Raw genomic sequence first — 55938 nt, forward strand, 5'->3', positions numbered from 1 at the left:
CATCTCTCACGGTCCGATTACTCGGACCCGCAAGGACATGAACAAGCCGCCCACGTTTCTCTTTCTCGATGATTCACTTGTCAAAGAGCGCGAGGCCAGCCCCCGAAGGGGCCACCTCCACCGAAGACGCGCCGACAGCCCGGTTGCCCGGCCCACACAGCCCACCCTCGGCGATGAAGTCCGCGGCGCGGGATCGACCCCGCCGCTCGCGGTCCGCGGCGTCTAGAGCCGGCGAACCGTCCTGTCAACCGCCCCACGCAAGCGCCACGGCGCCGGAAACGGCCAACACCCCGGAACAGGAAGGACAGCGATCGCCCGATCCAGTCACCCGGATCAGCTCCGCTCCACCGACAATCCCGAAGACCAGAGAAACCCCCGCCCCACCACGTGGTGGACCGCGGCGCCCCGCCGGCGAAAGCGGGTATATGGGGCTCAAGCCCGGGCGTCAATCGGAAAATCGCGGAAGGCGCGATCGCGCCCGCCACGGAGCCTCGGAACGCATCCGGCGGCCCTTCCGCAGCGGCAGTACCCTCGTATCGCGATGAGGCTCCCTCCCCCGCCTTGCGACCGGCACGCGTCGGCCTGACGGATGCCGTCGGTCAGCTCGTGAGTCGCCGGAGCTCCCCCCGAGCGATCCCGATGAGCGTCCGGACCGCGAGGGCCGCGATCGTCACGGTGGCGAAGGCAAGCAGCCCCAGGGCCAGGGCGTCGATCGCGGGTGCGCCCGCTTGCCCGGCATAGCGCAGGGCAGCGCCGGCCATGGCCGCCAGGGGAAAGCTCACGGCCCACCACGACACGCGGAACGGGCAGCAGCGCGGCAGGTCGCGCAGGCGACCGACGAGCACGGCGAGGACGAACAGACCGATGAGGAACAGCGCCTCCGCGAAGGCATCGATCCGGCCGAGCGTCGCGGTGTAGCTGGAGAAACCGACGGCGAAGGGCGCGACCAAGATCATCAGCGTCGGCCGCTGGCCCGCGGGCAGCGGCTCCTCGAAGACCAGGCGGGCGAAGACCAGGGTGAAGAGCGGAACCGCGAAGAAGAGGCCGACGCTCAGCGCGAACATCGCCAGGGTCTGCGTGTGGGGCAGGCCGAGCACGGGCGCGGCGAGCGGGATGTCGAGGAGGCCGACCACCGGCACCATCCAGGCGGGCGTCGCGTGGGCGAGTTGCTGGCGGCTTCCCATCCAGCGGCTGACGATGAGGACGGCGAACACAACCATGCCCGCCGCGCCGGTGACCCAGGCCGCCACGGCGAGCGTCGGACTGACGCCGCCGAGGACGAAGGGCAGCAGCAGCAGGCTGATGAGGACGGTTCCGAACAGGTTGCCGGCGATCGGATGGCGGAACTCGGCCAGCACCGTCGGCCAAGCGGTGACCGCCTTCGCACCGTAGGCCAGCGCCAGGACAAGGAAGGTGAGGAGCGCGCCCCAGCCGATCGCGTCGGCGACGAGGGTGGGCAGGCCGTAGCGCGCGCTGGCGAGACGCCACGCGACGCTCAGGCCGGTGAGCCCCATCACAGCGCCGAACAGGGCGACCGGCAGGTATTCGAAGCGCGGCGCGAGGCCGGCACGAACCGGCCTCGCCTCCCCCGGAGAAGCCGCGACCGTCGTCATCATCCCGCTCCTCCGCCCGATCCCTCCACCTCAGACACCGGACAGATGCGTCTTGGCAAGCGGGAGGCTGCGCACGCGCCGGCCGGTCAGGGCCGCGACCGCGTTGACCACCGCGGGCGGCACGCCGGGCAGGCCGGGCTCGCCGATGCCGCCCATCGGTGCGCCGCTCTCGACGATGGCGACGTGGACCCGCGGCATCCGCTCGCGGTCGAGGATCGGGTAGGCGTCGAAATTCTTCGCCTGCCGCTGCCCGTTCTCGTAGACCACCTGCTCCAGCAGCGTCGCGGAGAGGCCGAGGGCCGCCGCGCTCTCGACCTGCCGCTTGACGATGGCCGGGTTGACCACGCTGCCCGGATCGATGGCGATCCAGAGATCGTGCACCCGCGCCTCGCCGTCCTTCAGCGAGACCTCGGCGATGGTCGCGGTCTCCGAACCGAAGGGCGAGGCCATCGAGACGCCGCGCGCCCGGCGGCTTCCGTCCTCCGCCGCGAACGGACCGCGGCGCCAGCCGCCGGCGAGATCCGCGACCGCCCGGAGCAGCGTCCGGTGGCGCGGGCTGTCTTTCAGCAGCGCGAGGCGCAGATCGAACGGGTCCCGGCCGCCGGCCGCCGCGATCTCGTCGAGGAAGCTCTCGTAGAAGTAGTCGTTCATCGAGTGGCCGACCGAGCGCCAGAAGGCGATCGTCACGGGATGGGGCACCTTCACGTAGTCGAGGCGCCGGTTCGGAATGGCGTAGGGCTTCTTGTCGAGGCCCTCGACCACGGAGGAATCGACCGGCGACTTGAAAAGCGCGCCGAACCAGCGGCCGATCGGGCCCTCGCCGACGGCACTCGTCTGCAGCGCCGTCGGCAGACCGTCGGCGCCGAGGGCGGCCCTGAAGCGGGCGAAGCTCAGGGGGCGCACGGCGTCCATGCCGAACTCCTCCTCCCGCGACCACAGCACCCGCACGGGGCGGCCGGTCGCCTTCGCGAGCAGGATCGCCTGCGGGAACGGGTTGGCCGGGCCGTAGTAGAAATGGCGCCCGAAGAAGCCGCCCAGCATCGGCGAGTGGATGCGCACCTGCTCCGGACTCAGCCCCGCGGTCTTCGCGGCGATCTGCTGGAACAGCTCCGGCATCTGGTTCGGCAGCCAGAGATCGAGGCTGCCATCCGCCGTGAAGCGCGCGACGGCCGAGGGCGGTTCGAGCTGGGCATGCGCGAGATAGGGCGCGTCGTACTCCGCCTCGATGACCCGCGCGGCGCCCGCGAAGGCGGCGGCCGGGTCGCCCTCCTGCTCTGCAGGAATGCCGGGCTCGGTCGAGCCCTTCAGCGCCGCCAGCATCGCCGCCGAGGAAAAGCTTTGGGAGACCGTGGCGATCCCGTCGGCCGCGGCCTCGGTCCAGGTCACCTGCAGCGCCTCCGCGCCTTTCCACGCGCGCCACCAGGAATCGGCCACCACCGCCACCGCGCCGGGCAGGCGGTGGATCGAGTGGACGCCCGGCATCGCCCGCACCTCCGCCTCGTTGGCGATGGCCCGCGGCTCGGTGCCGAGATGCGGCGCGTGCTGCACGGCCGCGTGCAGCATGCCCTCGACGCGGATGTCGATGGCGTAGGTCGCCCGGCCGGTCGCCTTGTCGCGCATGTCGAGCCGGGCCACCGGCCGGCCGATCCAGCGGAAGGTCTTGGCGTCTTTCAGCGCGACATCGTCCCGCGGCTGGAGCGCGAGGGCGGCTTCGGCGAGTTCGCCGTAGCCGAGGGTCCGGCCGGAGGCGGCGTGGATCACGCGTCCGTCCGCGGTCGTCAGGCTGTCCTGCGGCACGGCGAGCCTGGCGGCGGCGGCGCGCAGCAGCATCTCGCGGGCGGTGGCGCCGAGCCGGCGCATCGCCTCGAAGCTCGACCGGGTCGAGAAGCTGCCGCCGGTCATGCGCAGGCCGTTGACGACGGCGTAATCGGGGCCGGGCGGCGCGCATTCCACCGCGAACCGGGCCGGATCGAGGTCGAGTTCCTCGCCGATGGTCTGGGCGAGCCCGGTATTGATGCCCTGGCCGCCCTCCACGAACGGGCTGAGCAGGCGCACGGAGCTGTCCGGCCGGATCTCGAGGAAGGCGGCGACCCGGGTGCCGGGCTTCGGCGCGACCGCCGCCGGCCCTTCCGCGCGGGTCTGCGCGGCGGCCCCGCCCGGGAGGTCGATGCCGAGCAGGAGCGCGCCGGTGGCGATGCCGAGAAAACCGCGGCGCGAAAGGTTTCGGACCGGCTCGGGGCCGGGCCGGGCACCGATGCCGAGGCGACGCAGCGGCGTGAGATCGTTCATCCTCGCCTCCCTCAGGCCGCGGCCTGCCGCACGGCGGCGGCGATGGCGTTGTAGGTGCCGCAGCGGCACAGGTTGGTCATCGCGGCGGCGATCTCGTCCTCGGAGGGTTTCGGGGTCTCCTTGAGCAGGCCGGTCGCGGCCATGACCTGGCCGGACTGGCAGTAGCCGCATTGCGGCACCTCGATCCCGATCCAGGCCGCCACGACCCGGGCGCCGACCGAATCCGCCTCGATCGCCTCGATGGTGGTGACGCCCTGCGCGCCGACGCTCTCCACCGGCATCTGGCAGGAGCGGACCGCCTGCCCGTCGAGCAGCACCGTGCAGGCACCGCACTGGCCGATGCCGCAGCCGTATTTCGTGCCGGTCAGGCCGAGCGCGTCGCGCAGCACGAAGAGGAGCGGCGTGTCCGGCTCGGCGTCGACACTGTGCTGCCGACCGTTGATCGTGAGATTCACCATCGATCGATGCCTCCGAGGCTTCGTCTGAGCGAATGCATGGTCATCGCTGGCCTGGCATGCGGCAACGCCATAAACGCGGCGATTTCGGACATGCCGGCGAAGGGGGCGTACCCCGCCTTTCTCCGTTGGGCGGCACGCGACCGGCGCCAGGAACGGCGGTCGCGTGCCGCCCTCGCTCAGGCCCAGCCGTCCAGCACGATCTTGCCCCTGGCCCGCCCGCTCTCGATCAGCGCGTGGGCGCGGCGGAGGTTGGCGGCCGAAATCGCCCCGAAATGGTCGGCCACCGTGGTCTTCAGGATGCCCGCATCGACGAGGCGCGCGACCTCGTCGAGCAGGCGGCCCTGCGCATCCATGTCGGCGGTGGCGAACATCGAGCGGGTGAACATGAACTCCCAATGCGTCGAGACGCTCTTCTGCTTGAACGGCAGCACGTCGAGGGACGCGGGATCGTCGATCAGCGCGAACCGGCCCTGCGGCGCGATCAGGGTGCCGATCTCCGGCAGGTGCCGGTCGGTATGGGTGGTCGAGAACACGAAGGCAGGGGCGCCGAGGCCGAGCGCCGCGACCTCCGCCGCGAGCGGGCGGGTGTGATCGATGACGTGGTGGGCGCCGAGCGTCCGGCTCCACGCCGCCGTCTCGGGCCGCGAGGCGGTGGCGATCACGGTCAGGTCGGTGAGCCGTCGGGCGAGCTGGACGGCGATGGAGCCGACGCCGCCGGCTCCGCCCACGATGAGGAGCGCGGGCGCCGCTCCGGGCACCGGCCGGCGGATGTCGAGCCGGTCGAACAAGGCCTCCCAGGCGGTGATCGCGGTGAGCGGCATCGCCGCGGCCTCGGGGAAGGACAGGGCGGCGGGCTTGCGGCCGACGATCCGCTCATCGACGCAATGCAGTTCGGCATTGGTGCCGGGTCGCCCCAGCGCGCCGGCGTAGAAGACCGCATCCCCGACCTTGAATCGGGTCACCTCCGGGCCGACGGCCTCGACGAGGCCGGCGGCGTCGTAGCCCAGGACCTGCGGCTGCCCCTCGGGCGGGTCGGCGCGTCTGCGGACCTTGGTGTCGACCGGATTGACCGAGACCGCCCGCACCCGGACCAGGAGGTCGCGCGGCCCCGGCGCCGGCTCGGGCAAGTCGAGGTCGAGGAGCGCCTGCTCGTCCTCGATGGGCAGGGGTTTGTGGAAGCCGACGGCACGCATGGGATGACTCCTTCTGGTCGGGACCCGCGTCAGATGCGGGCCTTCGTTCGGTTCGGGAGAGTGAGGCGGGCGGGCACCGCGCTGGCGGCGATGCCGAGGACGATCGCCAGGGCGCCGAGGATGAGGTCGGGTCCGGGCGCCTCGTGCAGCGTCGCCGCCGCGATCGCGAGTCCGGTGACCGGCACCGCGAGCATCAGCGTCGACATCCGGCTCGCCGGCACCCGCCGGCTCGCGGCGTTGACGGCACAGAAGCCGAAGGCGGTGGCGAGCGGCCCGACGAAGATCAGGCAGGCCCAGAACGTCGCCGTCCCATCGCCGGTGAACGGTCCCTCGACCGCGAGGGCGAGCGGCAGCAGCACGGCGGCGGCCAGCAGCATCTGCCAGGGCGCGAGTTCCACCGCGGAGGCCGCCGAGCGCCCGTAGCGCAGGTGCAGGATGCAGGCGGCCCAGGCGGCGGAGGCTGCGAGCAGCATCGCGTGGGCGCCGAGCACGGCCCCGTCCCGCCAATCGATGGCGTGCGGGCTGAACAGGGTCAGCACGCCCAGCGCCGCCAGCCCGATCCCGGCCCATTGCGTGCGCGAGATCCGCTCGCCGAAGACCAGCACCGCCACCGGCACGACCCAGATCGGCGTGGTGTAGCTCAGGATCGCCGAGCGCCCGGCCGGCAGATGCGTCATCGCCACGGCGCCGAGCGCGGTGAACAGCATCATCTGCAGCAGGCCGATGGAGGCGATGACGGGCAGGTCCGCGCCTCGGGGCCGCCGGATCGCACCGCGGGCGGCCTGCCACGCGAACAGGCAGGCGGCGCCGGTGGCGAAGCGCAGGGCCGAGAACCAGAGCGGCGAGACGTGGCCGAGGCCGAGCTTCATCACCGGCCAGTTCGCACCCCAGAGCAGGATCGCGCCGCCGAGCAGGAGCGCCGGCGGCGAGCCTACCGCGGCACCGCGACGCCGAAGCACGGGCGGAGCCGGCAGGGCATGGCAGGCGGGCGGCGACGCGACGGCGGTCGAGGCGGGCATGGCTGGCCTCATCGAAGGGGGAACGGAGCCGGGCTCGAAGCCGGTCCGGCCGGTCATCACGACCGGCGAAAGCAAGGATGCGCCGCCTAGATGAAGTTGGGAAACGCATAGTTCTGATCGGTGCGATCAGATTTTCTGCTTGCTGGCAGGCCGCCGAGCCGTGACAACACGCTGTCGGCCGCGCTCTTCTGGGCGTCCGCGGCGCGCAAGCGAAGAGGCGAATGGCCATGCGCCACCCCGATCTCGAACTCGACCTGCTCCGCGCCTTCGTGGCCGTAGCCGAGACCGGCAGCTTCACCGCCGCCGCCGACGTCGTGCATCGCTCGCAATCGGCGGTGAGCCAGAAGGTCCTGCGGCTGGAGGAGATCCTGGGGCGGCGGGTCTTCGACCGTACCAGCCGCAGCCTCGGCCTGACCCCGGACGGCGAGCGCCTGCTCGTCGCTGCGCGGCAGATGCTGGAGTTCAACGACAAGCTGATGCGCGAGTGGCGCGAGCCGCCGGCCAGCGGCACTCTGCGGCTCGGTGTGTCCGAGGATTTCATCCCCGGCCAGTTGCCGAAGCTGCTCGCGCGCTTCGGCCGGTTCTATCCCGGGGTGCATATCGACCTGATGACCGGGCTGAGCTGCACCCTGCTGGAGGCCTACGACGCCGATCGCCTCGACGCGGTGATCGCCAAGCGCAGCGGCGTCCATCCGCGCGGCCGGGTGATCTGGCGCGAGCCGCTCGTGTGGCTCGCCTCCGCCGATTACGAATTGGATTTCACCAGGCCCGCCCGGCTGGTGATGCTCGCCCCGCCCTGCAGCTACCGCGAGATGATGATCGCGGCGCTCGACTCGGTTCGGCGGGAGTGGAACGCGGCCTGCACCGCGAGCAGCCTCACCGGAGTGCAGGCGGCGGTGGCCGGGGGCCTCGGCGTGACGCTGCTCGGCCGCTCGTTCCTGCAGGAGGGCATGCAGATCCTGCGCGCGCCCGAAATCTGGCCGGCTCTGCCGATGACCGAAGTCATGGTCCTCGGCGAGGAGCGGGCCGCGGACCTCGTGCAGCCGCTCATTACCTTCCTCGGCGAAAGCCTCGCTGGCCGCGACGGGCTGGACTTCGCCGCGTGATGTCCCGGGCTGCCAAAGGGCGAGCCCTTTGGCGGGGTGCCGGGGCAGAGCCCCGGCATTCTTCCAGGGTCTCGCCCTGGACCCACGAAAGGACGCGTCCTTTCGAAACCTATGCGTTCGCCGCGCGGTAGCGCGCGGCCGGGACGGCGCTCGACAGGTGCGGCAGCATCGTCTGGCGCGCCGCCTCCCAGGCGTCCCACTCGGCGCCGTCCTGCAACGAGGGGATCGTGGCGAACTCGCCCCGGTCGAGGCCGGCGAGCGCAGCATCCACCAGATCCTCGGCCGACATCACCCAGTCCTGCGGCAGGTTGCTCGCCGGAAGGCCGGCCACGTCCCAGAACTCGGTGCCGGTCGCGCCCGGTAACACCACCTGCACGGTGACGCCGGTGCCGGCGAGTTCCTTGCGCAGGGAGTGGCTGAAGCCGAGGACGAAGGATTTCGAGCCGCCATAGACCCCGTTCAGCACCTCCGGTCCGATCGCGACGATCGAGGCGATGTTGATGATCGTGCCCCGCCCGCGGGCGGTGAAGGCCGGCACCGCGGCGTAGGTCAGGCGCATCGGCGCGGTAACGTTGATGGCGATCATCCGCTCCATCTCGTCCACCGGGGCGGAAGCGAGCGGCGCGGCGCTGCCGAAGCCGGCATTGTTGACGAGATGCGTGATGGACGCGTCGCTCTTGAGGATCTCCTCGACCGCGGCGAGACCCGCGCGCTCGGTCAGGTCGGCCTCGACGGTGCGGACCGCGACGCCGTGGCGGCGGGACAGGTCGTCGGCCACCGCGTCGAGTCGCGCCCGGTTGCGGGCGACGAGGATCAGGTCGTGGCCGCGGCGAGCGAAACGGTCGGCGTAGACGGCGCCGATGCCGGAGGAGGCGCCGGTGATCAGCACGGTGCCGGAGGTCGAGGTCATGGTCGTCGTCCTGTCCTGGGGCCGGCCCCGGCATCTGCCGAGCCTGTGCGGCCGTTGGCGATGTCAGGACCCTATCCCTGGACGGGCGTGTCTTAAATGACGTATAAACGTCAAATCAGGACATGAACGTGGAGCGTCCGATGCGGCAGGTCGGATTCATTCTGGAGGACGGCTTTCAGGTGATGGGGTTGGCCGCCCTGTCGGCCTTCGAGTTCGCCAACGTGCATCTCGGCCGCGAAGCCTACCGCCTGGTCGTGATGTCGGAGCGGGGCGGCACCGTCCGCTCCTCCCTCGGAATCGGCATCGAGACCGTGGCGCTGACAGAGACGCCCGACACGCTGATGGTCGTCGGCGAGTTGCTGCCCCGCCCGCTCACGCCGCGCCTGCGCGACTACATCGCCGGGGCCGGGCGGACCGCGCGCCGGGTCGCGGGCCTCTGCACCGGCGCCTTCGCCCTGGCCGAGGCCGGGCTCCTCGACGGCCGGGTGGCGACGACGCACTGGGCCCATGCCCGCGACCTGCAGCAGCGCTATCCCCACATCCGCGTCGATGACGACCGCATCTTCGTCTCAGACGGCCCGATCTGGACCTCGGCCGGGATGAGCGCGGCGATCGACCTGACGCTGGCGCTGATCGAGGACGATCACGGCACGGAGCTGTCGCGCGCCATCGCCCGCAAGCTCGTGGTCTATCACCGCCGCCCCGGCGGCCAGTCGCAGTTCTCGGCCTTGCTCGAACTGGAGCCGCGCTCGGACCGGGTCCGCCGCGCGCTGCTCTACGCCAAGGAGCACCTGCGCAATCCGCTGACCGTGGAGGAACTGGCGGAGGCCGCCCGTGTCAGCCCGCGCCAGTTCAGCCGGCTCTTCCGTGAGGAGACCGGGCAATCCCCGGCAAAGGCGGTCGAGCGGCTGCGGCTCGAGGCGGCGAAGGCCTTGCTCGAAGAGGGGCGCCATTCCATGGACGTGGTCGCCCGCGACACGGGCTTCGCCGACCGCGACCGGATGCGCCGCGCCTTCCTGCGCGCCTTCGGCCATCCGCCGCAGAGCCTGCGCCGCAGCCTGCGCCTGATCGAGGGCTCCGAACCCTCGGCCGCGTGATCCGGGGCGGCGCCGATTTCCGGACCGGCGATTTTTTTTGGCAATTTTTTGAGGCCGGCTTCGCGAAAACCGGTCTGTCGCTCCCATGCCCCCGTCGAGGGCGGATGGACACCGCCCGATCAGGGAGAAGCGACATGAACAAGGTGATGATCCTCGCGCTCGTCGGTGCCGGCCTCCTCGGCGCCGCGCCCTCCGCCTTCGCCCAGGACGGCGCCGCGCCGACCGGCAACCAGGAGTTCATCGGCGTCGATCTCGACAACGGCGGCGTCTACTACAACGGGCGCAATTCCGGACGGTACTGCCTCTACCGCACCGTCGAGGTGTTCAACCGCTACACCGGCTACGTCGAGGCCCGCCGGGTGCGCCGCTGCGGCCGCGGCCTCTACCTGCCGTAGGGAGGCGACGCGATGCTGACCGCCCTCTCGCCGCTCCACCTCGCCGCCCTCGGCCTCATCCTCACGCTCTTCGCCGGGGGCTGAGCCTCGCCCGCCCCCCCGCCGGACAGGCGGCACGGCACCGATGCGCCCTCGTCGAGCGACATTGTTTCCCAGCCTTCGAGCGGCTACCCCTGGGCGGCGTCCGAGCGCGGACGCGCCCCGCTCCAAGGATGACAGCCTCGGTCCGCGAACCGAGAGGAGGACGAACCGCATGCCGAGACGGGCCCCGGTCATCGCCGCGCGCAGAGCCTTTCGAACAGCCGCTCTCCTCCTGGCAGCCTGCCTCGCCCTCGCCGCGCCGGCCGGAGCCGCGCCCGAGGCGACGCCGTTCTCCGACAACGCCGACTCGGTCGCGGTGGTGATCGGCAACCGCAGCTACAAGCAGACGGTCCCGGTCGATTACGCCCACAACGACGCGGAGGCGATCCGCGCCTACCTGATCGAGCGCCTCGGCTACCGCGACAGCAACGTCTTCATCCTGAAGGACGCGACCCTCAACGAGTTCAACCAAGTCTTCGGCACCGAGCGCAACCCGCAATCGGGCCGGCTCTGGCGCAACGCCCGCGAGGGCCGCTCGAACGTCTTCGTCTACTATTCCGGCCACGGCGTGCCGGATCTGACGACGAAGCAGCCCTTCCTGCTGCCGGAGGACGGCAACCCGAACCAGGGCGAGAGCGGCTATTCCCTGGAGACCCTCTACCGCAACCTCGACCTCGTGAAGCGCAAGATCGGGCCCGAGCGCCAGCTCGTGGTGATGGTCGATGCCTGCTTCACCGGCGAGACGGGGCGCAAGGGCGAGAGCCTGCTCGCCGTCTCGGCGCCCGGCTTCGCCCCGGCCCGGCCGAAGGCGGAGACCGGAATCACGCGCCTCGTCGCCACCTCGGGCGCGACGCCCGCGAACTGGGACGAGGCGAACAAGCTCGGCCTCCTCACCAGCCGCTTCCTGATGGGCGTCTCGGGCCTCGCCGATGCGAAGGACGGACCCGGCAACGGCGACGGGCTGATCCAGTGGCCGGAGTTGAAGGGCTATCTGCGCCGCGAGGTCGAGGAGGCGGCGCGGCGCGCCTCGGGCCGCGAGCAGGTGCCGGAGATCGACGACGCGCCGATCGTGGTGAAGGCCTCGCTCCCCGTCGCGGCGGTGGCCGGCGGCGTCGCGGCGATCCGCGACGAGGCGGTGTGGCGCCGGGCGGAGACCCTCGGCACCCGCGAGGCGTTCGAGGCCTATGTCGGCACCTGCGGCGAGGCTTGCAGCTACCGCTCGCAGGCGATGGACCGGCTGCTCGCCGGCCGCAAGCGCGACGCGGCGGCGATCGACCAGGAGAACTGGGCGAAGTTCGGGGCACAGCGGCAGTACCAGGCCTATCTCGATTCCTGCGGCGAGGTCTGCGCCTATCGCGGCCTCGCGGAGGGCTATCTCGGCGGCTCGAATCCGAGCGGCGATCCGCGGGTGATGCGCTGCGACGAGCTCGCCGCCGGCACCGACGACCCCGACCGGCCGAACGGCGTGCCGGGGGTGAAGCTCGGGCGGATCGAGGCCTCCGCCGCCATCGAGGCCTGCCGCGGGGCGTCGGCCGCCTATCCGCAGCTGCGCCGCCTCTCCTACCAGCTCGGCCGCGCCTACGACCGGGCCGACCGCTACAAGGAGGCGTTCGCGGCCTACGACCGGGCGGCCAAGGCCGGCAGCGTCTCGGCGATGAACAACCTCGCCACGCTCTACGAGAACGGCCAGGGCGTGAAGCGCGCGCAGGCCGAGGCGTTCCGCCTCTACCGGCAGGCGGGCGAGGCCGGCAACGTGGTGGCGCTCGCCAACGCCGCGCGGATGCTCGAATACGGCAACGGCATCCCGAAGGACGAGGCCGGCGCGGTGGCGCTCTACAAGCGCGCGGTCGCGGGCGGCGACGTCGCCTCGATCTCGAAGCTGGTGCCGCACTACGCCACCGGCGCCTACGGCTTCCCGAGGGACCTGCGCCAGGGCTTCGACCTGTTCCGGCAGGCGGCCGACAAGGGCGATCCGGTCGCCATGGCGACGATGGCGACGCTGATCGACAACGGCTTCGGCCGCTACTTCCCCGGAGTGCGCGCCTCCGACATGGTGCTGCGGGCGCTGAAGCGGGGCGAGCTCGGCGCGGCCTCGGTCTCGGCCACCGACACGGCGGCACAGAAGCTGAAGCCCGAGACGATCCGCACCGTGCAGCGCGCGGTCAAGGAGGCGGATTACTATTCGGGCGCCCTCGACGGCCGCTTCAACCCGGTCTTCGTCCGCGCCCTCGACCAGTACGCCCGGGCGAACGAGGCGGAATGAGCGGAGGGGTGACTCAGCGCGCCGCATCCCCTCCCCCCCACGGATCTCGGGCCTGTCCGAGATCCGCAAGCGTCTGCCCAAGTCGGGCAGGCCCGCCTTGGGTGGGGGAGGGCGGCCCTCGCGTCGGCGAGGGTCGGGAGCGGGGAACGACGGTGCAGAATGGGTCTCGGCCCTCCATGCCGGCCTCGCCTCCTTCGTGCGCGTGGTTCCCCTCTCCCCCCCTGCTTCGCAGGGTACCCTCCCCCGCGGAGGGGGGAGGGAAAGCGGCCGCGGTCCTGCTCTTCTCAATCCTGATCGCCGGCTCCCCCGCCCGCGCCGACCCGACCACCGCCACGCTCAGTCCCTTCCTCGACGCGGTGGCGGCCTGCGCCGGGCGGCCGGACCTGACGCTCGCCGTGATCGGCGTCGAGCCGGGCCAGACCGCGCTCTCGCGGGAGCAGGCGGAGGAGGTGCGCCTCGCCATCGAGAGCCGGCTTCAGGCCACCGGCCGCGTGCGGCTCGCACCCGCCGCCGACGTGGTGCGGATCAAGGGCCTGCGCGAGGGCACGACCGGACTGTCCGGAGCGGAGGCCGAGGCGCAGATCCGCGCGGCCTTCTCGGGCGATGCCAGCGTCTTCCTGGTGGAGCCGCGCCGGGCCGGCGAGACCGCGGCCCTGCGGCTCCAGGCGATCACCCGCAGCGCCGCCTGCAAGGCGACGAGCGAGCCGGTGATCGTGCCGATCCGCGTCGGGGCGGGCGTCGCCGACATCGATGCGGTGATGGAGGGCGCGGTGAAGGCCTTCGCGGGGGCCGCGCCGAACGCGACCACCGTCGAGGTCTGCCCGTTCGTGGCGGAGGGCGGCCACTCGACCTGCGCCGGGGTGCTCACCGATCGCCTCGTCATCGCCCTCGACGCCGAGGCGCGCTCGGCCAACCGCATCCTGAAGGGCGCGCGCCTCGACGTGCGTCGCCGCCCGCCCGGCACCGCCTGCGCCGGCCCGATCACCGCGCGCGGGCGCTTCCTCACCGACCAAAGCAGGCAATCCTTCATGGAGCTGGAGTTCCAGCGCGACGGCGCGGTGCTGGCCCCGACCGGGCGGCGGCGCATCGGGATCGAGGGGCTCGGCTGCGATCCGACCCCGCGGCCCTTCCTCGACCATCTGGCGGCCACCGCCCGAACGGATGCCGGGCGCCTCACCGTCGCGGCCACCGCCACGCCGTTCTCGGCCGGGCAGCGCCTGGAGATGCGCATCGAGGCCCGCGCCCGGCAGACCCTCTATTGCTGGGTGGTCGCCCCCGACGAGACCGCCTTCGTCGCCCTGCCGGTGCGCGGCAACGCCGCCTCGGCGGCCCCGCTCAAGCCCGGCGACACCCGCCGGTACCCGCGCGGCTACGGTCTCGACGAGATCGTGGCGGGCGAGCCCTTCGAGAACCTGTTCGCCTGTTTCGGCGTCGAGGGCGGCCTGCCGCCGGAACTCGCGGAGCGCTGGCTCGCGGCCGCACCGGGCGCCGACGGCGAGGCGAAACTGCTCCAGCCGCCCGACGTGCTCGACCTTCTGGACAAGATCCGCGCCACGCCCGGCGTGACCGAGGCCACCGCGCGGATCGTGGTGCGATGAGGCGGCTTCGGGCGGGGCGAGGGCCGGCATGACCTGTGCGGCGAAGGCAGAGCGGCGAACGGAAGCGGGGGTACCGCATCGCTGGTCTCGAAGAGCCCGAGCCCGCCTGTCGAGGCGATGCCTCGGGCCGGCGATGGCCTGCCTGCTGACCGTCGCGGCCTGCTCGCCGGCCCCGAGCTGCGACCTCGAAGCCCTTCGGCACTACCCGATGACCAAGGCGCTCGAGAACAGGGCGGTGCCGCTTCGTATGCCCGACCTGTTCTTCAAGTCCGATGGGTCCCGGGACTTCGACCGCTTCTCCCTGGATGCGGCCGGCGCGGCCGAGATGCGGGCCGCCCTCGCGCGGGGACTGGCGACCTTCAAGCCGGCAGAACGGCCCGTGCTGGTGCTGGCCGCGCTCGACCACTGGACGAGCGGCGCGACCGGCCTGAAGGGCTTCTTCGTCCTCTCCAACAGCGTCTTCCTCGAAGACGCCCTCCAGGCGCTCGATGCCGAGGGCCTGGCCGCGCACGCGGCGCTGCTGCGCGAGGGGGCCGCCCTGTTCGGCCCGGATTTCGGCGGCACCCAGGCCCGGCGCTACGCCCGCTGGAGCGACGGCTCCGGCGAGATCCGCGACCCGGCGCTCGACGCCGCCCTCGACCGCCTGTCGGAACGCTTCCGCGCGCTCCCGCGCCTCCTCGACGAGGCGGCGGCGCGGATCGCCCGCTCGCCGGACCTCGCGGCGCTCTACGAGCCGCTGCGATCCGGCGCGGACGACGACGACCGCCTCGCCTATCTCACCGGCGGACTTTGGGCCTGCCTGGACCACTACGACGCGCCCGCGGCCGTCGCGGGCCGCCTCGCCGCCCTGCCGCCGGCGCATGCGCGGATCATCGTCGTGCGGATCTTCGAGGCGGAGATGCTGAACGGCTCGGTGCACCAGGCCTTCTTCAATTCCTCGGGCGTGCTCGCGCCCGACGTCGCCGCCGCCCTGCGGGCGATGAACCTGCCCAAGCACGCCGCCGCGGTGGAGCGCGGGATCGCGATGTTCCCCGCGCCCTATCCCCGGGACACCGCGGCGCGCCGGGCCTTCATGGGATCGCAGAACGACGCCTTCGACACCCGGCTCGGAGATCTGACGGCGGAGGTGGATGACGGGGCGATGCACGAGGCGATGATCGCCACCGCCCGCGCGGCCGACATCCTGCCGAAGTGACGGCGGCACGCGGGTGCCGCCCTCGTGAATCCGCTCGCGTCTGACCAGATCGGGCTCTGGCCGGTCCATGGGCCGGGTGTGCCGGGCGCTCGTTCGGCACCGGAGGGTGACGGATGGGCGGGCTCGGGCTAACCATACGGCGGATCGAGGAATCGCAAGGGGTTGCGCAAGGGAATGCGTGGGGCCCCGGCACCGGGAGGCGCATGACCGGCGGATACGACGAGCGTTGCGCGGCCGATCTGGCCGCCGTCTGCGACGGCCGCGACCTCTCCCGCGCGGACCGCGCCTGGCTCGCCCGGGTCGTCACCGGCGCCGTGCGCCCGAACCGCGACAAGCCGCTCTGGGACCTCGCCCACGCGCTGGCCGCCCTGGCCAAGGCGACGAAGGCCCGGAACGGGCGCGACCTCGTCACCCTGGCGCTCGATCCCGGCCTCGCCACCGCCGGAGCCGTCGAGCTGCGCTTCGTCGACAGTGGCGCCGCCGACGCCCGCGGCCCGGTGCTCGGAGAGGATTGGCGCACGAGCTGGGCCGGCCTCGCGCGGCTGCTGGCGCTCGCCGAGTTCGTGCTGACGGCGGAGGATCTGGCGCAGTTCGCCGCCGTCACGGGCTGGCTCGACGATCTCGCCGCCGCGCCCGATGCGGAGGGCGCCGCCTTTCTGTCCAAGCGGCTCGCCCGCCACCTCTCCGCCTACCGCAACGACCACCTGCCGCTGGCGCCGCTGGAGCGCCGCTTCCGCGCGATCCTCGGCTTCCTGGCCGGGCGCAGAGCCTTCACCGACGACGACATCCTCGCCTTCTGGCGCAGCGAGATGGAGGCGGGCGAGCGGCCGGGCTTCCGCACGGTCGCCGAGCATTTCGTGACCTTCGAGGCCGGCGCGCATCTCGTCGGCGGCCTGGAGGGACTGTCCGCCCCCGTCTCGCTCGACGCGCATGCCGGCTGGGAGGAGCGGATCGACGCGGCGCTCGGCGATCTCGCCGCCTCCGAACCGGCCGAGACCCTGGCCGCCCTCCTCGCCGACTGGCCGGAGGGTCCGAAGATCCTCACCGGCGCCGAGCGCGAGGATCTGGCCGACTTCCTGCGCCTGGAGCCGTTCCACCGCACCCGCCCGCTGACGACCCTGCGGGCCGCGAGCTTCGGGCAGGTCCAATCGGGCATCGCCAACCGTCTCCGCCGGGGCGGCGGCGGGGCCGAGGTCACCGAGCGGGCGACCTGCGCCGAAGCCGAGAGCTACGCGGCCCTGCACGAGCGGGCCGTCGCGCTGGCGGCCCATCTCGCCCGGATGCTGCGGATCGCGGCGGCCCTGCGCATCGCCGAGCGCGACGGGCTCACCCCGGAGGCGCAGGCCGCCCTGGAGGCGGCGGAGGCGGATCTGCGCCGGGTGCGCCGGGCCGGCTTCGAGGACCGCGCGGCGCTGGCCGCGGGCTTTGCCGCCGCCGAGACCGCGCTGCTGCGCCTCGCCGACGAGGCGGAGAGGCTGGAACGGGCGCTCGCGGCACTGGCCCGGCAGCGCCCGCTCGACGCGGCCTTCGCGGCGGACCGCTCCGTCTTCGCGGCCGCCTTCGCGGCGGCCTATGCCGGGGAGGCGGCGGCGTGAGCGACGAGGCCCGACTGCTCGCCGAAATCCACGCCGCCCGCGCCCTGATGCGGGCGCAGGCCCCCGCCCTCCGGCCGAGCCACGCCGCCCTCTGGGCGCACGCCAACCGGGAACCGGGCGCCCCGGTCGATCTCGCTGTGGTCCGCGCGATCCGCTCCGATCCCGAGGCCGCCCGGCGCTACCGCACGCTGCTCGGCGCCCAGGCCCTCGCCCACGCGCCCCTCGCCGCGGCGGCCTCGGACGGGGCGCTGGCGCGCCGCCGGGTCGGCGCGTTCGAGCTGGAGATCCTGGAAGGCACGCCCCCGCTCCTGATCCTGCGCGGGCCGGAGACGCGGATGCCGCGGCTGATCGAGGCGTGGCTCGGCGACGAGGCGGTGCGGCTCGATCTCGGCACGCCGGTCGACGGCGCGATCCTGCTCGCCCTCGATCCGGCCGTGCCGGAGGCGGACCGGCTCGGCCGGATGCTCCGCGACCCGGCCTGCGCGGTGTTCCTGCTGTGAGGGGACGGGCCGTGCCCCGATGGATCGCGTCGCGCACGGGCCCGGCATGACCGGACTCTCGATCCTCGTCGTGATCCCGACCACGCGGGGGCCGCTCCGCCTGCGCTCGCTGATCCCCCGCCCCGGCCTGCCGGCGCCTGCCGCCTTCGCCGACGGTGATTACCGCCCCTTGCCCTGGTCAGCCGACTACGCCCGGCTCTGCGCAGCGGGCGGTCCCGTCGCCCGGCTCGGCGACGCGGGAGGACCGCACGAGCTGCGCCTGTCGGGCTCGTTCGATGCCGGCCGATCCTGGGAGGTGCCGGTCTGCCTCGCCCACGGCCTCGCCGCGCGCGGTTTCCGCTTCGCCGCGGAGCCGGAACAGGCCGACCTGATCCTGTGGGCGACCGGGGCGGTCGATCTCGATCTCACCGTACTGCCCGGCGACTACGCGCTCCTCGACAAGATCGAGCGCTCCCGCGCCCTGCTCGCCGAGGCGCCGGACGCATCCCTCGCCGTTCTGCTTCCCGAGGGGCCGGAGCGGGCGCCGGCGGAGGCGGCCTTCCGCGCCCTCGGGCGAGCCGAGGCGCCGCTCTTCCTGCCGGGCGGGACCGTCCAGGCGGCCGTGGACGCGCTGGCCCAACCGAAACGGATCGCTCCGCCGGCCCCGCCGCGCCCCGCGCGCCGCCTCGCCTTGCCGGCCGGCATCGCCGCGGCTGTTCTGGCCGCGCTCGTCGGGGTCCTCGCCCTCGCGCCGCGACAGGCGCCCGTCGTCGAATCGGAAAGGGACCCGGCGGCCGGCACCGCATCGGCCGAACCCGCGCGCATCGCCGAGGCCGCCCCGCCCGCCCCGGAGAAACCCGCCCCGGAGAAACTTGCAGCGGAGGAGAAACGGGCCGCGATCCGCGTCGAGGAATTGCGGGCGCCGCCCGGCTCCTCCTGCCGCCGCGTGGCCTTCGGCGCCGACTCGCCGGAACGCCGCCCAGTCGCGGCGGAGAGCGGCGACCGCCTCGCCTCGACCCGTCTCGCACCCGATCTGTGCGGGCTCGCCTTCGGGGCGGCGCCGGGCCTGCGGGTCGAGGTCGGCCCGGAACTGCGCGCCGCCGCCTTGCCCCCGGTCCGGCTCGCGGACGGGGCGCAGGGCTTCTTCCTGCGCGAGGGCGGGCGGCAAAACCTCGTCTACGCGGTCCAGGCCCTGCCGGAGGCCAAAGCCTTTCCGGAAACGGGCGCGGCGCCGCCGGGCGACCGCCTCGTCCACGCCCTGACGCGCTGATGGGCGTACAGTCCGCAGCGTGAGACTTTTGACCCAGCCGTGTGGGCCGGGCATACGACCCAGACGGAGAGGAGGGAGAGGATGACCCCGATTCGCCGGAGACGCCGGCCCGCCCCGGCCGCCGCCTGCCTGCTGCTCGCCCTCTGTGGGGCCGATCCCGCGCGGGCGCAGAGCGTCGGCTTCGATCCCGCCGATTACGGCCGGGCGCAGCTGCCCCTGCGCCAGACGACCGGCGACGCGGCGGCCTATGTCGATCAGAACAAGGGCGCGTTCGAGCCGATCGGCGAACTCGACCCCAAGGACGGGCTCGCCGCCCTAGCCCGGCCGATCGGCCGCGTCGACATCGTCCTGAAGAACGGCCGCACCGGCCAGCAGGTCGGCGCCTCCTGCACCGGGGCGCTGCTGCCCGGCGACTACGTGCTGACCAATCACCACTGCCTGCCGCAGGCGGGCGACCTCGCCCCGGTCAAGGCGTCGATCCTGATGGATTACCTGACGCTCGACGGCAAAGGCTCGCGCCGCTTCGAGATCGACCCGAAGCCGGTCGAATTCGACGCCCGCCTCGACTACGCACTGGCCCGCGTTGCCGGGAACCCGACCGCGGCCTACGGCAGCGTCCGCCTCTCGGGCGAGCCCGTGGCGGGCAACCGCTCGATGCTCGTGATCCACCATCCCCTCGGGCGCCCGAAGGTGATGAGCCGCTTCCGCTGCTTCGCGATGAAGGACCAGGCCGAGGGGCCGGATCTGCGCCACCGCTGCGACACGCTCGGCGGCTCCTCCGGCTCGCTGATGTTCGACGCCTCCGTCGCCGGCATCGCCCTGCACAAGGAGGGCGGCCTCGATCCGAAGGACCCGTCGAGCTTCAACAAGGCCACGCGGCTCTCGGCGATCCTCGGCCGCAGCCGCATCCTCGCCGAGATCGCCGCCAGCCAGGGCCGCCCGGTCGCCGCGGCCGCGACGGCCGGGGATGCGCCGGCCGGAGGTGCGCCGGCCAAGTCCGGCACCAAGCCCGCCGCCGGCCCGCCCGCGGACGGGCCGCTCGATCCTGCGAGCATGAACGCGATCCTGCGCGGGCGCTGACGGAGGCCGCGAGATTGCGACATGATGGCACTTCATTAGGATGATAGCATCGTCATCGTTCGAGCGGAGTGCAGCCGCTGGCCTCGATCACCATCCGCAACGTGCCCGACGAGGTGCATCGCGCCCTGCGCATCCGCGCCGCGCAGCACGGACGCAGCACCGAGGCCGAGATCCGCGCCATCCTGGAGCAGGCGGCCAAGCCGGCCGGTCGGATGAAGCTCGGCCCCCTCCTGTCCTCCATCGCCCGCGAGGCCGGCGGTCTGACCGAGGCGGAAGCGGACGCCTTCGACCGGCTTCGCGACCGGCAACCGGCCGAACCGATCCGGTTCGAGTGATCGTCCTCGATACCACCGTCCTGTCCGAGCTGTTGCGGGCTTCGCCCGACTCCTCCGTGCTGGCCTGGGTCGACGCGCAGGCGATCGAGACCCTCTACCTCACCGCCGTCACCGTCGCCGAACTCCGCTTCGGCACGGCCATGATGCCGCCGGGCAGGCGGCGGGAGATCTTCCGGGACCGGCTGGAGCGCGAGGTGCTTCCCGCCTTCACCGGCCGCGTTCTGCCGTTCGACCTCGACGCCTCGCGCCACTACGCCGACTTCATGGCGCGCGCCCGCGCCGCCGGGAAGGCTATCGGTATGGCGGACGGCACCATCGCCGCCGCCGCCGCGGTCCGGGGCTTCGCGGTCGCCACGCGCGATACGGGCCCGTTCGAGGCCGCCGGGGTCGGCGTCGTCAATCCGTGGCGAGCCGCGGGGTAAGCGGGGCACCGGAGATCGGTATCGCGAACGATTTTTTTCATGGGCAGGCGGCGAAAGCCGCACTGCGAGGTCCAGGGATGAGGGGAAGGGGCCGCGGCAAGGCCCGTGAGACGGAGACGGAGGCCATGGGGGCAATCGAGCAGGCAGCCGAGCGCATTGCGCGCCGCACGGGGGGAACGGCCTCGGCATGGCGCCCGCGTGTCGGCGTGATGCTGGCGGCGGGCGTCCTCCTCGCCCTCGCACCGGCCCGTGCCAACCCGCTCACCGAAGTGCCGGGCGCGCGGCCGCCCGCCGCCGAGGCGGAGGCGCCGCCGGCCCGCGACGAGGCCGCCGAGCGGGACGAGGCCGGCGCGGTGAACCCGTCCGCCAACGCGATCATCCGTTCCCTCGCCCCCTTCGCCGACGGCAATCCGGGCCGCCCCGCCGCGCCGGTCGCGGTCTCCCCCGCCGACGGCGGCCCGAGTCTGCGGGTCGATCCCGCCCGCTCGGTCGATCTCACCGTGTTCTTCGCCTACGACAGCGCCCGCCTGACGCCGGAGGCGCGCATCCAGCTCGAGCCGCTGGGGCAGGCGCTGCAGGCCCGCGAGCTGTCCGGCCACGGCTTCCTGATTGCCGGGCACACCGATGCCGCGGGCGGTCTCGGCTACAACCGCCGCCTGTCGCTCGCCCGCGCCCGGGCGGTGAAGGCGCATCTCGTCGAGACCTACGGCATCGATCCGCGCCGCCTGCGCATCCACGGCTGGGGGCCGGTCCGCCCCAAGGACCCGTCCCAGCCCTTCGCGCGGATCAACCGGCGGGTCGAAGTCAGCCTGATCGCGCCCGCGCGGAGCGGCGCCCTGCGCTTCATCCTGCCCGCCTCCGAGCAGACCTGCGGGAACGACGCGCTCGGCGATCCCCGCCGCCAGGTCCCGCTCGACCTCGACGATTTCGGCGTGGCCCCGACGCCGCTGCCCTGCTCCGAGTGAACTCCGCGACACAAACGCCGGCACACGAACCGACAGACAGGATGATCCCGATGCTGCGCACCCGAACGCTCGCCACGCTCGCCCTGATCGGCGGCTCCCTCCTCGGCCTTGCCGCGCCGGTTCAAGCGCAGACCCGGCCCAATATCGTGGTGATGGGCGAGGACGCCGACGAGGATTCCGTGCCCCGCGGCAACCGCATCTTCCAGCGGGTGATCACCGAACTCTCCGAGACGATGAACCTGCGCGGCTACAACGTCTACGACGAGACGGCGGTGGCGATGGGGATCACCCAGGCCAACCGGGTCCGCCGCCGCGACGCGGAGCTGATCGAGGTCGCCCGGGCGGTCCAGAACCCGCCGCTCGACGTGGTGGCGGTGTTCCAGGTCTACGCCTCGGCCTCGAAATCGGCCTATTCCGACATCGTGCGGCCGGAGGTGCGCATCCCCGGCCGGCTCCTCAACGTGCGCACCGGGCAGTCGCTCGGCGCCTTCGAGGTGGCGGGGCTGCAGCTTCCGCCCCTGCCCCAGGGCTGCGACCGGGAATGCCTGCTCGAACGGGTCGGCGCCGAGGCCAAAAGCATCGCCGCCGACGTGGCGAGCGCGCTCACGGCCAAGCTCGACGGCGTGATCGCGCCCCGCCGCGGCGCCGATGCCGGCGCGTCCCCGAACCCGCTTCCGAACGCCCTGCCCGGCGCCGAGCCTCCGCCCGCCGCGGTAGCCGGCGGCGAATCCTGCGGCGGCCTGCCCACGGCCTACGTCGTGCGCCTCAACGGCTTCTCGCCGCAGGAGGTGCAGGCGGCGGAGGAGTACATGGCCGCCTTCCGCTGCTACGAGCACCACCGCCCGGTGCGCTCAGGCGGCGCCAGCGCCGAGTACTGGTACGAGACCCGCTCCGACTCGGCGCGGCTCGGCCGCAACCTGCGCCTGATGCTGGAGCACATGAGCGCGCCGGGACAGGTGCAGTTCTCCGGCAACACCTTCGTCGTCAGCCGCGTCGCCACCCGCTGACCGGCCCCCGAACCCCACGACGACCGTCCGCACCAGCCTTCGGAGACCCCCGATGACCGATCGCAACCCGCTGCGCGGCCCGCTTGCCCGAGGTCTGGCTCGCCTCGCTTCCGGCCGGTGGGCTCTGCGCGGCCTGCTCGCCGGGCTGCTCGCCTCCGCCGCTCCGGCACTCGCGGCCGAGCCCGTCTTCCCGCGCGCCGGATCGCTCGGCCTCGCCCCGCCGGCCGGCATGAAGCCGGCCACGAGCTTCGCGGGCTTCGAGCACCGCTCCGGCGCCTCGATCGTGCTGGTGGAGATGCCGCCGGAGGCCTGGGATCAGATCAACGGGAAGTTCACCGCCGAGGCGATGGCGCCGTCCGGCTTCCGGGTGAAGGGCGGACCCGAGCCGCTGAGCACGGCGGGCGGCGAAGGGTTCGTCCTGCGCGGGACGCAGGGCGCCAACGGCCTCACCTACGCCAAGTGGGTCGCCGTGGTGCGCGGCGCCTCCGGAACCGGCCTCGTCACCGTGCAGGTGCCGGAGGCGGCGGCCAAGCAGGTGCCGGCCCCGACCGTCGAGGCGGCGCTCCGCACGATCGCGTTCCGGGCCAAGGCGAGCCTCGCCGATCAGGTCGCGGCGCTGCCCTACACCGTCGGCGACACCGCCGGGTTCCGCCCGACGGGGGTCTTCGCCGGCAACGGCCTGCTCCTGACCGAGGGGCCGAAGGACGTCGATCCCGAGCGCGAGCAGCCGGTGGTGATCGTCACGCCGTCGCTGGGGCAGGTGCCCGTGCCGGCGGGCGGGGAAGTCGCCTATGCCCGCCGGATCTTCGCCGCGCAGAAGGATCTGAAGGACGTCGCGATCACCGGCGAGGAGCGCAGCACCCGCGGCGACGCCGTCGTGGTGCGCCTGCGCGGCACCGGCACCGACACGAAGAACGGACGCGCGCTCGGGATGACCCAGACGACGGTGTTCGAGGAAGGCCGGTATCTGCGGGTAATCGGCTTCGCCGATGCCGGCCGGGCCGACGCGCTTGCCCGCGCCGAGCGCGTCGCCGCCTCGGTCGCGATGCGCTGACGCGTCGTGTGTCGCCCGCATCCCGGCCGTCAGTGTCGGCAGGCGCCCTCCCGCCACGCGCCGCCCGCATCGAGGCAGGCATCCTGCGCGAGGACGTCCCGCAGCCGCCAGCCGGCCGCGCTCGCCAGAACGGCGAGCATCAGCGCCACCACGATCCGCCGCCTGATTCCCGTTCGCATCGTTTGAGACCGAGAGCGCCTGCGTGACCCATCCCCATCCTAGCCCCCGGTCGCGCCGCGGGTCACGCGGCCCGATCCTGCTGGCGATCCTCGCTGCCGCCGCGGGAGCCGCCCAGGCCCAGGACCGGGAGGCGCCCGCGAAGAACGAGTGCCGCCGCACGCCCGCGCTCTCCGAGGGACCGGCTCTCGGCTTCGGGCGCGTCGTCGCGGCCGACCGCACCGCCTTCGTCAAGGACGGGCTCGCGCAGACCGGCTGTCCCGACGCGGGCGCGGAATGCCGCGAGCGGGCCTATCTGGTGACCGGCGATCCCGTGATCCTCGGGGCGCGCCGCGGCAGCTATGTCTGCGCGAGCTATCGCGGGGCGAAGGGCGACCTGGCGCGAACCGGCTGGCTCCCGGCCGAGGCGGTGGCGGCCGAGGCGCCGGCCCCGGTCGCGCCGGACGATTGGCTCGGCACCTGGACCCAGGCGGAGGGGCGCATCCGGGTGAAGCCGGGAGACAAGCCCGGCACGCTGTCCATCACCGGCGACGCGACCTGGGGCGCGGGCGATCCCGAGCGGGTGAAGCGCGGCGGCATCCATCTCGGCGAGATCTCCGGCACGGTCGCGCCCGAGGGCGACGGCGCCAGCTTCGCCGTGGGCGAGAACGGCACCCTGCCGGTCGCGAAGGGCGGGGAATACGATTGCAAGGTCTGGCTGCGGCGCCTCGGCCCCTGGCTCGTGGTGGAAGACAACCTCGCCTGCGGCGGCATGAACGTCACCTTCCGCGGCGTCTACCGGCGAGAATCGTGACGGGGTGCGGACGCATGACCCGGCGCGCCCTCCTCGCCGCCGCAGTGGCGCTCGCGGCCTGCACTCCGGCTCCGACGACGATGAGCGCCGAGGCCGTCGAGGCGTTCCTCGAAGCGCCGCTGCCGCCCGGCCGCCGCGACCTGCGGGTCTTCACCGAGGCCGGCATCGACCGGCTGGTGCTGCTGCGGCTCGACGCGCCGAGGGCGGAGGCCGACGCCTTCGCCGCCCGCCTCGTGCCGGACGGTCTCGCGGCGGGCGCCGATCCGGGGCTGGGCGCCCTCGGCACGGCCTTCGAGGGCTGGATCGCGTCTCCGCCGGAGGGGAGCAGCGGCGGGCAGACGCTGGTCTCGGGGCGGCGGGCGGTGAAGGTCGTGGTCGCCCCGGCCGAGCCCGGCTGGCGGCGGGTCTGGGTCGCGAGCTTCACCCTGTGAGCCGCGCGGAGGCACCATGGACGGACGAAGACCGGACCGGCCGCGACCGCCGCGAGGGGGCCGGCGCATGATGCTCGCGGTGACCGCCCTGGTCTGGACGCCGGCCCTGCTGTTCGCGCTCGGATTCGGGCTGTCCCACCTCACCGGCTGCCGGGTGGACGAGGGAAGCGCGCATCCCTGCCTCGTCGCCGGCATCGATATCGGCGGCCTGCTCTACACCCTGATGATGATGGGCTGGCTGGTCATCCTGCTCCTGCCCTTCATGCTGCTGACGGTCGTGATCTGGCTCGGGATCGGCCTGCGGGCGCTCTTCGCCGCGTGGCTGTCGTGACGGCTCCGCTCGCGCCCGCTTCGCACAGGATTTCGCGCAAGCCCCGTCCCTCGAGGCAGGAAGGCCCATCGATGTCGCACCGCGCCCGCTCCCTGGCGGCTCTCGCCCTGCTGTCCGTCCTCGCGGGCGGCGCCCGCGCCGAGGGCAGCGGTTTCGTCGCCGAGCGCGCCTTCCCGGCGGCGGGTGCCTGCTACGGCCGCCGCTACGACGCGGATCACCTCGCCCGTCACCCGGGGCAGGTCGTGACCGCGATCCACCTTTCCGGCTCGTCCCGCGGCCTGATCGCGATGCGTCCGCAGGCCGGCCGGGTCGATCCGGAACTGGACCTGACGCTGCGCATCGACTTCGCCGACGGCGGACGGGCCGAGGGCGAGATCGGCTGTGCCGAGGCTGGCGGGCGCATCCGCCGCTGTGGGCGCGGCGCGAGCTGCGCGGGCGATTTCGCCGTCGATCTCCAGCCCGACGGCCGGCTCAGGATCGTCAACGACGACGCGGCCTCGCGCGTCGCCCAGCCGGTGGTCGCCGAGCCCGGCTTTAGCCCGGATGCGGCGTGCCGGACGAAGGGCCGCTTCGTGCCGCCGGACGCGCAGAACCGCGTCTTCCTCCTCGCCCGCCTGCCCCTCTCCGCCTGCGGGCCGCAGCGGACACGAGATTGACCATGCGCCTCGACCGCCCCGCCGTCCCTGCCCGCGCGCCGCTGCGGCGGCCGACCTCCCGATCCGGCACGAGGACCTGCCTCGCCGGCGCGCTCCTGCTGCTGGCGGCTCAAGCCGCCGCGAAGGATCTCGGGACAGGCATTCCCGGAGCGTTGCCGCAGCGGCAGGCGCAGGCGGTCGGGCCCGGGATCGACGACCGGTCGCTGCGCGAGACCGCCCCGACATCGCGGGAAGCGGATCTCGGCGAGCCGGACAGCCGCTTGCCCTTCGTCTCCACCCCCGACCTACGCCGGGCGACGGTGGAGCGGCATCTGCAGAGCCTGCGCGCGACCAACCCGATCGCGGCGGCCGAGGCCGGCCGGGAACTCGCGAAGCACGATTACGACGCGATCTTCCGCGGCTTCCTCGACGGCACCGGCCTCGATCCCGAGGATGGCGGGGACGTGCTCACCGCCTTCATCGCCCTGCAATGGATGGTCGCCAACGACGCCACGGCGGAGCCGAACCCCGCGGCGCTCCGGGCGATCCGCCGCCGGTTCGTGATGCCGATGGCGGCCAAGCCGCCGCTGTCGCAGCCGGCGAGCCGGGCCGCCTTCGCCGAGCAGGTCAAGCTGCGCTCGGTGCTCCACCACGCGGGCTGGCAGGCGGCGCGGCAGCTCGGCGTCCTGCCGCGCTTCCTCGCCACCCTCTCGAACGAGTTCATCCCCGCCGCGAAGCTCCAGGCGCTGGCGCTGACCGAGGACGGACTGGTGGCGAAGGGGCAGGCGGGCACCCGGCCCTCGCCCGCGCTCCCGCCACGGCCCTCGCCGGACGCGGCTCCGCCCGCCGCCGATACCCCGCCGGCACTGCCGCCCTCCGCCGGAGCGGGTCCGGACGCCTCGGCTCCGCCGCGCCACGCCGCCAACTGGGACGCGGTCGAAGGCGTGTATTTCCGTGCCACCACGGGCGTCGGCGTCGGCGGCATGTTGACGATCGACTTCGAGCCGCTGATCTTCCTGCAGGACGGCACCACGTACGAGATCGGCGACACGGCGCTCGAAGACGTCGATCTCGCCGCCGAGCGGGCGGCCCAACCCCGGCGCTTCGGCCGCTGGACGCGCGCGGGCGGCGGCTTCGTGCTCACGAATGCGCGGGGCGCCGCGAGCAACTACAAGCTCGGCGACGGCAGTTTCTTCCGGGCCTTCCCGGCCGCGTCCGGCGAGAGCGTGGCACGCTCCTACCGGCGCCTGTCCGGCGGCGGCAACAGCGCCGTGGGCGGCGACGTCGCGATCGCCATCGAGAGCCGCTATGACTTCAAGGCGGACGGCCGCTACGGGCGCGGCGGCTCGGTCGGCGCGGTCAATTCCGGGGCGAGCACCGGCGTCGGCACGGCGATGGGCCGGCGCCGCGCGCCCGAGGGCGGCCAGTACCGCCTCGACCGGCACACCCTCACTCTGACCGGCGCGGACGGGCGCAGCCGGCGGCTGTTCTTCGCCTACAGCTCGCAGAAGGAACCGCCCGAAGTTGATCGCGACATGATCTTCGTGGGCGACAGCGTCTTCAGCTCCGAGGACTGAGCGTCTCTCGCAAAACTCCCGCTGCGCCGTCGCGGCCGACGGGACGTCGTCGGTGATCGGCCGGTCCGTGAGGCGCTCCGAGCCGCTTGCACCGGAGAGCCCGATCGGAGAAGGACGGCCGCTTCGACCTTCCCCGCCACCCCGAACGAGGGCGCATCCCGTGAAGAGCGTGAACCTGCTGATCGCCGAGGAACTCGGCGTGCGCGAGGGGCAGGTGGCCGCGGCCGTGGACCTGCTCGACGGCGGCTACACCGTCCCGTTCATCGCCCGCTACCGCAAGGAGGCGACCGGCTCCCTGGACGACGCGCAGCTCCGCGGCCTGGAGGAGCGGCTCGGCTACCTGCGCGAGCTGCGCGACCGGCGTGCGAGCGTCACCGAGAGCATCCGCGCCCAGGGCAAGCTGACGCCGGAACTTTCCGCCGCCATCGCCGCCGCCGACACCAAGGCGCGGCTGGAGGACATCTACCTGCCGTTCCGGCCGAAGCGCCGCAGCAAGGCGCAGACCGCCCGCGAGGCGGGGCTCGCGCCGCTGGCCGAGACCCTGCTCGCGCGGCCGGAGACGGTGCCGGAGCGGGCGGCGCAGGGCTTCGTGGATGCGGGCAAGGGCGTCGAGTCCGCCGAGGCGGCCCTGGAGGGCGCCAAGGCGATCCTGATCGAGCGGTTCGCCGAGGATGCCGACCTGATCGGCCGCCTGCGCGAGGACTTCTGGCGCGGCGGCTCGGCGGTGTCGACGGTGCGCAAGGGCAAGGAAGCCGCGGGCCAGAAGTTTTCCGACTATTTCGACTGGCGCGAGCGCCTGGAGCGCATGCCCTCGCACCGGGTGCTGGCGCTGTTCCGCGGTGAGAAGGAGGAGGTGCTCGACCTTGCCTTCACCGCCGAGGGCGAGGAGTCCGCACCCGGCGTGCCGGGGCCGTTCGAACTCGCGGTCTGTCGCCGCTTCGGCGTCGCCGCCCGCGGCCGGCCGGCGGATCCGTGGCTGCTCGATGTCGTGCGCACCGCGTGGCGCACCAAGCTCCGCACCGGGATCAAGGCGGATCTGCGCGCGCGCCTGTTCGAGCGGGCGGAGGAGGCGGCGGTGAAGGTGTTCGCCGGCAACCTCAAGGACCTGCTGCTCGCCGCCCCCGCGGGCGGACGGGCGACCCTCGGGCTCGATCCCGGCTACCGCAACGGCGTGAAGGCGGCGGTGGTGGACCGCACCGGCAAGGTGGTGGCGGTCGAGACCACCTATCCGCACGAGCCGCAGCGGCGCTGGAAGGAGGCGGTGGCCTCGCTCTCCCGGCTCTGCCGCCAGCACGGCGTCGAGCTCATCGCGATCGGCAACGGCACCGCCTCGCGCGAGACCGACCGGCTCGCGACGGACATCCTATCCGCCAACCCCGATCTGAAGATGGCCAAGGTCACGGTCTCGGAAGCCGGCGCCTCGGTCTACTCGGCCTCGGCCATCGCCACCCGCGAACTGCCGGATCTCGACGTGTCGCATCGCGGCGCCGTCTCGATCGCCCGGCGCCTGCAGGATCCGCTGGCGGAACTGGTGAAGATCGATCCGAAATCCATCGGCGTCGGCCAGTACCAGCACGACGTCACCGAGCAGAAGCTGTCGCGCTCCCTCGAAGCGGTGGTGGAGGACGCGGTGAACGCGGTGGGCGTCGATGTGAACACGGCGTCGGGCCCCCTGCTCGCCCAGGTCTCGGGCCTCGGCCCGGCGGTGGCGGACAAGATCGTCGCCCACCGCGACGCCAACGGCCCGTTCCGCACCCGCGCCGGGCTGAAGAAGGTGCCGGGCTTAGGGGCCAAGACCTTCGAGCTGGCGGCGGGCTTCCTGCGCATCCCCGATGGCGAGGACCCGCTCGACCGCTCCGGCGTCCACCCGGAAGCCTATCCGGTCGTCCGGCGCATCCTGGAGGCGACCAAGAGCGACATCCGCGTGCTGATCGGCAATGAAGCGGCCCTGCGCCAGCTCTCGCCCGCCGCCTTCGCCGACGCGCGCTTCGGCGTGCCGACGGTCCGCGACATCCTCGCCGAGCTGGAGAAGCCGGGCCGCGATCCCCGCCCGGCCTTCAAGACGGCGAGCTTCCAGGAGGGGGTCGAGACGATCGGCGACCTCAAGCCCGGAATGCAGCTGGAGGGCGTCGTCACCAACGTCGCCGCCTTCGGCGCCTTCGTCGATATCGGCGTCCATCAGGACGGGCTCGTCCACATCTCGGCGATGGCCCGCAAGCGGATCGCCTCGCCCTCCGAGGTGGTGAAGACCGGCGACGTGGTGCGCGTGCTGGTGCTCGCCGTCGATGGGCCGCGCAAGCGCATCTCGCTCTCGCTGCGTCTCGACGACCCCATCGAGGGAGCCACGTCATCGGCGCCGCGCGGGGGCGCTCCCCGCACCGAGGCGCAGCCCCGGCGCCCGGCCTCCGCGGCCCCGCCGCAGGAGGGCGCGCTCGCCGACGCGCTGCGACGGGCCGGCGTCCCGTCGCCTAAGCGTTCCTGATCGACAGGCCGGCAACCTGCCCGTGCGGGGGGCGAGACCGTTCGCGGCGGGAGATCTCCACGACCGCGGCCGGACGTTGAGCCGGCCGCCGCAGGGCGTCGGCGCCCTCGCGGTGGAACTTCGTGTCCCGACCGTTCGGCTCGGTCGACGCACGAGGGGCCGGATCGCCGGTGGGACTCCAGCCCTTGAACCGGCACAGCACGACATAATCGCCGGCCGTGATCAGGTCGGCGTCGACGAGCGCCAGAGCCTCTTCACGTGAGTCGATCAGATCCGGGTTCAATGCCTGCTCCCTCGCCGTTGCCAAACCTAGAAGGGGCCAAATTCGTCAATTTATCAACCTGAGGTACGAATTAGTGATTGAATCCGTGGCCCTCCGCCAGGAATGCCGACCTCTCTCGAGCGGGCGTGATCCTGAACACGTGGAACACCACGCTCATTCTTATGAACATGCAATGAGCCCGCCTTATTCTACGTAATATGCCGCGATGATCTCTGATGAATTGCGAATGTTCCGCGATCATAGAGAGTAATCCGCTTGGCACCGACGCGGCTCCAACGGTCGTCCGGTGGTTGCGTGAGTGGAATCGGCCGGCGATGGCACGGCTCGACGTGCGACCGGCCATCGACCGGGATCACGCGCGCCGTGCGCGTCGCGCCGGTAAGGCAACGCACCCGTCGAAGCGGCGGTAGCGCCTCGCCTCGACGGAGCTGACCCGGCACCTCCGACGACCGGAACGGCGTCGCGCGGCCGGACACCGTCCCGGCCTCCCCAGAATCGCCGCTTTTCCCGGCTTCCTGCCCGCCTCAGGGCGCGGCTTTCATCCGCCCGCGCCTCCGTTTTCGCGGGCCGGCCCGCGTCGTTCGCCGGCGGAGCTATCGAACCGTGATCCGCTTCGAGAACGTCACCAAGGTCTATTCCACCTACGGTCGGCGCCGCACCATCCTCGACCGGGTGAACTTCACCCTGAAGCCGGGCATCAGCTACGGCATCATGGGGATCAACGGCGCCGGCAAATCGACCACGATGAAGCTCATCGCCGGCGTCGAGGAACCGACCCGGGGCCGCATCTCCCGGAAACTTCGCGTCTCCTGGCCCCTGGGCTTCGCGGGCGGCTTCAACACGAAGATGACGGGGCGGGACAACGTCATCTTCGTCGCCCGGATCTATGGAGAGGATCCGCGGCGCGTGCTCGAATTCGTCGAGGATTTCTCCGAACTCGGCAGCTACCTGAACATGCCGGTCAGCACCTATTCCTCCGGCATGGGGTCGCGGCTCGCCTTCGGGATGAGCATGGCGATCCCCTTCGACACCTACCTCATCGACGAGACGCTCTCGGTGGGCGACGCGCGCTTCCAGAAGCGCTGCGCGGAGGTGTTCAACAAGCGGCGCGAGACCGCGGACGTGATCCTGATCTCCCACAGCATGGAACAGATCCGCGAGTATTGCAGCCAGGCCCTCATCCTGATCAACGGGCAGGCGGTGGTCTACGACGACGTCGACGAGGCGATCACGGCCTATCGCCGCCTGAACAGCTGAGATCCGGCCGCCCCGTCGCCCGGACATCGCCGGGTCTCTCGCGGAGGGCGGCTCGGACACGCTTTCGCCGCGAGGCCGCGCCAGAGACGAGAGGCTGCCATCCGCCGCCGCCTTCCGGCGCGGCGCGGCAGATCGCTTGGGGCGTGCGAGCACCGACACCATGAGCACCGAGATCAGCAGTCCGAGCGGCGCACCGCTGACCACCGCCGACCGCTCGACCGCCGTCGCGGAATCGCTCAAGCGATTCGCCCGCATCGCGCGCCAGTCCGATCACAAGCGGGGCATCCGCGCCTACCAGACGCATATCCGGCGCGACCCGTGGATCCCGGCCCTCTTCCTGCTCCTGTTCCTGCTGCCGACGGCGGTGACCGCCGGCTACTTCTATCTCATCGCCTCGGACCGCTACGTCACCGAGGCGCGCTTCGCCCTGCGCCCGGCGCTCGGAAGCGTCGACAAGGTGCAGAACGAGGAGACGGGCAACAACAGCTCCCTGTCCAAGCAGATGATCGCTCAGGACACGCTGATCACGATGAGCTACATCTCCAGCCGGCAGATGATCGAGACCATGGAACGGCAGATGCCGCTCCGGGAGATGTTCTCGCGCGACGGCATCGATTTCCTCTCGCGCTTCGACGCCGACGAGCCGATCGAGCTGTTCATGCGCTACTGGCGCAAGCGCGTGACGACCCACGTCGATTCCAACGGCGGCATCATCAGCCTCACGGTCGCCGCCTTCGATCCGCAGGAATCCTACACGCTCGCCCGCGCCCTGATGGACGAGAGCGAGCGCATGGTGAACGAGCTCAGCCTCAAGGCGCGCAACGCCGCCCTGGCCGAGAGCACCCGCGAGCTCAAGAACGCCGAGGAGCGCCTCGTCACCGTCCAGCGCGCCATGCGCGACCTGCGCAACCGCGCCGGCATCCTCGACGCCCAGGCGGCTAACAAGAACAACCTCACGGTCATCGCGGAACTGCGCAAGAAGCGCATCGACCTCTCGGTCCAGCTCAACCAGAGCCTGCGCGACCTCGCGCCCGACCGGCGCCCGATCCAGGATCTGAAGGCGCAGATCCAGGATCTCGACGACAACATCGAGAAGATCGAGCGGCAGATGACCAGCACCGATCCGGAGCAGCGGCGCCTGCTGTCGGAGGCGATGACGGAGTTCGAGGGGCTGGAGAACGAGCGCAAGAACGCGCTGCTCTATTACAACAAGGTTCTGGCGGCGAGCGAGCAGGCGCGCATCGTCGCCAACCGCCAGATCGAGTTCTTCACCCCCGTGGTCGCCCCGGTCGTGCCCGTCTCGGCGATCGAGCCGCGCAAGCACCTGATCACCAGCATCGTCGCGCTGGTGGCCATGGCGGTGTTCGGGCTCAGCGTCTTGATCCGGAAGTACCTCTACAGCTGACCGGTCAGGCGATCTCGCTGGGCGGACGCCGGGTCGGGTGCGGGGCGGTGGGATCGGCCGGGGTGCCCGGCTCGGGCGCCAGGGCCGGCTCCGGCTCCGGTGACGGTGTTCCGGTCGCGCGCGGTGCCGCCGTGGTGCCGCCGGTCCAGCCCTGCGCCCGCCAGCCCTCGGCACGCTCGTCGAGATCGATCGCTCCGCCGCGCTGCATCAGGTCGATGACGCGGTCGGCGACGTCTCCGTCGGCCCGCACGGTGACGAGGGTGCCGCCGCGTCGGATTCCCTCGGCATAGGTCTCGGCGTCGGCCCCGCTCAGGCCCGCGCCGGTCAGGGCGCCGATCAGGCCGCCCGCGGCCGCTCCGACGCCCGCGCCCGACAGGGCCGCGACGAGCCAACCCGCCGCGATCACCGGACCGGCGCCGGGGATGGCGAGGAGGCCCAGGCTCGCGAGCAGGCCCGCGCCGCCGCCGAGCACGGTGCCGACCGTCGCGCCCGCGCCGGCCCCTTCCGCCGCCGAACTCTCGTGCCCGCCGCCGGCTGCGGGCGTCGCGGCCCCCGGCTCACCGGCCGACGCGTGGGGCATGGAGCCGGCCGGCCGATCGGCGCTGTTCAGGGAGACGATGCTGATCTCCGCCTGCGGCACGCCGGCCGCCTCGATGCGGTCGATGACGCGGGCGGCGTCCTCCTGGCTGTCGAACAGGGCGGTGACGGCGCGTGCTGCCATGGTCGTTCCTCTCGTCTGTCTTCAACGGTCGCCCGGCCTCACTCGGCGGCGACTTCGCCCCGGAAATCCATGCCGACGCTCAGCGTGCGGCCCGCATGCTCCGCGCGTCCGCGCCAGATGCCCTGCTCGTCGAGGTGCAGGTCGGCGACGTCGGGAAATCCCATCTCGGAAAATCGTGCCCGCACCTGCGCGGCGGTGAAGCTGTTGGCGCCCGGCTTGAGCCGTGCCCCGACCGCCCCGTGGGCCCGCTCCGCAGGGGCGACGGCCGGTGCTTCGGGCTCCGGGGCGGCCCGGACCGAGGCCGGCGCCAGCAGGGCGAGGATGAGAAGGGACAGGACGCGCATGACAGGGCTCGTCGGCGGCGTCCGGCGCCGACGCCGGACCGGTTGCCTGACCAAGCCCTGTCGTCGGCCGAGGTTCCGCGCCTCGGCGTTAACGCCTCGCTAACCCTGCACCCGGCAAATCCTGCCGGGTGCGGTCTCACGGGTGGGCCGCGCGATTCGTCTTCGAGGATTCGGCGCGATGAGCGAGACGGCGAGGGCCGTACCGGCGGGGGCAGGCGGGCTCGGCGGCCTGTCGTTCCTGCGCATGCCGAACCGGGCGAGCCTGCAGGCGCTGTCGAAGCGCTCGGACCTGTTCTTCGCCACCGCGGTGATGGGCATCCTCGTGGTGCTGATCTTCCCGCTGCCGGCGGTGCTGCTCGACCTCCTGCTCGCCGTCTCGATCATCATGTCGGTTCTGATCATGATGACCGGGCTGTTCATCGACAACCCGCTCGAATTCACCGTCTTCCCGACGCTGCTCCTCATCGCCACCATGCTGCGGCTGGCGCTCAACCTCGCCTCGACCCGGCTGATCCTCGGCCACGGCCACGAGGGCACGGCGGCGGCGGGCCACGTCATCGAGGCCTTCGGGCACTTCGTGATGGGCGGGAACTTCGTGATCGGGATCATCGTCTTCGCGATCCTGATCATCGTGAACTTCGTCGTCATCACCAAGGGCTCGGGCCGCATCGCCGAGGTCGCCGCCCGCTTCACCCTCGACGCGATGCCCGGCAAGCAGATGGCGATCGACGCCGACCTCTCGGCCGGCCTGATCGACGAGAAGGCGGCGAAAGCCCGGCGCTCGGCGCTCGAGGAGGAATCTTCGTTCTTCGGCGCCATGGACGGCGCGTCGAAATTCGTGCGCGGCGACGCGGTGGCGGCGCTCCTCATCACCGGCATCAACGTGGTCGGCGGCATCATCATCGGCGTCGCCCAGCAGGGACTCGGCTTCGCCGAGGCCGCCAAGACCTACACCCTGCTCACCATCGGCGACGGGCTGGCGAGCCAGGTGCCGGCCCTGATCGTCTCGACGGCGGCCGGCATCCTCGTCTCGAAGGCCGGCGTGAAGGGCTCGGCCGACAAGGCGCTCGGCAAGCAGATGGCGAACTACCCGAAGGCGCTGGGCATGTCGGCGGCCGTCATGCTGCTGATCGCGCTCCTGCCCGGCATGCCGATGCTGCCCTTCCTCGCGCTCGGCGGCGCCTCCGGCTACGCGGCGTGGCGCATCGCCAAGACGCAGCGCGAGACCCCGCCCGAGGCGGCGGAGGGCACCCCCGGCGCGGCCGCCCCCGGCGGGGCGCCGGCGGAGGAGACCGTCACCGACCTGCTCAAGCTCGACGACCTCAAGCTGGAGATGGGCTACGCGCTCCTGGCGCTGGTCAACGGCGAGGGCCAGGACCGGCTCACCGACCAGATCAAGGCCCTGCGCCGCCAGCTCGCCTCGGAACTCGGCATCGTGATGCCCTCGGTGCGCATCCTCGACAACGTGAGCCTCGAGGCCAACACCTACGTGGTGCGGGTCAAGGAGATCGAGGCCGGCACCGGCCAGGTCTTCCCCGGCCAGTTCATGGCGATGGACCCGATGGGCGGGCAGGTGCAACTCCCCGGGCAGCACCTCCTGGAGCCGACCTTCGGCCTGCCGGCGACCTGGGTCGATGCCGGGCTGCGCGATCAGGCCCAGCTCAAGGGCTACACCGTGGTCGATGCGGCCACCGTGATCTCGACGCACCTGACCGAGCTCATCAAGGCGCACGTCTCGGAACTCCTGAACCATGTCGAGGTGCAGAAGCTCCTGCGCGAACTGCCCAAGGAGCACACCGAGCTGCTCAAGGAAGTCGTGCCCTCGCAGATCGCCACCACCGGCATCCAGCGGGTGCTGCAATTGCTGCTCGCCGAGAGGGTCTCGGTGCGCGATCTCGGCGCCATCGTCGAGGGCATCGCCGAGGTCGCCGGCCACGTGAAGAACCCGCGCGACATCGTCGAGCATGTCCGCGCCCGGCTCGGCCGGCAGATCTGCGCGCAGTACCAGGGGCCGGACGGGACGCTGCCGATCATCACCCTGTCGCCGGCCTGGGAGCAGGCCTTCCTCGAATCGATCGTCGGCGAGCGGGAGGAGCGCTACCTCGCGATGCAGCCCTCGAAGCTCACCGAGTTCGTCAACACGGTGCGCGACCGGTTCGAGCAGGCGGCCCGCATGGGCGAGATGCCCGTGCTCGTCACCTCGGTCCAGGCCCGGCCGTTTGTCCGCTCGATCATCGAGCGCTTCCGCCGCGAGACCCCGGTGATGAGCCAGGCGGAGATCCACTCCCGCGCGCGCCTGCGGACGGTCGGCTCGGTGTAAGATGGTTTCCGGTGAATTCCTTCGGGTCTGCTTCCCGTCATTCCGGGGCGCCGAAGGCGAACCCGGACCCGAAGGGGCGCGCCGGAGGCGTGCAATCCATCCGTGATGCCACGCTCAGCCGCGCATCTCGGGTGGATCCCGGGTTCCGCTGCGCGGCCCCGGGATGACGGGGGTGGGGGGGTTGAACCGAACCAACCAACCGGAAACCGTATGACCTGCGCCGCGGGACCGCGCAGAAAACAGTCGAGCCCACCCTCAGCAAGGGCGGGCTCGGCTCTGAATCGTGTGTCGGACGTCGTCTCGGAACGGCGGCCTGATCAGGCGTGCCCCTCGATGGCGCGCAGGACGGCGACCATCTGGTCGGCCTGTGAACGCGTGAGCCCTTTGCTGATGATCGTGCCGTTCCGGCAGATCGAGCAGGTGCCATCCTCGGCAACCCGAATCTTGATCGAAGCCATGATATCCATCCGGGGGCCAGGATGGCCCCCCCGTCCGACGAAGCTTAACCGTTCCTGAAGGGGCGGCAACCCCGCGCGTCCCATTCATCCACTGAGGCGGCGTGACGTAAGGATTGGCACACCGCCCGTCACTGCGACGAATTGTGCCGGGAACGCCCGAGTCCCCCGAAATGCGAGCGGCGGCCGCCTCGGGGGAGGCGACCGCCGCAACACATGCTTTCGAGAGGGCCGGATCAGACCGCCTTCTTCTCCAGCCGCTGCTCGATCACGTGGCTGTCGAGGCCCGGCGCGACCAGCGGCGGCTCCGGCGGCGCCTTGGCGTCCTTGCCCAGGGCATTCGACAGGCGCGAGCGCTCGAACAGCAGCACCACGACGATCGCCACCGCGAAGGGGATGAGCAGGTAGAACAGGCGGAAGATCAGCACCGCGGCGAGGACCGGCGCCTTCTCGGCATCGGTCTGGAGTTGCATGGCGGTGAAGAACACGAGCTCGAACACGCCGAGCCCACCCGGCGCGTGCGAGGCCAGCGCGACGGAGAAGGAGGCGAGGAAGATGCCGAGCACCGCGATGAAGCCGGGGTTCAAGGCATCCGGCAGGGCGAAGTAGATGATGCCGGCGGCACCCAGCAGTTCGAGCGGGGCCGCGATGAGCTGGCGCACCATGATGCCGGGCCGCGGATACTCGATCTTGAAGTTGCGGATCGTCAGCGGGCGGAAGCGCAGCACCGAGCCGACGACGTAGAGCGCCACGAAGGCGAGGAGGCCGAAGCCGACCAGCCGGGAGGTCGCCGGGTTGGTGAGCGCCGCGGGCAGCAGGTTGTCGAGCCGCGACAGCAGGCCCGGATCGTAGACCAGCACGAAGCCGCCGAGCAGGATCGTGCCGAGGCCGAAGGTGAAGGAGCACAGGGCCACCAGCACCGCGACCTGGGCCGCGGAGAGCCCCTTCGAGGTGTAGGCCCGGTAGCGGACCAGGGCGCCCGAGAAGACCGAGGCGCCGATATTGTGGGAGAGGGCGTAGGTGGTGAACGAGCAGACCGACACGAACAGCCACGAGATGTGGCGCACGCCCAGGTGCAGCAGCGCGATCCGGTCGTACCAGGCGAGCGCGGCGTAGGCGATGAGGGTGGAGACAGCCGCGAGCAGGAAGTGGTGGAGCGGGATGGCGGCGAACGCGGCCTCGATGCTCGCCCAGGAGAGGGTCTTCAATTCGCCCCAGAGCAGGTAGCAGGACACCGCCACCGCGGCGAGGCCGATCAGGCCCCAAACGATTTCGCTGACTTTTTTCATGGATGCCGGCCGCCTCTCTCGGGAGCGGTCTCTCCTGCGCCACGACCGCGCGCATCGCAAGCGGGACAGACGCGACCGTCTCGATGAGGCCGGGTCTTGCCGCCCGATCATGACGGTTTCATGCCGAAGGACGGCGGCCGGCACCGATTTGGGGAGGTACGGCGCGGCGACCTACCGCGACGGCGCGACCTGATCGATATAGGCCGCGTTGGTCCCTCTCAGGTTCGGCGGGCTCGCCCGCTCCTGCGATCGGCCGGATTGAACCCGGCCCGATGCCGGGATCGGACCCGCCGCCTCGATGAGCGCCTTGTCGGTGATCAGCTGCGTCTGAACCGTGCTGCTGATCCGGGGGCCCGGCCCCAACCGCTGCCCTTCGTACAGATTGATGCAATCGCGCAGGGCGATCGGATCGCGGATGAAGGTGCAATCGTTCACGTTGGGGATCGGCGCCGTCCCGTTCTGTGTGACGAGGTTCTGGGCGACGACGACACGGGATCCGGGTGACGAGCCGAACACGTCGACGCGGTAGGCGACGCCATCCGGCGTGACCAGGTTCCGTGCGGAGACCGGGGCCATTTCGCCGGAATCGATCCCGGGAACTTGAGCGGAATTCTCGTCCAGGATGATGACGTTCTGCGACATCGCCGTCGAGGGGATCACCCCGGCGGCCAGGGCTGCGAGCAGGAGACGCGTTCCGGGCCGCATGGCGCACCTATGAGAAAGCAGGGAACGCCGAACCGCGCCCCGATGCAGACGACATAGGTTAAAACGTCATGAACCGGCCACGGTTCCGCGCGGCCGCGGCACCCTCCGGGGCGTACCCCCGCGATCGCCCCGCGCGCATCCCGGCCCACGGCGCCGCGAGGCCGGATGAGGACGAAGGACGCGGACCCGCCCGCGTCGCACGGCCCTGCGGCCGGCGACGCCCTGGCCGATCCATCCGAGCGGTCGATGGCGACGGGCCTCAGGCCCGGGCGCGCAGCCCGATCGCGTCCATCTCGGCCTGCTCGCGGGCGGCCTCGACCGCGCGCTCGGCGGAGCGCTCGCGATCCTCGAGGATCTCGACTTTCTTCAGCTCCTCGAACGCCTCGCCCAGCTCGGCCTTGGCCTCGGCGAGCTGACCCTCCAGGGCGGCGGCCGACTGGCGCATGTTGTCCCGGCGGCCGGTGGCCGCGCGGGCGTAGGTCGGGTAGGCGAAATGGGCCGGGTCGGAGATGCCGGCGCGGGCCTCTTCCTGCGCGACCTCGCGGTCGAGCTCGGCCGCCATGCGGTTGAAGTCGGCCATCATCATCTCGATCTGGGCGACCCGGCGGCGCTTCTCGTCCACCTGGAACCGACGCAGCCGGATCAGCGTGTCACGCGATTTCATGTCGGGCCATCCACTCCACGCTACGCTGGAAAGCGGCTCGATCGGCGCGGCAATCCTTCCGGACCGTCACCCGACGCGCTTTCGAAGCCGCCTCACCCGCCGCCGACGATGGCGGCCAACCGGGCGTAACCCTCGCCGATGGAGGTTGCTTCTTCCTTACCCTGCCCCAGAAAAGCCGTCAGATCGGGCATCAAGGCCACCGCCTCGTCCACTTCCGGCGAGGAGCCGGCGCGGTAGGCCCCGAGCCGGATCAGTTCCTCCATGTCGGCATAGGTCGCGAGGACCTTTCGCGCCCGGCGGACCGTGGGAAGATGCGCCGGGTCGCAGGCCCGCGGCATGGTGCGCGAGACCGAGCGCAGCACGTTGATCGCCGGATAGCGGCCCTGCTCGGCGATGCGGCGCTCCATGACGATGTGCCCATCGAGGATGCCGCGCACCGCGTCCGCCACCGGCTCGTTGTGGTCGTCGCCCTCCACCAGCACGGTGAACAGGCCGGAGATCGCCCCCTCCCCCGTGCCGGGCCCCGCCCGCTCGAGAAGGCGCGGCAGTTCGGAGAAGACGGTGGGGGTGTAGCCCTTGGCGGTGGGCGGTTCGCCGCCGGCGAGGCCGATGTCGCGCTGGGCCATGGCGAAGCGCGTGATCGAGTCGATCATGCACAGCACCTGCGCGCCCTGATCGCGGAAATACTCGGCGATCGCCAGCGTCACGTAGGCGGCGTTGCGGCGCATCAGCACCGGCTCGTCGGAGGTCGCCACCACCACGACCGAGCGGGCGAGGCCGGCGGCACCGAGATCGTCCTGCAGGAATTCCTGCACCTCGCGCCCGCGCTCACCGACGAGGCCGATCACCGCCACGTCGGCGGCGGTGTAGCGGGCGAGCATCGAGAGCAGAACCGACTTGCCGACGCCCGAGCCGGCGAAGATGCCCATGCGCTGCCCGCGGCACATGGTGAGGAAGGTGTTGATGCAGCGCACCCCGAGATCGAGCGGCGGCCCGACCCGTTTCCGCCCGTGCGCGGGCGGGGGATCGGCGCGCAGGGGATAGATCGCCGGCCCCTGCGCGAGGGGGCCGAGCCCGTCGATCGGGCGCCCGAGGGCGTCGACGGTGCGCCCGAGCCAGGCGGCGGAGGGGCGGATCGCGCCCGCCGCCTCGTCGCGCACCAGCGCTGGGCAGCCGCGGCGGACGCCTTCCAGGGAGCCGAACGGCATGGCGAGCGCGCGGTCGCCGGCAAAGCCGATCACCTCGCACGGCACGGTCGAGGGCACGGGCGATGTCTCGCCCCCGCCGCCGCCCTCCACCACCACGTCGATGCGGCCGCCCAGCCGCATGGCGGAGACCGGCCCGGCCACCTCGACCAGGAGGCCGCGGATCGCCGTCACCCGGCCGAAGGTTTCGAGCGTCTCGACGGTCGAGAGCGCCGCGAGCGCCGCCGCCAGCCCCCCGGAGCCGCTCTCCTGCGTCATGCGACCTCGACCCCGTTAACCGCGTCCCGTCACCGAACCGGCCGATGTCTTAACACCGCGGGGCTCTTCGCCAAGGCGTCTTCCCGCCGATCCGACGCCGTCGCCGCCGGTCCGCACGAATCGAAAAGGCGACGAACGATCGTCGTCTCCTTTCGGCAACAGAAACGCCAACTCTAGGGATATGAAGGGGTTAGCGGGCGAGGCTGATTTCCCGCCCCAGAAAAGCCCCTGCGGATGGAGAACAGATCGCCAACCATGGTGAGAATCGGTGCCGGACTCGAAAGAGACAGAGCTTGCAAGCGGGATTCGGCTTTTGTTAACGGTTAAGGAATAGCGTTTCGAAAGTGGGAATGAGGGAGCGTCCGCCGGGGCCGTCGGCGGACGACCGGCGGCGGCTTGTCTCAAGCGCCCCGAAACGGCCTGTCCGGTGGGGATCACGATGCGCGTACTTCTGATCGAGGACGACAGCGCGACGGCGCAGAGCATCGAATTGATGCTCAAGTCCGAGAACTTCAACACCTACACGACCGACCTCGGCGAAGAGGGCGTCGATCTCGGCAAGCTCTACGATTACGACATCATCCTTCTGGATCTGAACCTGCCCGACATGTCGGGCTACGAGGTGCTGCGCAGCCTGCGCGTCGCCAAGGTGAAGACCCCGATCCTGATCCTGTCGGGCATGGCCGGCATCGAGGACAAGGTGAAGGGCCTCGGCTTCGGCGCCGACGACTACCTCACCAAGCCGTTCCACAAGGACGAGCTGGTGGCGCGCATCCACGCCATCGTGCGCCGCTCGAAGGGCCATGCCCAGTCGGTCATCACCACCGGCGACCTGATCGTGAACCTCGACCAGAAGACCGTCGAGGTCTCCGGCTCGCGGGTGCACCTCACCGGCAAGGAGTACCAGATGCTGGAACTCCTCTCGCTGCGGAAGGGCACGACGCTCACCAAGGAGATGTTCCTCAACCATCTCTACGGCGGCATGGACGAGCCGGAACTGAAGATCATCGACGTGTTCATCTGCAAGCTGCGCAAGAAGCTGGCGAACGCGTCCGAGGGCAAGAACTACATCGAGACCGTGTGGGGCCGCGGCTACGTGCTGCGCGAGCCGGTCGAGGGCGAGGACCGCATGGCGGTCTGATCCGCTCCGGCCTTCGAACGCTCCCGAACCCCGCTCCGGCGGGGTTCTTTCGTTCGGAGAGCATCACCCCGGACGGTCGCCGCCGGCTTAAGGTCCGACGATCCGGGGGACGAGGGCCTGGACGAGGGTCCGGGCGTTGCGCGAGGCGGTGGCGGCATCGCCGGCCAGGGAGCGGATCGTCAGGAGATCGCCGTCGCGCAGGACGATTGCCGTCGCCCCCGACATCGAGCCCATCCGGTAGAGGCTGATCCACCCGACCGCCGGCGCCACGGACAGGCCGGTGAGCCGGCATTCCGGATCGCGTTGCCGACAGAGCGCCTCCAGGCTGGCGATCGGCGTCTCCCCCGAGCGCACCCGCCCCTCCGTGCCGTCGGCCTGCCGGCCGAGCAGAACGTCGATCATCGGGCTGCCCTCGCACGCGGCGCAGAGGAGCGTCAGCCGGGCGGCCTCGGCTCGGGCGGCGAAACGGCCGCCGAGGGCGGATTTCGCCGCGGGTTCGAGCCCGGTGAGATCGCGGAGGGCGAACCCCTCGGCCCGCGCCGAAACGGGCGCGAGGCCGACAAGGAGGGCGACGGCCGATCCCCGGATCATGCCTCGGATCATGCGCCGCTTCCCTCTCTCACCCGTTGGCTCCGGCTCAGGCCGGCTCCTCGCGGAAATAGGGCTCGACCGTGCCCTTGAGCTTCACCGTCATCGGGTTGCCGGACCGGTCGAGCGCCTTGCCCGCGGAGAGGCGGACCCAGCCCTCGCTGACGCAGTATTCCTCGACATTGGTCTTCTCGACGCCCTTGAAGCGGATGCCGACGCCGCGGGCGAGGACCGCCTCATCATAGTGGGGGCTGTTCGGGTTCACCGAGAGGCGGTCGGGGGGCGTGTCGGACATGAATCGTGGCTTCCTGGCGATCGAGCGGGCCGGTTACGGCAATCGCGGCGGTCCCGCAACTTCGCGCTCGGCCCTCGCCGCGGCGATCAGTTCCTCCACCCGGCCGCTCTGCAGAAGCGGGATCCACCGCATCACCGTCGGGTGCGGAAAATCCCACCACGCCGTCTCGACCAGGGCTGCGGCGGTCGCCTCGTCGAAGCGGCGGCGCACGAGGCGGGCGGGGTTGCCGGCGACCACCGCGTAGGGCGGCACGTCCCGCGTGACGACGGCGTGGGCGGCGACCACCGCCCCGTCGCCGACGGTGACCCCCGACAGGATCATGCAGCCCGATCCGAGCCAGACGTCGTTGCCGATGGTCACGTCGCCGCGCGAGACGTGGTAGTCCTGAGGCGCGTCCGCTCCGGGCCAGAGCCCGGTCATCGCCGCGAACGGATAGGTCGAGACCCAATCGAGCCGGTGATCGCCGCCGAGGAGAATCTCGACCCGGTCGGCGATGGAACAATACCGGCCGATCGTCAGCCGCCGCCCGGATTCGGGAAAGCGCACCTTCGGCCGGCCGTAAGAGTAGGCGCCGATTAAGAAATTCCAGCGCCGCGCCAGCGTTTCGAGGTGGAGCCGGGTTTCGTTGTGCGGGTTGCGCCCCCGCCTCAGCCGTTGCAACAGATGCCTCAACAGCGTCCCCCGGAAGAAGAGGGTGCGGGCGCGCAAGAACGCGTGAAAGAGGACGGCATCGCCATGGCCGACAATATGTCCGAGGATCTGAAGTCCGGGGCGCTCGTCTACCATCGACTGCCGAAACCCGGAAAGCTCGAGATCCAGGCAACCAAGCCCCTCGGCAACCAGCGCGACCTCGCCCTCGCCTATTCCCCCGGCGTCGCCGCCGCCTGCATGGCGATCCACGACGACCCGCAGGAGGCCGCCACCCTCACCATCCGCCAGAACCTCGTCGCGGTTCTCTCGAACGGCACCGCGGTTCTCGGCCTCGGCGATATCGGCCCGCTCGCCTCGAAGCCGGTGATGGAGGGCAAGGCGGTCCTGTTCAAGAAGTTCGCCGGGATCGACGTGTTCGACATCGAGGTGAACGAGAAGGAGGTCGACAAGCTGGTGGACGTGGTCTGCTCGCTCGAGCCGACCTTCGGCGGCATCAACCTCGAAGACATCAAGGCGCCCGAGTGCTTCGAGGTCGAGGAGCGCTGCCGCGAGCGGATGAACATCCCGGTCTTCCACGACGACCAGCACGGCACGGCGATCATCGTCGCGGCCGCCGTGCTCAACGCGCTGGAACTCGCCGGCAAGGACCTCTCCGACGCCAAGATCGTCACCTCGGGCGCCGGCGCGGCGGCGCTCGCCTGCCTCAACCTGCTGGTCTCCCTCGGCGCCCGGCGCGAGAACATCACCGTCACCGACATCAAGGGCGTGGTCTTCAAGGGCCGGTCCGAGCTGATGGACCGCTGGAAGGAGGTCTACGCGCGGGAGACGGAGGCGCGCACGCTGGCCGAGGTGATCCCCGGCGCCGACGTGTTCATCGGCCTCTCCGCGGGCGGGGTGCTCAAGCCCGAATATCTCGAGAAGATGGCCGAGAAGCCGCTCATCATGGCGCTCGCCAACCCCTATCCCGAGATCATGCCGGACCTCGCCCAGGAGCGCCGGCCCGACGCGATGATCTGCACCGGGCGCTCGGACTTCCCTAATCAGGTCAACAACGTCCTCTGCTTCCCCTACATCTTCCGCGGCGCCCTCGATGTCGGCGCGCACGCGATCAACGAGGAGATGAAGAAGGCCGCCGTGAAGGCGATCGCGGCCCTCGCCCGCGAGGCGCCGTCCGACGTCGTGGCCCGCGCCTATGGCGGCGAGGCCCGGCCCTTCGGCCCCCACTCGCTAATCCCGAGCCCGTTCGACCCGCGCCTGATCCTGCGCATCGCCCCCGCCGTGGCCAAGGCGGCGATGGATTCGGGGGTGGCCGGGCGGCCGGTCGAGAACATCGACGCCTACGCGGAATCGCTCGACCGGTTCGTCCACCGCTCCGGCTTCATCATGAAGCCGCTCTTCTCCAAGGCGAAGGACAACCCCAAGCGCGTCATCTACGCCGAGGGCGAGGACGAGCGGGTGCTGCGCGCCGCCCAGGTGGTGGTCGAGGACCGCGTCGCCCGGCCGATCCTCGTCGGCCGCCCGCGGGTGATCGAGACCCGCATCAAGCGCTTCGGCCTCGACCTCCGGCACGGCGAGCATTTCGACCTGATCGATCCGGAAGACGATCCGCGCTACCGCGACTACGTCTCGACCTATCTCGAGATCGCCGGGCGCCGCGGCATCACCCCGGATCTCGCCCGGACGCTGGTGCGCACCAACAGCACGGTGATCGGCGCGCTCGCCGTGCGCCGCGGCGAGGCGGACGCCCTGATCTGCGGCCTCGAAGGCCGGTTCGAGACGCGGCTGCGCGTCATCCGCGACATCATCGGGCTCTCACCCGAACTGCTCGACTTCGCGGCGATGAGCCTCATCGTCACGAAGAAGGGCGCCTACTTCCTGGCCGACACCCATGTCCGGCAGAATCCCAGCGCGGAGGAAGTGGCCGACGTCGCAATCGCCTGCGCCGGCCATGTCGGCCGCTTCGGCCTGACCCCGAAGATCGCGCTGCTGAGCCACTCCGATTTCGGGCAGTCCGACTCGGACTCGGCGAAGAAGATGCGCCGCGCCCTCGAACTGATCCAGGCCCGCGCACCCCACATTCAGGCCGACGGCGAGATGCAGGCGGATTCGGCCCTGTCCGAACTCGTGCGCGACCGGGTGCTGCCGGGCTCGAACTGGAAGGGTGCGGCCAACATCCTGGTCTTCCCGAACCTGGATGCCGCCAACATCGCCTTCCAGTTCGCCAAGGTGCTCGCCGACGCCCTGCCGGTCGGCCCTCTGCTGATCGGCCCGGCCAAGCCGGCGCACATCCTCACGCCCTCCGTGACGGCGCGCGGCATCGTCAACGTTACCGCCGCGGCGGTGGTGGAGGCGCAGGCCGGGGTCACGCAAGGAGCCGTGCAAGGGGCGGCACCGGAGGCCGAGCCGGGCGCGGGCCCGCTGTCGGAGTAGCCAATCACGCGACGAAGCCCGCCCCCGAGCCGAGCGAGGGGGCGGAGCTCAAGCTTGGCTGTCATTTTGCATGCGGTTTCCGCGCGCTGAACGCCCGTGGAGTCCGCAATGTGCCTTGGTGACGACCCGACCTGTGCCGCCTTCGCCGAGCATCGGCTGCGCTACCGGCGCGACATGGAGCCGGAGCGCCGTGCCTTCCTGAAGAGCGGCTTCGTCGCCACCGGCGGGGCCGCCGCCCTCGCCGCGGGCGGGCTCTCGCTGGTGAGCCCGGCCCTGGCGCAGAGCAGCGGGAGCCGGCTGAAGCAGACGGCGCACTACCACCTGCCGGCCAACGCCGAGACCGTGCACTGGGGCTACTTCTCGAAATCCCTCAAACCCCAGGTCGAGATCGCCTCGGGCGATTTCGTCACCATCGAGACCCTGACCCACCACGCCAACGACGATGCCGAGCGCATGGTGACCGGGGATCCGGGTGCCGAGAGCGTCTTCCTCTGGACCAAGGAGAAGAAGGGCGTGGCGCGTCGCGGCGCCGGGCCGGAGGATTCGAAGCTCGGCCCCGGCGGCGGGCTCGGCGTCCATATCTGCACCGGCCCGGTGGCGATCCGCGGGGCGGAGCCCGGCGACGTGCTGGAGGTGCGCATCCTCGACGTGGCGCCGCGCGCTTGCGCCAACCCGAAATTCAAGGGCCGGACCTTCGGCAGCAACGCGGCGGCGTGGTGGGGCTACCACTACAACGACATGCTGGGGGGCAAGAAGCGCGAGGTCGTCACCATCTACGAGGTCGACTCATCCGGCGAGCGCGACTGGGCCAAGGCCGTCTACAGCTTTCCCTGGCCGGGGGTGACCGATCCGGACGGCCGCGACCACCCGACCATCGACTATCCGGGCCTGCCCGTCGATCACACCCGGACGAAGCGCAGCTTCGACGTGCTCAAGGGCATCCGCGTGCCGATCCGCCCGCATTTCGGCACGATGGGCGTGGCGCCGGCCGAGGCCGAGATGGTGAACTCGATTCCGCCGAGCTACACCGGCGGCAACATCGACAATTGGCGCATCGGCAAGGGCGCGACGATGTACTACCCCGTCGCCGTGCCGGGGGCCCTGTTCTCGGTGGGCGACCCCCACGCGAGCCAGGGCGATTCCGAACTCTGCGGCACGGCGATCGAGTGCTCGCTCACCGGCACCTTCCAGTTCATCCTGCACAAGAAGGCGGATCTCGCCGGCACCTCGCTGGAGGCCCTCGACTTCCCGATGATCGAGACCAGCGAGGATTGGGTGCTCTCCGGCTTCAGCTACCCGAACTACCTCAAGGACCTCGGGGCCGACGCGCAGAACGCGATCTTCCAGAAATCCTCCATCGACCTCGCCATGCGGGACGCCTTCCGCAAGATGCGGCAGTTCCTGATGCAGGCGAAGGGTCTGACCGAGGACGAGGCGATCTCGCTGATGTCGGTGGCGGTCGATTTCGGCATCACCCAGGTGGTCGACGGCAACTGGGGCGTCCACGCCATCGTCAAGAAGGCGATCTTTTCGGAGCGGCCGGCCTGACGCGGTGTCCGGTTGATTCCTTCGGCATGAGCCTGGCATTTCCCCTCCCCCTTGTGGGGAGGGGTTCGGGGTGGGGGTGGTGCAGACGGCACCGCCGCGCTCGAACCGGCACTGCCCCCACCGCCTCTCTCCTCCCCACAAGGGGGGAGGAGAGAGGCAGCGGCCGAAGCGATCCGGGACGCGACCTCTCCGGATGGGCCGCGCCGGATCACGCCGCCGGCCACCCCTCCCCTTTCGCCAGCGACCGCGCGGAGAAATGGCCGCCGGGGAACACGGCCGCGACGCCGGGCCGCTTGAGGCGCAGGTCCCAGGCCCGCAGCTCCGCATAGCGCAGGGTGATGGTCCGGCCATCGTCCGAGCGGGAGACGAAGCAGCGCTCGAAGGCGAGGAGCTGAGTCGGCATCGGCGGGTGCGGGCCGGCGCCCGTGTCGATCTCCAGGGCGAGCGCCGCCTGCCTCCCCGCCTCGAAGGCGCGGAACGCGTCGAGCAGGGCGTCGTACTCGACGCCGTCTACGCAGAGCTGGAGGCAGAAGCGGGGCGCGAACGCCGCGCCGCGGTCGAGAGGGCTTTGGCGCAGCAGCGTCAGGGCGAAGCGCCCGCCCTCGGCCTCGGGCAGGGTGACGTTGTGATCCTCCGCCACGCCGTCGAGCGCCCGCAGGCGGTCGGGCTCGATCGGCGAGGGCGCCGCCTCGCGGCCCTCCGCCCGCCCGTCGGTGCGGAAATGCAGGAGCGGGTTGATTCCGGCCGCGACCACGTCGGGGTAGCGGGCGAGATAGAGGCTGGTGCTGAAGCCGGGGCTCGGATCGAGGCCCTGCGCGGCGCCGACCTGCTGGTAGTGGCGCAGGGGGTCGAGCCGGGTCCGGCCGCTCTGGCGGCGGTAGAAGGCGGTGTCGAAATCCGCGCTCGGATTGCGGTCCCGCCGGGCGCCGAACCACGCGTAGTGCAGGAACGGGTCGAGGCCGCTGCGCGCCACGCCCGGATTGCGCTCGCGGTAATAGGCGGCATCGAACAGCTTCGGGACGCGGCCGATCACGGCGCGGCGCAGGAGGCCGCTGGCGAGGCCGACGAGGCGGGCGGCGGGCGACGCGCTCATGCCACCACCTGCGCCTCGCACAACGCCCGGATCGCCCCGGCGAAGGCGTCGGCGTCGCAATCCGCGGCGATCTTTCGGCTGCCCTCGTCGCGAACGGCGTCCCACAGGGCGGGATCCTGGTGGAGCACCACCAGCGCCTCGGCGAAGGGCCTCGGATCGCGCCAGTCGCGCACGAGGAAGCCGGCACCGTCCGCCCAGCCGACCTGATCGGCGAGGATCGGCGTGACGACGCAGGGCAGCCCCCGCGCCACCGCCTCGTGCACCTTGTGGGGGATGCCGGCGGCAAAGCGCGTCGGTGCCAGGAACACGCGGGCGGCGTCGAGATAGGGCTCGGTCAGCGGCACCCGGCCGGTCACCTGCACCCCCGCCTGCTGCGCGTAGCGTTCCCGGATCTCCGGCGCGATCCCGCCGACGATGGTCAGCACCGCCTCCGGCAACGCCGCGCGGACGAGGGGCCAAACGTTATCGAAGAACCAGTCGAGGGAATCGACGTTGGGCTGACCCTCGCGGGCGAGTGCGCCGACGAAGACGAAGCCGGAGCGTCCGGAAAAGCCCGGCGTCGGCGCCTCGGGGCGGGCCAGGGCATGGCCGAGCACGGTGGCGTTGCAGGCGCTGTAGCGGGCGAGCACCCGCGCCTCGGCGGGCGAGACGCAGACTACCGCGTCGGCGAGGCCGAACAGCCGCGTCTCGCGCTCGGCCTGCCACGCGAGGTCGGCGGCGGTCGCGCTGCCCGCGGTGGCGGCCTCCGTCACGAAGTCGCGCAGCGCGAACAGGGCTTCCGAGTCGAAGATCACCTTGGAGCGCACGAAGCCGCGCGGGTCGAGCCCGGCGGCGTGCAATGCCTGGGTGACGAACAGGATGTTGTGCGGCCGGCTGACCCAGAGCACGTCGTAATGGTCGCGCCGCTCCGCGATCAGGCGGGCGAAGCCGTCGTCGCCGCTGGCGTAGCCGATCTCGATGCGCTCATCGAGGTCGCGGTAGCGCCGCGCCTCCTCCGGATCCGCCTCGTAGTTCGGGAAGAAGGTCACCGCGTAGCCCAGCCCCGCCATGGCGTTGAGGATGGCGTTGGCCCGCGGCAGGCCGGCGCCGAGATCGAGATGCGGCACCCGGTCGTCGACGTAGAGCACCCGCAGGCGCCAGGGATCGTGGTCGAGGAGGCCTCCTCCCCGCGGCTGCGGCCCCTGCGCGAACAGGCTCGCGCGATGACGGTCGAGAAAGCGGGCACGGTTGCGGTCGAGCAGCGCCTCCACCTCCTCGCGGCGGGCGCTGGTGGCGTTCTCGTAGTGGATCGCGGTGGCCCGCGGCTGCACGATGACGCGACGCCCGGCCTGATGGCAGCGCAGGCAGAGGTCGGTGTCCTCGAAATAGGCCGGGGCGAAGAGCGGGTCGAAGCCGCCGAGGCTCTCGAACAGGGCCCGCTCGATCATCAGCACGGCGCCCGAGACGTAGCCGACGTCGCGGGTCGCGGCGTGCTCGGGGGCGAAGGGGTCGGCCTTGCCGCGGCCGTGCGGGTGGGTGAGCTGCGCGTCGTCGCGAAAGCCGGCGCCGGATTCCTGCAGCACGCCGCCGGGGAAGACGAGCCGGGCGCCGACGATGCCGGCGCCCGCGTGATCGCGGAAGGTCGCGACCATCGCCGCCAGCGCGCCGGGCAGGAGATCGACATCGGGATTGAGGAAGAGAATGAAGCGTCCCCGCGCCCGCGCCGCGCCGGCGTTGCAGGCGGGCCCGAAGCCGGTGTTGGTGTCGTTCTCGATCAGAGTCACCCCGTCGAGATGCGGGTAGAGGGCGCGGGTCTCCGGCGCGGAGGCGTTGTCGACCAGCACGACCTCGAAGGTGACGCCCGCGAGGGCCTGGCTCGCGCAGAGGCGAAAGAGGGTGAGCGCCAGGAGGTGGCGGGCATCGCGGGCGACGATGACGATGGAGACGTCCGGATCGGGCTGCGGCGCGAAGGCGAGGCGCACGCCGTTGCGCCGGATCGCCTCGAAGATCAGCGCGGCCTCGGCGAGCGCCGCGCGGCGGCCGATGCCGGGATCGACGGTGTCGAGCAGGGGAACGGCGGGGGTCTCGCTCATGGGCGGGGCGCTTCCTCCGACAAGGTGATCCGCCCGATCCCGTCATCGGTGAGGAACAGGAGGCACCCGCCCGCCGGGAGCAGGGACGCCCCGCGGAAGGACAGGCTCGCCGGAAGCGGCGCGGGCAGGCGCCCGGTGCGGTCGGCGTAGGCGTGGATTTCGCGGCGGTGGAGCGGCGTGACCCGCTCCGGGCGCAGTTCGCAGGCATCCTCGCCGGCGATCAGGAAGGCGGCCGCCGGATGGGTGCCGTTCACGAGCACGCCGGGCAACAGCGTCGCGATCTCGATGCGATCCCCCGCGCAGCCGACGATCCGGCCTTCCGTCTCCCAGTCGGCCTGGATGCCCGCGAAGGCGCGGGCCAGGACGGCGCGGGCTTCGGGCGGCAGCTTCCGGTCGCGCACCCATTCGGGCGAGAGGGCGACGTCGAGCGCGCCGAGATCCGGCGCCGCGCCCTCCGCCCCTGGCTCGGTGCGGGCGAACCAGCGCCGCCGCAGCGGTGTGTAGACCGCCGCCGCGCCATGGCCGGGGCGCCGCTCGGTGGCGACGAGCACGCCGAGATCGGGGTCGGCGGCCAGCAGGGAGCGGGCGGAGGTTTCGCAAGTGAGGACGAGGCCGCCGCCTCGGACCGCGCTCGTCCCCTCCCCCTTGCGGGGAGGGGTTCGGGGCGGGGGCGGCTCAGGATGCGGCGGAGCAGTGCCGTCGGCGCCACCCCCGCCTCTTGCCTCCTCCCCACAAGGGGGAGGAGAACTGCCCCGTCCTTCCCTCAACAGCCCGATCAACTCCGCCTCCGCCGCCATCGCCGCCTCGGCGTAGCGCGTGAACAGCGCCTCGCTCGCCCACGTCAGCCGTGCCAGCGCGTCCCGATCCCCCGCGACCGCCAGAACGGCCTCCTTCACCGCCTCCGCGTTGCGGCAGCGATGGGCCGCCTCCATCGGCTCGAACCCTTCGAGGCCGATCTCGGTGCCGATCACGGGGCGGCCGAAGGAGAGCGCCTCGCCGACCTTCATCTTGAGCCCGGAGCCCATCAGCATCGGCGCCACGACGACGTCGGCCTGGGCGTAGAAATCCTCGAGCCGGTCGAGATAGCCGAGCAGCCGCACGCCCGGCCCCTCGACGCCGGGCAGGCTGCGGCAGATCTCGCCGGCGATGACGAGTTCGGGCCGATCCGGCGTCCAGCCGTCGCGCCACGTGCGGATGAAGCGGCCGATGGAGAAGAGATTCGGGTCGTTGCCGTGGCCGAGGAAGCCGATCCGAGCGACCCGCTCCGGCACGGAGAACGGTTTTTGGGCCGGGAAATGCGGCGGCAGCAGCAGGACGCGGCTGTCGGTCAGCCCCGCGAAGTAGCCGGCTTCCGCCGCCTGGATCGCCAGCACGACGTCGGCGCGGGCGAGCCCCGCCGCCTCGCTGGCCGCGTCGGTGTAGAAAAAGTTCGGCTCGGCGCGGAACGGCCGGTACTGGTTCTGGCGCCCGGCGAAGCGGTCGTGGGTGTCGATGAGCGTCAACACGCCCGGCGGCACCCGCTCCAGGGCGCGCGACAGGAAGACGTAGTTCACGAGAGCCGCGCCGGTCTCGGGGTAGGCGGAAAAGTACCACGCCACGAAGTCCCCGACCTCGTCGGGGCACCATTCGTCGATGCCGAACGCGTTGGCGCGCGTCTTGAGCGGGATGACGGTCCGCGCCTCGATCAGGAAGACGTTCCGGAAGGTCCGCTCCATTCCCAAACAATCGGTCGGCGGGTGCTGGCCGAAGCGGCGGTAGATCTGATCCTCGTGGGCGTAATAGGCGAGATCGATGGCGAAGCCGCCGCGGGTCAGCGCCTCGCAGGTGGCCACCAAGCGGCGCCGGTTGCCGGCGCTCACGGGGGCCGCGGGCATCGGCGCGAGCACGAGGATCGCGGGTTTTTCCGTGAGCGCTTCCGGCATCACGAGGCCCCGACGGTCAGCGCGGTGAAGCCGTGGGCGTGGAGCGCGAACGAGCGCTCCGGCCGGCCCTCGGGCGCCGCGCCCCAGAGCGGTTCGAGGGTGAGCCGCTGACGCGGGTGCCGGCCGAAGCGCAGCTGCGCCTCGACGACCCGGGCACAGCCCCAGCCGGCGCGGGTGCGGAACAGCAGGCCGTGCGGGATCGCGGTGCCGCCGAGCGTCCAGCCGCCCGCCTCGTCGGCGAGATCCGGCGCGTCCTCGGCAACCGGCAAGGCAGCGACCGCCGCCTCGACGAGGCCGAACAGGCGCCCGAGCGGGACGAGACCGGAGGCGCCGGCCGAGAGCAGCGCGCGGGCGAGCAGGCTCCGCTCGGCCGCCCCGAGGGCATCGACCGCCGAGCGTTCGGGCCGAATGGCGAGATCGCGGAAGTGGGTGGCGAGGGTCAGGCCGCCGCCGAGGGCGCCATCGTCCGCGTCGAGCGCCAGGAGGCCGACCGGCCCCTCCCCTGCCCCCGCCTCGAGTCCGGCCAGGACCCAGGTCACGAGCCGAACGCCGTCGGGGCTGGCGACCTGCAGCGGGATCGGCAGCGAGGGCGGCAGGGGGAAGCGGAGCACGAAGGCGCCGGGCGCGGCCTCGATCAGGCGGCCGGGGACAGGTTCGGTCATCGGCCGTGTCCCTGCCCGCTTTTGGGGCGTCGCGCGCTCCCCTCCCCCTTGTGGGGAGGGGTAGGGGTGGGGGTGGTGCAGTCGGCACCGCGGAGCTTCATCCGGCACCACCCCCACCTCCCGCCTCCTCCCCACAAGGGGGAGGAGAGGCCCGTGCCACGACGAACACGCGGACAGCATCGGAACGGCGGCCCCTGAACTCGTGATCCAACAGGGCAGGCTCATTAGAAGAAGGCCGGCAGGGTGGCGCAGGCGGTGTCAAGGGGATGCCTCTCACGCCGCCGCCAGCGCCGACAGGATCCGCGCCCAGGAGCGCGTGCCCTTGTGGAAGCTCGTCAGCTCGTACTTCTCGTTGGGCGAGTGGATGCGGTCGTCGTCGAGGCCGAAGCCGATCAGCAGGGTGTCGAGGCCGAGGAGGCGCTTGAAGTCGCCGACGATCGGGATCGAGCCGCCGGCGCCCACCGCCACAGCCTCCCGGCCCCACTCGGCCGCGAGCGCCGCTTGCGCCGCCGCGAGCTGCGGCATGTCGTAGGGGAGGGCCACCGCCCGGGAGCCCTTGTAGCAGATCACCTCCACCGAGCAGTCGGCGGGCACGCGCTCGCGCACGAACGCCTCGAAGGTCCTGGAAAGCTGGTCCGGATCCTGGTCGTCCACGAGGCGGAACGAGACCTTCGCGGATGCCTGAGAGGCGATGACGGTCTTGGTCCCCTCGCCGGTGTAGCCGCCGATGATGCCGTTGACGTCGCAGGCCGGGCGCGACTGGATCAGCTCGATCGGCAGGCGCCCGCGCTCGCCCGCCGGTTGTTTCAGGCCGATCGGCCCCAGAAACTTCTCGGGCGTCAGGCCGAGCGAGCGCCACTGCTCCAGCAATTCGGGCGGGGGCTCGCGCACGCCGTCGTAGAAGCCCGGCAGGGTCACGCGGCCGTCCGCGTCGTGCAGGTCGGCGATGATCCGCGACAGGACGTGGATCGGGTTCGCCGCGGCACCGCCGAAGAAGCCGGAATGGAGGTCGCGGTCGGCGCAGGTCACCTTGATTTCGTAGTAGGCGAGCCCGCGCAGCGAGGTGGTGATCTGCGGGGTCTCACGGTCCCACATGCCGGTGTCGCAGACGAGCGCGACGTCGGCCTTCAGCCGCTCGCGGTTGGCCTCGACCCATTCGGGAAGCCCCTGCGAGCCGTTCTCCTCGGCGCCCTCGATCAGGATGGTGACGCCGACCGGCAGGTCGCCGTTCATCGCGAGATGCGCCCGGCACGCCTCGACGAAGGTCATGACCTGACCCTTGTCGTCGGACGCGCCGCGGGCGACGATCTTCTTCGAATCGCCCGTCTCGTCGATCCGCGGCTCGAAGGGCGGCGTCGTCCAGAGGTCCAGCGGATCGACCGGCTGCACGTCGTAATGGCCGTAGAACAGCACGTGCGGCGCCCCCGGCTTGGGGCGATGCGCCAGCACGACGGGATGCAGCGAGGTCTCCTCGACGCTGGTCTCGAACCCGAGCGCGGTCAGGTTGCCCTCGAGCCAGCGCGCCGCCTCGCGGCAATGCCCGGCATAGGCCGAATCGGTCGAGATCGAGGGAATGCGCAGCCACGCGAACAGCCGCTCCAGGCTGTTGTCCAGATCGCGGTCGATGTCGTTCAGGACGGGGTCGAGTGCGTCGGCCATGGCGGCTCCTCGAAGTCGGCGTGCGCGAAGGGTTAGCCGAGCTTCGCGCTCCGCGTAACCCCGCCGCGTCACCCCACCCGGCCGGGACGCCTCGACGCGCCGGCCCGGTCCGCGATCGGGTCGCAGCACCGCCTCCGCGGCGGGGAGCGGAACAGGGCCACCTTGGAATGGTTATCGACACGACCCGGTGCGGGCCCAGAGCTTATTCCCTCTGCCCACGCCCTCCCAAGACGCGCGTCCCGTCCGGCCCTTCGCGAAGCCTCTTCGCGTTTCGTCCGTGCGAGGCCCGCGCCTCATCACGGATGTAACCATGCTCATCGACAGCGGTTCGCCCGGCGCCGTCGGGACAATCGGCATCACGCTCACCATCAACGGCGAGCGGCGTGAGCTTCAGGTCGCGCCCTGGACCACGCTGCTCGACCTCCTGCGCGAGCGCCTCGACCTCACCGGCACCAAGAAGGGCTGCGACCACGGCCAGTGCGGCGCCTGCACCGTGCTGGTGAACGGCACCCGCATCAATTCCTGCCTCACGCTCGCCGTGATGAAGGACGGCGCCGAGATCACCACCGTCGAGGGGCTGGCCGGGCTCGCCCAGCGCGAGGGCAAGAACAGCCTTCATCCGATCCAGGAGGCCTTCGTCGAGCACGACGCCTTCCAGTGCGGCTACTGCACGCCGGGCCAGCTCTGCTCCTCGGTCGGCCTGATGAACGAGGGCCACGCCAAGACGCGCGACGAGATCCGCGAGGCGATGAGCGGCAACATCTGCCGCTGCGGCGCCTACACCAACATCGTCGACGCGATCGAAGAGGTGATGCAGCAGGGAGGCGCCCGATGAACCGCTTCGATTACGTCCGTCCGAGCACGGTGGCGGAGGCGGTGCAGGCGCTGGGCAGCGACCCGGCGGCCCGCTTCATCGCCGGCGGCACCAACCTCATCGACCTGATGAAGTACGACGTCGAGCGGCCGGGCAAGCTGATCGACATCACCCGCCTGCCGCTCGGCGAGATCGAGGAGCGCGACGGCGGCCTTCGCATCGGCGCGCTGGTGACCAACGCGACGCTCGCCTACGATTCCCGTATCCGCGAGCGCTACCCGCTGCTCGCCGACGCGATCCTGGCCGG

The 55938-nt window shown here is 71.8% G+C and carries 52 protein-coding genes (1 of these 52 only partly in view); 29 read left to right on the plus strand and 23 right to left on the minus strand.

The genetic code is table 11. From position 1 onward, the window contains the following. Nucleotides 1-599: 599 nt before the first annotated feature. The 5 genes from ABS772_RS02045 to ABS772_RS02065 all read right to left on the minus strand — a co-directional run bounded on the left by ABS772_RS02045 (nucleotide 600) and on the right by ABS772_RS02065 (nucleotide 6572). Nucleotides 600-1613: an SLAC1 anion channel family protein gene (locus ABS772_RS02045; protein WP_350391958.1), complete on the minus strand. Its 1014-nt coding sequence runs from the start codon at nucleotides 1611-1613 to the stop codon at nucleotides 600-602. A gap of 30 nt (nucleotides 1614-1643) precedes the next feature. Continuing rightward, nucleotides 1644-3902: a xanthine dehydrogenase family protein molybdopterin-binding subunit gene (locus ABS772_RS02050; RefSeq protein WP_350391877.1), complete on the minus strand. Its 2259-nt coding sequence runs from the start codon at nucleotides 3900-3902 to the stop codon at nucleotides 1644-1646. An 11-nt stretch (nucleotides 3903-3913) separates the two neighbouring features. Continuing rightward, entirely contained in the window at nucleotides 3914-4360 is a 447-nt protein-coding gene (locus ABS772_RS02055; RefSeq protein ID WP_350391878.1) for a (2Fe-2S)-binding protein, read from the minus strand. Between the two features lie 176 nt (nucleotides 4361-4536). Further along, nucleotides 4537-5553, minus strand: a complete 1017-nt coding sequence (locus ABS772_RS02060) for a zinc-binding alcohol dehydrogenase family protein (protein WP_350391879.1) — start codon at nucleotides 5551-5553, stop codon at nucleotides 4537-4539. 29 nt (nucleotides 5554-5582) lie between these two features. Next, nucleotides 5583-6572 carry a DMT family transporter gene (locus ABS772_RS02065; protein WP_350391880.1) on the minus strand — a complete coding sequence of 330 codons (990 nt, stop codon included), beginning with the start codon at nucleotides 6570-6572 and terminating at the stop codon, nucleotides 5583-5585. A 227-nt stretch (nucleotides 6573-6799) separates the two neighbouring features. On the opposite strand from ABS772_RS02065, the gene ABS772_RS02070 reads away from it, so the two are divergent. Further along, nucleotides 6800-7678: a LysR substrate-binding domain-containing protein gene (locus ABS772_RS02070; RefSeq protein ID WP_350391959.1), complete on the plus strand. Its 879-nt coding sequence runs from the start codon at nucleotides 6800-6802 to the stop codon at nucleotides 7676-7678. Between the two features lie 109 nt (nucleotides 7679-7787). On the opposite strand, the gene ABS772_RS02075 is transcribed toward ABS772_RS02070, so the two are convergent. Beyond that, a complete protein-coding gene (locus ABS772_RS02075; RefSeq protein WP_350391881.1) occupies nucleotides 7788-8588 on the minus strand; it encodes an SDR family NAD(P)-dependent oxidoreductase in 801 nt (266 codons plus the stop codon). 140 nt (nucleotides 8589-8728) lie between these two features. On the opposite strand from ABS772_RS02075, the gene ABS772_RS02080 reads away from it, so the two are divergent. The 14 genes from ABS772_RS02080 to ABS772_RS02145 all read left to right on the plus strand — a co-directional run bounded on the left by ABS772_RS02080 (nucleotide 8729) and on the right by ABS772_RS02145 (nucleotide 23424). Beyond that, nucleotides 8729-9685 (plus strand): GlxA family transcriptional regulator, encoded by a 957-nt coding sequence (locus tag ABS772_RS02080; RefSeq protein ID WP_350391882.1) that lies wholly within the window; start codon nucleotides 8729-8731, stop codon nucleotides 9683-9685. 134 nt (nucleotides 9686-9819) lie between these two features. After that, nucleotides 9820-10080 carry a hypothetical protein gene (locus ABS772_RS02085; RefSeq protein ID WP_350391883.1) on the plus strand — a complete coding sequence of 87 codons (261 nt, stop codon included), beginning with the start codon at nucleotides 9820-9822 and terminating at the stop codon, nucleotides 10078-10080. A gap of 253 nt (nucleotides 10081-10333) precedes the next feature. After that, nucleotides 10334-12424: a caspase family protein gene (locus ABS772_RS02090; RefSeq protein WP_350391884.1), complete on the plus strand. Its 2091-nt coding sequence runs from the start codon at nucleotides 10334-10336 to the stop codon at nucleotides 12422-12424. Nucleotides 12425-12600: 176 nt separating this feature from the next. Continuing rightward, the gene (locus ABS772_RS02095; protein ID WP_350391885.1) at nucleotides 12601-14022 is read left to right on the plus strand and encodes a hypothetical protein; all 1422 of its coding nucleotides are present in this window, start codon (nucleotides 12601-12603) and stop codon (nucleotides 14020-14022) included. Nucleotides 14023-14155: 133 nt separating this feature from the next. Then, nucleotides 14156-15217 (plus strand): DMP19 family protein, encoded by a 1062-nt coding sequence (locus tag ABS772_RS02100; protein ID WP_350391886.1) that lies wholly within the window; start codon nucleotides 14156-14158, stop codon nucleotides 15215-15217. 203 nt (nucleotides 15218-15420) lie between these two features. Continuing rightward, nucleotides 15421-16812: a hypothetical protein gene (locus ABS772_RS02105; protein ID WP_350391888.1), complete on the plus strand. Its 1392-nt coding sequence runs from the start codon at nucleotides 15421-15423 to the stop codon at nucleotides 16810-16812. Further along, nucleotides 16809-17312, plus strand: a complete 504-nt coding sequence (locus ABS772_RS02110; RefSeq protein WP_350391889.1) for a hypothetical protein — start codon at nucleotides 16809-16811, stop codon at nucleotides 17310-17312. The genes ABS772_RS02105 and ABS772_RS02110 overlap by 4 nt, the downstream gene beginning before the upstream one ends. A 46-nt stretch (nucleotides 17313-17358) precedes the next feature. Further along, nucleotides 17359-18561, plus strand: a complete 1203-nt coding sequence (locus ABS772_RS02115; protein WP_350391890.1) for a hypothetical protein — start codon at nucleotides 17359-17361, stop codon at nucleotides 18559-18561. An 81-nt stretch (nucleotides 18562-18642) separates the two neighbouring features. Beyond that, on the plus strand, nucleotides 18643-19641 hold the full coding sequence (locus ABS772_RS02120) for a trypsin-like serine peptidase (RefSeq protein ID WP_350391891.1): 999 nt from the start codon (nucleotides 18643-18645) through the stop codon (nucleotides 19639-19641). Nucleotides 19642-19718: 77 nt separating this feature from the next. Continuing rightward, complete coding sequence (locus tag ABS772_RS02125) at nucleotides 19719-19976, plus strand: FitA-like ribbon-helix-helix domain-containing protein (protein WP_350391960.1); 258 nt, start codon at nucleotides 19719-19721, stop codon at nucleotides 19974-19976. Then, entirely contained in the window at nucleotides 19973-20398 is a 426-nt protein-coding gene (locus ABS772_RS02130; protein WP_350391892.1) for a type II toxin-antitoxin system VapC family toxin, read from the plus strand. The genes ABS772_RS02125 and ABS772_RS02130 overlap by 4 nt, the downstream gene beginning before the upstream one ends. Nucleotides 20399-20523: 125 nt before the next feature. Then, nucleotides 20524-21363 carry an OmpA family protein gene (locus ABS772_RS02135; RefSeq protein WP_350391893.1) on the plus strand — a complete coding sequence of 280 codons (840 nt, stop codon included), beginning with the start codon at nucleotides 20524-20526 and terminating at the stop codon, nucleotides 21361-21363. A gap of 50 nt (nucleotides 21364-21413) precedes the next feature. Beyond that, a complete protein-coding gene (locus ABS772_RS02140; RefSeq protein ID WP_238256175.1) occupies nucleotides 21414-22370 on the plus strand; it encodes a hypothetical protein in 957 nt (318 codons plus the stop codon). A gap of 52 nt (nucleotides 22371-22422) precedes the next feature. Then, nucleotides 22423-23424: a hypothetical protein gene (locus tag ABS772_RS02145; RefSeq protein WP_350391894.1), complete on the plus strand. Its 1002-nt coding sequence runs from the start codon at nucleotides 22423-22425 to the stop codon at nucleotides 23422-23424. 29 nt (nucleotides 23425-23453) lie between these two features. Here ABS772_RS02145 and ABS772_RS02150 read toward each other — a convergent pair whose 3' ends face one another. Beyond that, nucleotides 23454-23603, minus strand: coding sequence for a hypothetical protein (locus tag ABS772_RS02150; RefSeq protein WP_350391895.1), 150 nt, complete (start codon nucleotides 23601-23603; stop codon nucleotides 23454-23456). A 23-nt stretch (nucleotides 23604-23626) separates the two neighbouring features. Here ABS772_RS02150 and ABS772_RS02155 point away from each other — a divergent pair, with 23 nt between their 5' ends. The 6 genes from ABS772_RS02155 (at nucleotide 23627) to ABS772_RS02180 (ending at nucleotide 29850) form a co-directional block, all read left to right on the plus strand. After that, the gene (locus ABS772_RS02155; protein ID WP_350391896.1) at nucleotides 23627-24394 is read left to right on the plus strand and encodes a hypothetical protein; all 768 of its coding nucleotides are present in this window, start codon (nucleotides 23627-23629) and stop codon (nucleotides 24392-24394) included. Between the two features lie 14 nt (nucleotides 24395-24408). Then, complete coding sequence (locus tag ABS772_RS02160) at nucleotides 24409-24825, plus strand: hypothetical protein (RefSeq protein ID WP_350391897.1); 417 nt, start codon at nucleotides 24409-24411, stop codon at nucleotides 24823-24825. A gap of 67 nt (nucleotides 24826-24892) precedes the next feature. Continuing rightward, entirely contained in the window at nucleotides 24893-25156 is a 264-nt protein-coding gene (locus tag ABS772_RS02165) for a hypothetical protein (protein WP_350391898.1), read from the plus strand. A 71-nt stretch (nucleotides 25157-25227) separates the two neighbouring features. Then, nucleotides 25228-25812: a hypothetical protein gene (locus ABS772_RS02170; RefSeq protein WP_350391899.1), complete on the plus strand. Its 585-nt coding sequence runs from the start codon at nucleotides 25228-25230 to the stop codon at nucleotides 25810-25812. Between the two features lie 2 nt (nucleotides 25813-25814). Further along, a complete protein-coding gene (locus tag ABS772_RS02175; RefSeq protein WP_350391900.1) occupies nucleotides 25815-27368 on the plus strand; it encodes a hypothetical protein in 1554 nt (517 codons plus the stop codon). A gap of 160 nt (nucleotides 27369-27528) precedes the next feature. Further along, on the plus strand, nucleotides 27529-29850 hold the full coding sequence (locus tag ABS772_RS02180) for a Tex family protein (RefSeq protein ID WP_350391901.1): 2322 nt from the start codon (nucleotides 27529-27531) through the stop codon (nucleotides 29848-29850). Here the strand turns inward: ABS772_RS02180 and ABS772_RS02185 are convergent. Then, a complete protein-coding gene (locus ABS772_RS02185) occupies nucleotides 29837-30133 on the minus strand; it encodes a hypothetical protein (RefSeq protein WP_350391902.1) in 297 nt (98 codons plus the stop codon). The two genes, ABS772_RS02180 and ABS772_RS02185, sit on opposite strands and share 14 nt — an antisense overlap. A 603-nt stretch (nucleotides 30134-30736) precedes the next feature. On the opposite strand from ABS772_RS02185, the gene ABS772_RS02190 reads away from it, so the two are divergent. Continuing rightward, a complete protein-coding gene (locus tag ABS772_RS02190; protein WP_350391903.1) occupies nucleotides 30737-31390 on the plus strand; it encodes an ABC transporter ATP-binding protein in 654 nt (217 codons plus the stop codon). Nucleotides 31391-31550: 160 nt separating this feature from the next. Further along, nucleotides 31551-32795 carry a capsule biosynthesis protein gene (locus ABS772_RS02195; protein ID WP_238256619.1) on the plus strand — a complete coding sequence of 415 codons (1245 nt, stop codon included), beginning with the start codon at nucleotides 31551-31553 and terminating at the stop codon, nucleotides 32793-32795. A gap of 4 nt (nucleotides 32796-32799) precedes the next feature. Here ABS772_RS02195 and ABS772_RS02200 read toward each other — a convergent pair whose 3' ends face one another. Together ABS772_RS02200 and ABS772_RS02205 are read right to left on the minus strand one after the other, a co-directional pair. After that, nucleotides 32800-33516 (minus strand): hypothetical protein, encoded by a 717-nt coding sequence (locus ABS772_RS02200; protein ID WP_350391904.1) that lies wholly within the window; start codon nucleotides 33514-33516, stop codon nucleotides 32800-32802. 38 nt (nucleotides 33517-33554) lie between these two features. Further along, on the minus strand, nucleotides 33555-33860 hold the full coding sequence (locus tag ABS772_RS02205; protein ID WP_350391905.1) for a hypothetical protein: 306 nt from the start codon (nucleotides 33858-33860) through the stop codon (nucleotides 33555-33557). Nucleotides 33861-34038: 178 nt separating this feature from the next. Between ABS772_RS02205 and flhA the strand changes: the two genes are divergently transcribed. Then, nucleotides 34039-36180: a flagellar biosynthesis protein FlhA gene (gene flhA / locus ABS772_RS02210; RefSeq protein ID WP_238256622.1), complete on the plus strand. Its 2142-nt coding sequence runs from the start codon at nucleotides 34039-34041 to the stop codon at nucleotides 36178-36180. Nucleotides 36181-36497: 317 nt separating this feature from the next. Here flhA and ABS772_RS02215 read toward each other — a convergent pair whose 3' ends face one another. From ABS772_RS02215 to fliI, 5 genes are all read right to left on the minus strand, one after another. Further along, the gene (locus tag ABS772_RS02215; RefSeq protein ID WP_238256623.1) at nucleotides 36498-36638 is read right to left on the minus strand and encodes a hypothetical protein; all 141 of its coding nucleotides are present in this window, start codon (nucleotides 36636-36638) and stop codon (nucleotides 36498-36500) included. Nucleotides 36639-36871: 233 nt separating this feature from the next. Continuing rightward, complete coding sequence (locus tag ABS772_RS02220; protein WP_238256624.1) at nucleotides 36872-37924, minus strand: lysylphosphatidylglycerol synthase domain-containing protein; 1053 nt, start codon at nucleotides 37922-37924, stop codon at nucleotides 36872-36874. A 171-nt stretch (nucleotides 37925-38095) separates the two neighbouring features. Continuing rightward, a complete protein-coding gene (locus ABS772_RS02225) occupies nucleotides 38096-38629 on the minus strand; it encodes a hypothetical protein (protein WP_350391906.1) in 534 nt (177 codons plus the stop codon). A 259-nt stretch (nucleotides 38630-38888) separates the two neighbouring features. Then, nucleotides 38889-39293 (minus strand): flagellar export protein FliJ, encoded by a 405-nt coding sequence (gene fliJ / locus ABS772_RS02230; RefSeq protein ID WP_350391907.1) that lies wholly within the window; start codon nucleotides 39291-39293, stop codon nucleotides 38889-38891. Between the two features lie 92 nt (nucleotides 39294-39385). Beyond that, nucleotides 39386-40756 carry a flagellar protein export ATPase FliI gene (fliI, locus tag ABS772_RS02235; RefSeq protein ID WP_350391908.1) on the minus strand — a complete coding sequence of 457 codons (1371 nt, stop codon included), beginning with the start codon at nucleotides 40754-40756 and terminating at the stop codon, nucleotides 39386-39388. Nucleotides 40757-41195: 439 nt separating this feature from the next. On the opposite strand from fliI, the gene ctrA reads away from it, so the two are divergent. After that, nucleotides 41196-41897: a response regulator transcription factor CtrA gene (ctrA, locus tag ABS772_RS02240; RefSeq protein ID WP_012452681.1), complete on the plus strand. Its 702-nt coding sequence runs from the start codon at nucleotides 41196-41198 to the stop codon at nucleotides 41895-41897. An 87-nt stretch (nucleotides 41898-41984) separates the two neighbouring features. Here the strand turns inward: ctrA and ABS772_RS02245 are convergent, their stop codons facing one another. The 3 genes from ABS772_RS02245 to ABS772_RS02255 are packed head-to-tail and all read right to left on the minus strand — an operon-like array spanning nucleotide 41985 to nucleotide 43440. Beyond that, entirely contained in the window at nucleotides 41985-42488 is a 504-nt protein-coding gene (locus tag ABS772_RS02245) for a hypothetical protein (protein ID WP_350391910.1), read from the minus strand. 46 nt (nucleotides 42489-42534) lie between these two features. Next, nucleotides 42535-42780, minus strand: a complete 246-nt coding sequence (locus tag ABS772_RS02250) for a DUF3297 family protein (RefSeq protein ID WP_350391912.1) — start codon at nucleotides 42778-42780, stop codon at nucleotides 42535-42537. Nucleotides 42781-42813: 33 nt separating this feature from the next. Then, complete coding sequence (locus ABS772_RS02255; protein WP_350391914.1) at nucleotides 42814-43440, minus strand: CatB-related O-acetyltransferase; 627 nt, start codon at nucleotides 43438-43440, stop codon at nucleotides 42814-42816. Between the two features lie 75 nt (nucleotides 43441-43515). Between ABS772_RS02255 and ABS772_RS02260 the strand changes: the two genes are divergently transcribed. After that, complete coding sequence (locus ABS772_RS02260; protein ID WP_238257445.1) at nucleotides 43516-45861, plus strand: NADP-dependent malic enzyme; 2346 nt, start codon at nucleotides 43516-43518, stop codon at nucleotides 45859-45861. Between the two features lie 108 nt (nucleotides 45862-45969). After that, nucleotides 45970-47409, plus strand: coding sequence for an acetamidase/formamidase family protein (locus ABS772_RS02265; protein WP_350391916.1), 1440 nt, complete (start codon nucleotides 45970-45972; stop codon nucleotides 47407-47409). Between the two features lie 208 nt (nucleotides 47410-47617). On the opposite strand, the gene ABS772_RS02270 is transcribed toward ABS772_RS02265, so the two are convergent. The 5 genes from ABS772_RS02270 to ABS772_RS02290 form a co-directional block, all read right to left on the minus strand. Beyond that, nucleotides 47618-48502 carry a hypothetical protein gene (locus tag ABS772_RS02270; RefSeq protein WP_350391917.1) on the minus strand — a complete coding sequence of 295 codons (885 nt, stop codon included), beginning with the start codon at nucleotides 48500-48502 and terminating at the stop codon, nucleotides 47618-47620. After that, nucleotides 48499-50574, minus strand: a complete 2076-nt coding sequence (locus ABS772_RS02275) for a glycosyltransferase (RefSeq protein WP_350391918.1) — start codon at nucleotides 50572-50574, stop codon at nucleotides 48499-48501. The genes ABS772_RS02270 and ABS772_RS02275 overlap by 4 nt, the downstream gene beginning before the upstream one ends. Further along, entirely contained in the window at nucleotides 50571-52496 is a 1926-nt protein-coding gene (locus tag ABS772_RS02280) for a glycosyltransferase (RefSeq protein ID WP_350391919.1), read from the minus strand. The genes ABS772_RS02275 and ABS772_RS02280 overlap by 4 nt, the downstream gene beginning before the upstream one ends. After that, the gene (locus tag ABS772_RS02285) at nucleotides 52496-53158 is read right to left on the minus strand and encodes a hypothetical protein (protein ID WP_350391920.1); all 663 of its coding nucleotides are present in this window, start codon (nucleotides 53156-53158) and stop codon (nucleotides 52496-52498) included. The genes ABS772_RS02280 and ABS772_RS02285 overlap by 1 nt, the downstream gene beginning before the upstream one ends. 273 nt (nucleotides 53159-53431) lie before the next feature. Further along, nucleotides 53432-54817, minus strand: a complete 1386-nt coding sequence (locus ABS772_RS02290; RefSeq protein WP_350391921.1) for a dipeptidase — start codon at nucleotides 54815-54817, stop codon at nucleotides 53432-53434. Nucleotides 54818-55127: 310 nt separating this feature from the next. On the opposite strand from ABS772_RS02290, the gene ABS772_RS02295 reads away from it, so the two are divergent. Together ABS772_RS02295 and ABS772_RS02300 are read left to right on the plus strand one after the other, a co-directional pair. Then, nucleotides 55128-55652 carry a (2Fe-2S)-binding protein gene (locus ABS772_RS02295; protein ID WP_238256191.1) on the plus strand — a complete coding sequence of 175 codons (525 nt, stop codon included), beginning with the start codon at nucleotides 55128-55130 and terminating at the stop codon, nucleotides 55650-55652. After that, nucleotides 55649-55938, plus strand: the beginning of a protein-coding gene (locus ABS772_RS02300; protein ID WP_350391923.1) for an FAD binding domain-containing protein. Its footprint extends 727 nt past the window's final position; the window shows 290 of its 1017 coding nt (coding positions 1-290); the start codon lies at nucleotides 55649-55651; the stop codon falls past the right edge of the window. Before ABS772_RS02295 ends, ABS772_RS02300 begins: the two co-directional genes overlap by 4 nt.

The organism is Methylorubrum podarium, assembly GCF_040270385.1.
Classification (GTDB): Bacteria; Pseudomonadota; Alphaproteobacteria; order Rhizobiales; family Beijerinckiaceae; genus Methylobacterium; species Methylobacterium podarium.

Excerpts from the sequence above, each read along its gene's own strand:
- ABS772_RS02045 (WP_350391958.1), bottom strand. The coding sequence starts at position 1,613 with ATGACGACGGTCGCGGCTTCTCCGGGGGAGGCGAGGCCGGTTCGTGCC.
- ABS772_RS02050 (WP_350391877.1), bottom strand. The coding sequence starts at position 3,902 with ATGAACGATCTCACGCCGCTGCGTCGCCTCGGCATCGGTGCCCGGCCC.
- ABS772_RS02055 (WP_350391878.1), bottom strand. The coding sequence starts at position 4,360 with ATGGTGAATCTCACGATCAACGGTCGGCAGCACAGTGTCGACGCCGAG.
- ABS772_RS02060 (WP_350391879.1), bottom strand. The coding sequence starts at position 5,553 with ATGCGTGCCGTCGGCTTCCACAAACCCCTGCCCATCGAGGACGAGCAG.
- ABS772_RS02065 (WP_350391880.1), bottom strand. The coding sequence starts at position 6,572 with ATGCCCGCCTCGACCGCCGTCGCGTCGCCGCCCGCCTGCCATGCCCTG.
- ABS772_RS02070 (WP_350391959.1), top strand. The coding sequence starts at position 6,800 with ATGCGCCACCCCGATCTCGAACTCGACCTGCTCCGCGCCTTCGTGGCC.
- ABS772_RS02075 (WP_350391881.1), bottom strand. The coding sequence starts at position 8,588 with ATGACCTCGACCTCCGGCACCGTGCTGATCACCGGCGCCTCCTCCGGC.
- ABS772_RS02080 (WP_350391882.1), top strand. The coding sequence starts at position 8,729 with ATGCGGCAGGTCGGATTCATTCTGGAGGACGGCTTTCAGGTGATGGGG.
- ABS772_RS02085 (WP_350391883.1), top strand. The coding sequence starts at position 9,820 with ATGAACAAGGTGATGATCCTCGCGCTCGTCGGTGCCGGCCTCCTCGGC.
- ABS772_RS02090 (WP_350391884.1), top strand. The coding sequence starts at position 10,334 with ATGCCGAGACGGGCCCCGGTCATCGCCGCGCGCAGAGCCTTTCGAACA.
- ABS772_RS02095 (WP_350391885.1), top strand. The coding sequence starts at position 12,601 with ATGCCGGCCTCGCCTCCTTCGTGCGCGTGGTTCCCCTCTCCCCCCCTG.
- ABS772_RS02100 (WP_350391886.1), top strand. The coding sequence starts at position 14,156 with ATGGCCTGCCTGCTGACCGTCGCGGCCTGCTCGCCGGCCCCGAGCTGC.
- ABS772_RS02105 (WP_350391888.1), top strand. The coding sequence starts at position 15,421 with ATGACCGGCGGATACGACGAGCGTTGCGCGGCCGATCTGGCCGCCGTC.
- ABS772_RS02115 (WP_350391890.1), top strand. The coding sequence starts at position 17,359 with ATGACCGGACTCTCGATCCTCGTCGTGATCCCGACCACGCGGGGGCCG.
- ABS772_RS02120 (WP_350391891.1), top strand. The coding sequence starts at position 18,643 with ATGACCCCGATTCGCCGGAGACGCCGGCCCGCCCCGGCCGCCGCCTGC.
- ABS772_RS02135 (WP_350391893.1), top strand. The coding sequence starts at position 20,524 with ATGGGGGCAATCGAGCAGGCAGCCGAGCGCATTGCGCGCCGCACGGGG.
- ABS772_RS02140 (WP_238256175.1), top strand. The coding sequence starts at position 21,414 with ATGCTGCGCACCCGAACGCTCGCCACGCTCGCCCTGATCGGCGGCTCC.
- ABS772_RS02145 (WP_350391894.1), top strand. The coding sequence starts at position 22,423 with ATGACCGATCGCAACCCGCTGCGCGGCCCGCTTGCCCGAGGTCTGGCT.
- ABS772_RS02150 (WP_350391895.1), bottom strand. The coding sequence starts at position 23,603 with ATGCGAACGGGAATCAGGCGGCGGATCGTGGTGGCGCTGATGCTCGCC.
- ABS772_RS02160 (WP_350391897.1), top strand. The coding sequence starts at position 24,409 with ATGACCCGGCGCGCCCTCCTCGCCGCCGCAGTGGCGCTCGCGGCCTGC.
- ABS772_RS02165 (WP_350391898.1), top strand. The coding sequence starts at position 24,893 with ATGATGCTCGCGGTGACCGCCCTGGTCTGGACGCCGGCCCTGCTGTTC.
- ABS772_RS02170 (WP_350391899.1), top strand. The coding sequence starts at position 25,228 with ATGTCGCACCGCGCCCGCTCCCTGGCGGCTCTCGCCCTGCTGTCCGTC.
- ABS772_RS02175 (WP_350391900.1), top strand. The coding sequence starts at position 25,815 with ATGCGCCTCGACCGCCCCGCCGTCCCTGCCCGCGCGCCGCTGCGGCGG.
- ABS772_RS02195 (WP_238256619.1), top strand. The coding sequence starts at position 31,551 with ATGAGCACCGAGATCAGCAGTCCGAGCGGCGCACCGCTGACCACCGCC.
- ABS772_RS02200 (WP_350391904.1), bottom strand. The coding sequence starts at position 33,516 with ATGGCAGCACGCGCCGTCACCGCCCTGTTCGACAGCCAGGAGGACGCC.
- ABS772_RS02205 (WP_350391905.1), bottom strand. The coding sequence starts at position 33,860 with ATGCGCGTCCTGTCCCTTCTCATCCTCGCCCTGCTGGCGCCGGCCTCG.
- flhA (WP_238256622.1), top strand. The coding sequence starts at position 34,039 with ATGAGCGAGACGGCGAGGGCCGTACCGGCGGGGGCAGGCGGGCTCGGC.
- ABS772_RS02215 (WP_238256623.1), bottom strand. The coding sequence starts at position 36,638 with ATGGCTTCGATCAAGATTCGGGTTGCCGAGGATGGCACCTGCTCGATC.
- ABS772_RS02220 (WP_238256624.1), bottom strand. The coding sequence starts at position 37,924 with ATGAAAAAAGTCAGCGAAATCGTTTGGGGCCTGATCGGCCTCGCCGCG.
- ABS772_RS02225 (WP_350391906.1), bottom strand. The coding sequence starts at position 38,629 with ATGCGGCCCGGAACGCGTCTCCTGCTCGCAGCCCTGGCCGCCGGGGTG.
- fliJ (WP_350391907.1), bottom strand. The coding sequence starts at position 39,293 with ATGAAATCGCGTGACACGCTGATCCGGCTGCGTCGGTTCCAGGTGGAC.
- fliI (WP_350391908.1), bottom strand. The coding sequence starts at position 40,756 with ATGACGCAGGAGAGCGGCTCCGGGGGGCTGGCGGCGGCGCTCGCGGCG.
- ctrA (WP_012452681.1), top strand. The coding sequence starts at position 41,196 with ATGCGCGTACTTCTGATCGAGGACGACAGCGCGACGGCGCAGAGCATC.
- ABS772_RS02245 (WP_350391910.1), bottom strand. The coding sequence starts at position 42,488 with ATGATCCGGGGATCGGCCGTCGCCCTCCTTGTCGGCCTCGCGCCCGTT.
- ABS772_RS02250 (WP_350391912.1), bottom strand. The coding sequence starts at position 42,780 with ATGTCCGACACGCCCCCCGACCGCCTCTCGGTGAACCCGAACAGCCCC.
- ABS772_RS02260 (WP_238257445.1), top strand. The coding sequence starts at position 43,516 with ATGGCCGACAATATGTCCGAGGATCTGAAGTCCGGGGCGCTCGTCTAC.
- ABS772_RS02265 (WP_350391916.1), top strand. The coding sequence starts at position 45,970 with ATGTGCCTTGGTGACGACCCGACCTGTGCCGCCTTCGCCGAGCATCGG.
- ABS772_RS02270 (WP_350391917.1), bottom strand. The coding sequence starts at position 48,502 with ATGAGCGCGTCGCCCGCCGCCCGCCTCGTCGGCCTCGCCAGCGGCCTC.
- ABS772_RS02275 (WP_350391918.1), bottom strand. The coding sequence starts at position 50,574 with ATGAGCGAGACCCCCGCCGTTCCCCTGCTCGACACCGTCGATCCCGGC.
- ABS772_RS02280 (WP_350391919.1), bottom strand. The coding sequence starts at position 52,496 with ATGCCGGAAGCGCTCACGGAAAAACCCGCGATCCTCGTGCTCGCGCCG.
- ABS772_RS02285 (WP_350391920.1), bottom strand. The coding sequence starts at position 53,158 with ATGACCGAACCTGTCCCCGGCCGCCTGATCGAGGCCGCGCCCGGCGCC.
- ABS772_RS02290 (WP_350391921.1), bottom strand. The coding sequence starts at position 54,817 with ATGGCCGACGCACTCGACCCCGTCCTGAACGACATCGACCGCGATCTG.
- ABS772_RS02295 (WP_238256191.1), top strand. The coding sequence starts at position 55,128 with ATGCTCATCGACAGCGGTTCGCCCGGCGCCGTCGGGACAATCGGCATC.